This window comes from Candidatus Kapaibacterium thiocyanatum (assembly GCA_001899175.1).
GTDB lineage: Bacteria > Bacteroidota > Ignavibacteria > Kapaibacteriales > Kapaibacteriaceae > Kapaibacterium > Kapaibacterium thiocyanatum.
In genome coordinates this window covers 115,344-173,014 of record MKVH01000025.1, presented here as the reverse complement: position 1 = coordinate 173,014, position 57,671 = coordinate 115,344, and the positions used below count along the sequence as shown (strand labels likewise).

Genomic DNA, 57,671 nt, shown 5'->3' with positions numbered 1-57,671 from the left:
CGAACGCGGCATCCATCGCTTCGGCTTCCTGCTCATGGAGCTGACGCTCCTCCTTCTCATTGCGGTCTTCGCCATCAACGTCTATCTCGCGAAGCCGATTCTCGACTCCTTCCTTTTCGGCCTGGCACTCGCCGTAGGTCTGACTCCACAGCTCCTTCCTGCCATCATCAGCGTCAATCTTTCGAAAGGTGCACGCGTGATGGCGACGAAGAAGGTCATCGTCAAACGATTGACGGCCATCGAGAACTTCGGCAGCATGAATATCCTGTGTTCGGACAAGACCGGCACGCTGACGGAGGGAACGGTCCACCTTCATGGAGCCCTGTCGGTGGATGGACAACCGAGCGAGAACGTCCTCTTCCATGCGGCATTGAATTCCAGATTGCAGAGCGGATTCACAAATCCTATCGACACCGCCATCTGTCAGCAGAAGGTCGATGGCATCGATGCCTGGCAGCGACTCGACGAAGTACCGTACGACTTCGTACGCAAACGTCTGAGCATCCTCGCGTCGAATGACGGACGACATGTCATGGTCACGAAGGGTGCCGTACTCAACATCCTCGACGTCTGCACCAGGATCGAACAGGGTGATGCGGTGACCGAGATGACGAACGAGTTGCTGGATGTCGTGAGGAAGCAGTATTCCACACTCAGCGAACAGGGCTTCCGGACGCTCGGCGTCGCCATCCGTGACATGAACGATACGCAGACCATCCGGAAGGACGACGAAGCGGGCATGACCTTCCTCGGCTTTCTGGTATTGAACGATCCACTGAAGGAGGATATCGCCGATACCGTAGCATCGTTGCTGAGGCTGGGCGTACAGCTCAAGATGATCACCGGCGACAATGCACTGGTGGCGAAACGGATCGGCGCCCAGGTCGGTCTGGCGGAGACGAGAATCCTGACAGGATCCGATCTGCATACGCTGAGCGATGCGGCCCTCCCTCGCCGTGCGCTCGACACCGACATCTTCGCCGAAATCGAACCCAATCAGAAGGAACGCATCGTACGTGCGCTGAAGCAGACCGGCTGCGTCGTCGGCTACATGGGTGACGGCATCAACGATGCACCGGCATTGCACAGCGCGGATGTAGGCATCTCCGTCCAGGATGCGGTGGACGTCGCCAAGGATGCCGCGGACATCGTCCTTCTCGAACCGAATCTGGCCGTGCTCATCGAAGGAATAGGTGCGGGACGAACGACGTTCGCCAATACGCTTAAATACATTTTCATGGCGACCAGCGCCAACTTCGGCAACATGTTCAGCATGGCAGGAGCTTCCCTCATTCTACCCTTCCTGCCCCTTCTTCCGAAGCAGATCCTGCTGACCAACCTCATCACCGACCTTCCGGAAATGACGATCGCGTCGGACCGTGTCGACGAATACTGGACGCAGCAGCCGCATAAATGGGATATCGCCTTCATCCGTCGCTTCATGATCGTCTTCGGGCTGCTCAGCTCCATATTCGACTACCTGACGTTCGGTGCGCTGATGCTGGTGCTCCATGCAGGCCCCGATGAATTCCGGACAGGATGGTTCGTCGAATCCGTCGTATCGGCCGCCCTCATCGTCCTGGTCGTCCGTACGCGACTTCCCTTCTTCAGGAGCAGACCTTCTGCGCCTCTGCTCGTGACGACACTATGCGTGGTCGCCGTCACGCTCATCCTGCCCTATACTCCAGCGGGCGCATGGTTCTCCTTCATCCCTCTGCCACCGGCATTCCTGGCGATGATGACCTGCATCGTCATTCTCTATATCGGTGCGGCAGAGTTCACCAAGCGGTTGTTCTTCGCGAAGTACTCCAAGTGAAGGAAGGTCCGGCCTCTATCGTTGTTCCGGCGATGGCTGCACACCCCTTCATCCTGGCCGCTCGTCCTCCTATCGAACGAATGTATCCGGGCAAGGAACAGGTGCCTCGCGCCGTAGCTACATACTCCGCGTTTCTCTTGTCGGCCTTACGTACCAACGATGACATATCATCATATGCGTCATCGTGACCATATCGCCGAGTGCCGTCGCCTGCGAGATGGATATACCAAAAAGACAACGGGCTCATATTCACAGAGTGAATACAAGCCCGTCGTGATGAGGGAGGGAGGGAGACTAGGGGAAGCTTATCGTACGATAGCTACGGGTACCATCCTGGTGCCGTTGGCCATACGGATGACGAGCGTGTAGATACCGGTGGGAACGAGCGTACCGGAAGCATCGCGGGTATTCCAGCGCAGTTCCTGCGACGATCCTTCGAGCGTGACGATACGCATGCCCGTTACGTTAACGATATCGACGCCGAGGATATTGGAATCGGCGAGGCGAACCGTCACGTTGTCCGTAGCCGGATTCGGGAATACTGCGAGCGTACGGCTCACATCATCACCTTCTTCGACCGATACGGACTTGTCGCCGGTACCGACGAGAGCGAGCGACGAATTACCACCCGTCGACGACATGATGTTGAGGACGGCATCCTTCGGACCTTGCGAACCCGGCGCGAACTTGACGCAGACTTCAGCCGTTGCGCCGGCAGCGATGTCGATCGGCATCGTGGAAACGACCGTGAAGAGCGCCTTGTCCGTACCGTCGATCGTCACGTTGTCGATCTTGATAGCGACCGAAGACGTATTCGTCAGCGTGACGCACAGTTCCTTCGAAGCATCTTCGATGACCTTCTCGAAGTCGAGCTTGTCGGAGTGACCATAGCGCACCACGCCCTGGGCGTTGAGTACCATGGCTTCGCTGGGAACGGGAGCGTTCGTCGACGATACCGTCATCAGACCCGTGAATGCACCGACGTTGGCAGCCGTAGCGGAAAGCACGACCGTAGCCGTACCATCGACGGGAATGGTGAGCGGAAGTGCGGGCGCAGTCACGACTGCAAAGCCTTCACCGGTAACGACGATGGAGCTGATCTCGAGCGGAGCCTTGCCCGTATTCTTGATCACGTTCGTCATCGTCATTTCCTTGTCGTAGCCCTTCGGAATTTCACCGAAGTCCGCGGAAGCCTGGGACAGCGTCAGTTCGGGGCGCAGCGAAGCCGGATCCTTGACACGTACACGGGCATATCCCGACGTGACGGCACCGCAGCCATTGCGGAGGATGGCATTGTAGACACCCGAATTTGCGAGAGTGGCATTCTCGATAACGAGCGTGTCGTTCGTCGCGCCCGGGATGAGCTGCGAATTACGGTACCACTGGATATCGCGAACGTCCGTACCGGCGACCGTCAGTTCGACGCGCTCGCCGATATTGACGGATTGATCGGCAGGATTCGTAACGAGGGTCACGGGCTTGATGATCGTCAGCGTAGCGACCTGGCTTTCGATGGAAAGATCGCACGTACCCGTGATACGGACGGAATAGTTACCGGCATTGGCAGGTGTCAGGTTGCTGAGGACGAGAGCATAGGAATTGCCGCCAGGAACCTTCACACCGTTCTTGTACCATTCGTAGGAGAGGCCGTTACCTTGTGCCGAAGCGACGAAGGTGACGGAGCTGCCGAGACAGCCATCTTGCGACGTCGGCTGGATGACCATGGCCGGAGGCGTGAACTGTGCGATACGAGCGATACTGGAATAGATATCCTGTGCACAGTTCTGGGGATTCGGCGTCATCGAGCGAATCATGCATACGTAGGCGCCCGGTTCCTCGGCACGAACTTCGAGCGTAGACGACGTTGCGTTGGGAACGAGCACTTCGTCGCGATACCATTGATATGCGAGATTTTCGCCTTCAGCCGTAACGGACAGCGTCGTCGTCGTACCTGCGCAGAGAGCGGCGCCTTCCGGCTGGCTCGTGAAGACGGGGCGCATGCGTGCCGTGATGGTCGTCGGTTCGGATGTGACGGAGACTGGGCAGATGCCCGTCACGACGACATCGTATTCGCCGATCGTCGACGTGTTGACAGGATCGATGAAGAGCGACGTTCCCGTTGCGCCTTCGATATCCTTGCCATTGTGGCGCCATTGATAGGAAGCGATGTTACCCGCGGCCTTGACGTTAAGCGTGATGGACTCGCCTTCGCACATCGCGACCGACGAAACAGGTTGCTGCGTGATCGAAGGATTGACGTAGGTATCGATGCGGGCACGGTTGGACTTCGATTCGACACCGCAAGCCTCCTTGACGATGACGTAGTATTCGCCGACCGTCTTGGGACCGGCACTTTCGACCAGCAGCGAAGGTTCCTGCGTGATCGCATATACTTCATTATCACGGTACCATTCATAGACCGGTTCACGTGCATCAACCTTGAGGCTGAACTCAACGGCATCACCTTCACAGACACGGACGGACTTCAACTCCGTGTTGATTGCCGGGACATCGCACGGGCGGATCAGTTCGAACCAGCCGCTATAGCCATCCTGATGGTAGATCAGGGGCTTCAGCTCACGGTTCGGCATCTCGCGGATACGTATCAGATACTTACCGCTTTCCAGCTTTTCCGATGTTTTCCAGTTGTAAACGACTTCCTCGCCTTCATTGCGGATTTCTTCGACGATCGTGTACCATTGCTCCTTGTCGGTCGTGTACTCGATGGTGAAATAGTTACCGCGTTCGATCACTTCCTTCGGCATCGTGAGATAGAAGCGGATCGTCACTTCCGATCCTACGTCGAATTGCTTGCCTTCCGCAGGATCCGTGACCTTGATTTCACCTGTCTGGGCGAATGCCGCAATGGACATCAGCAGGAACATTGTAACCATCGTCAGCATGGCTGACCACGGCTTGGACCGGTCCGAATACGGGACGGCCATAGAGGTATTGATCCTCATGGATAGACCTTTCGAATTGTTGCACTGGGTTGTGAAACTCGTCCTGTGAAAGACGATTGCCACGTTGCTGTTTGCTCAATAGATTCACAATTTGCGAATTCGTTACTGAAGGACAGACAATAATTTCCGACCGACCGGTCAACTGATGACCAAGTGGACCCTGCAAGAGATTGAATTGCAAGCGATTGCAGAGTACGATCAGAAATGATTTTTTTCTTCATTGCCTCTCCGTAACACATCGATGACGCCATTCTCACACAACAGGCACCAATCGTTGTCTACTACTCCAGATAACAGAATGTTCCTTCGTCCTCACCGCATTTCCGCATGAAGCGACTACAACAACCAGACATGATGCGAACGTTGCGAACGTCGTGCATCGTCATCGCGCTTCTTCTGTCCTATACGTTACGTACACAAGCCCAACTGAATGTGACACCTGACGTCATTGAACTCGGCGATATTGTCGTCGGTGACACGACTAGTTTCACTTTCAGTCTGGCTAATCACGGGGACGTTCTTCTCTCCGCACCGCAATCGTATTGCGATGGCGATGCGAATCCCTACGTGCTTCATGGATTCGCCCTGCCCCAGACGATCAAGGCGCACGATTCAGCGACGGCGACGTTCGCCATCCTGCCCATACAGCCCGCTGCGAGCATCCTCTGGACCTGCTCCTTCCAATACAGGCAACCCGACGGCGGTACCGTCGAAACGCAGATCTCGATCCGAGGTGCGAGCACACGCTCTGCCGCGCTGTCGGGTCCGGCGGTCGTCGACTTCGGCACTATCGTCGCGGGCGATACGGTCGAACGCACGTTCAAGATCGTCAATACCGGCAACGCCCCCGGATGGATCCACTACATCTACGATCTGTCCGAAACGCCATTCACGTATAAGCGCATGCCCGAGCTCCCGTATCGTATCGGCAAGGGCGATTCCCTCACCCTCACCGTCGCCTACGTTCCGACGCAAGCCAACGCGGATACGGCGACCATCGCGATCGAAACCTCGTGGAGCTTCAGCCCGTACATCGCCTTCCTCACCGGCCGTGCACGGCCACAAGACACTCTCAGGTATTCCGCAGCGTTCCTTTCGTTCGCGAATGCCGTACCGGGCAGATCGTCGGTACTGCCCGTCGTCTTCAGCATACCGTCGCGAAGTGCCGTCATCGATGGCGTCGCCGTCACTGGATCGGAGTGTTTCGAACTGTCGTCGCCACCCCGGCTTCCATATACCGTCAAACCGACGGCACCATGTACGGTATGGGTTCGCTGCACACCCGATCGTTTCGGCTTGCTGCACGGCACATTGACGGTCACGACATCCACAGGCAAACGCATCGACGTACGACTCGAAGCGAATGTCCGCCCGTCGTCGGCGCAGACGGTAGGCACCGTCGTTCTCGACGAAGAACGCGCCATGAACGGATATACGCTCTTCGCACCGCTCAACTCCACTATAACGTATCTGATGAACAACAAGGGCGAGATCGTTCATACATGGTCGGGCAGTTTCAGACCGGCGCAGTCAGCGATGCTGATGGAAGGCGGAGTGCTGCTTCGCACAGCGACACCGGGTGACGGTCTCCCGCTCGACGACCAGGGTGCCGGCGGAATCGTGGAAAAGATCAGTTGGGATGGCGACGTCATCTGGCGCTATGAATACCAGGGACAGGACCAGCGCGCCCACCACGACGTCGAGCTACTACCGAACGGCAACATCCTGCTGCTGGTACGCGAACGGCAGTCCTGGGACAGTGCCTTCTCTGCCGGCCGCATTCCGAAGCGGATCACGGAGAATGCCGTATGGACCGAACGCATCGTCGAAGTCAAGCCGACCGGCGGACGCTCGGGCGAAATCGTATGGGAATGGAAGGCGTGGGATCACCTCGTCCAGGATGCCAATCCTGCACGCGCCAATTTCGGAGACGTGGCGGCGCTCCGCGAGCGCATCGACATCAACACCGGGCCCGTCACCGCCGACTGGCTGCACATGAACAGCGTTCGCTACAATGCTGCGCGTGACGAGATCCTCGTCAGCATGCGCAACATGAACGAAGTCATCGTCATCGACCGCAAGACCGGCAACATCGTCTACCGCTGGGGCAATGCCGTCAACTATCGCGCCGGAGATACGGCCGACCGCAGGCTCTACGTCCAGCACGATGCGCGATGGATCGGCGAAGGAATGCCCGGTGAAGGCAACATCATGATCTTCAATAACGGCCGTGGGCGTGGAGACAGCTCCTATTCGACCGTCGAGGAAATCATCCCGCCGCTCGGTACGGACGGGAAGTACGTCACGACGTCGCCGGCACCGTTCGGGCCGTCAACTCCCGCATGGTCATTCCAGGCACCTCGGAACACGCATTTCTATGCGACGATCGGCGGAAGCGCGGCACGGCTGCGCAACGGCAACACGTTGGTCTGCCTCGATCCGAGCGGTTCGTTCGTGGAGGTCACCATGAACGGCGACGAAGTATGGCGTTACGTCAGCCCGGTCGGGAACGGCACCATCTATCGGCAAGGACAGACTCCGGTGAACAACGCCGTTTTCAGAGCTACGAAGTATGACGGTGACGGTCCGGAACTCGCCGGGCGTACACTCAGGAGTCTCGGCCGTCTCGAAGACGGTCCGCTATCGGTCATCGACGTCACGTCGCCGGGCGTATCGTGCACACGGACGACGGATGGGCGACTGCATCTCACGGTGACGGAACAGAAGTACGTCCATCTCGATGCATACGATCTCCTGGGTCGGTGGCTCGGTACGATCGTGGATGCGACGCTCGAACCGGGCACGTACATTCACTCCGTTCCCGACGGTACGTTCATCGTCAAGTAGCATCCGTCACATTTCGCCGCTTCGGGAATACGATGGTGCAGGAACAGTCCTTCACCATTCATCCGGAGCGGCCATGATCCATTCACTCGACGGCAATGCCGGTGAGCAGCCGAACGACGGCGCCTGGTTCGATCCATGCAACGACGCCATCGAACATCGCCTCCATCTCGTCTATCATTCCGACACGTCGCCGGCATGGCTGTTCGATCATCAGGACAACAGGGCATTACGCGACGTCCTCGATCCGCTGATACGCTTTCTCGACGGAGCGCTCTACGGTCATGCCGCCATCGGCAGCGACGTCGATATTCTCATCGTCGTTCCACACAGATACGACACGACCGATATGGGCAGACGGATCGGCAACGCCATAGGCCGGTTCCTCAACATCACACGGTTCAACGACAACGATCATCAGCTCTTCCGATTCATCGAGCCCGACGTCCATGTCCTCGATGCCCATGGATTCCGTGCGACCATGAACAGACTGCTACGCATGCGCATCGACTACATGGCATCGTGTACTCATCCGGGTAAGGGCATACTCTCGCCATCGAGATGATCGCCAAGAACCGGATCGGCAACGGGGCCTCCCCGGGCCGCAGGTCGGGCAAGCGCATCGGATGTCGCAAGTTCCCGTACATCATGGACATCCGAAGACGTACGATCATGAATGTAACCGCGCTATTTTTCAGGCGTTATGCACTCGCAGCATTGGGCATCATATCGACGAACGGGACGAGCTTCAGCAACAGCGGGAATGTCGGCATGCGTTTCATGAGAACATCGATACTGATCGGCTGTATCCTGCTCGGCTTCGGCACGTCGTCCGCACAACTGGACTCGGTTCACATCAGTCCGGTAGAAGGCATCCTGCACTTTCTCGATTGCATCGTCGGGGACAGCAGACAGGAAACCATCATCATCAGGAACGGATATACCGTCGACCGGACGATATCGGTCGCATGGCATAGTGGCACGCCCGGACCACATTTCTCCGCCGACCTCGCCAGCGCCACGGAAGTACTGCTCGAGCCATCCGGTGGCGATGACACCCTCAGCATTCCCATCGTCTTCGCCCCGCAATCCATCGGTGCACATACCGACACGCTCGTGATCACCAGTGGCCCGTATGTCAAGTATTACGTCATGGAGGGCAAGGCAGTCGGAAGGCTTCGCGCATTCACGGTCATGCATGGCACGTGGAATGCCGGCACCGTCGACGTCGGCACATCCTCCACCAGCTACGGATGGATCGTAGGGACATCGGACCAGGACGTCACCGTCTCGTTCCATAACGTCAACAGGAATTTCCTGCGCATCGGCACCAGTGATACCGTGGTGATCAAACCCGGATTGAACGAGATTCCCTATACGTTCACACCCCAAGCCCCGGGCTATGCGCTGAACGTCATATCCGCAACGGACGGGGTCGACGGCATGGATGTCCTCTTCATCGGAAAGGGCCGCCCGATTCCCGAACCCGGCAAGATCGGCTTCACTCCAGACACCCTGCAGATCGTCAGCAGATCGGTCGACAGCGTCGGCACCGAGACGATCATGTTCCAGTCCGACGTCGGCGAGATTTCGATCATGGACATCTTCATGTCGGGACCGGATGCGGGGTACTTCAGTATATCGCGGGAACCGCCCCCTATCGTAGTACCACCCTTCTCTACCTACCGTATCGATGTCCGGCACGATCCGAAGGGTACCGCGGCCCAGCATACCATCCGTCTCTGGGTTACGGCGCTCATCAACGGCCAGGAACAGAACTTCCCGTCCACCATCATCGGCCGTGTCGAACCGTCACTGCCACCGCTACCCGATACGACCGTCATCGGCGTTCCGGATAGGCTGACGATCGTCAGCCCCGCCGTGGACAGTATCCGCGATGGCATCGCCACGTTCACCGTGACGTCGGGACCGGATATCGTCGTCGTATCGGCGATCATCACAGGACCTGACTCAGCGCACTTCCGGACCTTATCCCTTCCTGCGTTCCCGCTGGTCATGTCGGAGCGATCATCCCTGAACATCGGCATCGCCTATGACCCGCGCAGCGCGAGTAACGCCCGTCATGCGACACTCGTGATCAAGGCCGTCAACGGATCGGCTCCGAAAGAGTATCGCATCCCGCTGCAGGGCCTCGTCGATTCCACCTTGCTGCCTCATCCAAACCTGCGCTTCGCGACCGAAACGGGACATGGCAACATCGGCAGCACCGTCAGGATGGACGTCGTACTCGGCTTCGATCTTCCCGATTCGATACGGACCTGCCAGTTGACCATCCACCACAACGCTTCGGTTATCATTCCGCTCACATCCTACATCACGGACTCCATCGCCGATGGACGCAGATGGACGAGACACCGCTTCGCGCCATCCGGCAGACGAACGGGATCGATCCTCGTCTCGAACGACTACATGCTCACACTGGGCGATGCGAGCTCGACGAGAATCATCATTGACAACATCCGATGGTATTCGGCTACGGGAATGCCGGTGGATATCGCGACCTCCGGCAGTGAAGCCACGATCTCGGTCGACGACGCGGAGGGCCGGCTCGTCAATGCCAACGATAGTGGCTTGATGCTCTCCATCCGTCCGGCACCAGTCGAAGACGGAGCGTCCTTCACGTACGACCTTACGAACAAGAGGGCGACATCGCTCGTGGTCTACGACAACACCGGCCATGTCGTCATGGATCTGACACCGGATATCCTGACGTCTCCGTCATCCGGATCTCTCGCCGTCGAAACCGGTGCATTGGCCGGGGGAACATACTTCGTACGACTGAGCGCAGGAAGATCGACGATCGTCGTGCCGATGATCGTGAGATGATCGTTCCGAACGTCATGTGTCGGCATGATTGTTGCTCTTCCATGATCACGGTATCGGTGCATGACACAGATCCATGATGGAGATGTTCTGACCGTGCATTTCCGACAGCAGCGGGCATCCATGCGCTTCATCGTCGTCGCCATCCTGTTCATTTTTTCCGCAGTATCGACTGCGTATGCATCGGATACACCGACGTTGTTCGGCGGTATGTCGATCGGCTATGCCGTGGCGGGCGCAGCCGACCACACCTTCGGCCCCGTTCAGCTTTCACCGAACAGCAATACGATCTCGGGAAGCATCGGTACGATCTACGGCGGAGGCATTGGAGCATCGCTCCCGTTCGACGATGTCCTGTCGTTCCGCACACGGCTGCGCGGCTCGTTCATGCGTCTGGACTACGAGACGACGGAACCCACGACGTTCAACGTCGACGGTGCAGCCGTTCCAGGCACGTTCGTGCATCAACTGTCGACGTCATGGACGACCATGTCGGCATCACTGTCAGCAGTCCTGCGCATCGGTCGTCATCTTTCGTTCGAAGGCGGTGGCGGAATCGTCATTCCACTGAGCGCTTCCATCCGCGACGTCGAACGCATCCGCGATCCCGACGGCGTATCCTATCTCGGCGGCGGACGCGAGCGCATACGAACGGAAGGCTCGATCGACGGTCTGAGCGTTCGCCCCCTGGCCTTCCTGCGGGCCATGACCACCATCGACATTTCACGACGCATGGCCCTGGAGCCAGGGCTCTTCGTATCGGCGACGTTCGGCTCGTTGATCGGCAATGCTCCCGTCTCACCGACGGAGCTCGGACTTTCGGTGGATATCCACTGGAACACCGTCGTATCGACACCGGAACTTCGCCGTATGGAATACCGTTCGGAAACGACGGATACGATCACGATCATCGATCCATACCGCACCGGACGGCAGGACACGATCCTGGTCGAACGCTCACGGACGAAGACGAGGGACAGCGTAATGACGAGCGAAGGACTCGTGATGAACGAACGCGTTCGTATCGTCGTCGAACGGCATCTCCCGTCGCCCCCTCCCTTCCTCAGCATCATCCTCGACGTCGACGTGGACACCGTGATGAAGGCCACCGACCCCGATATCCTCGTGAGGGTCGACGTCGTCAGCGATACGTCCATCCGCTTCGTGACCGTCGATGCCGTGGTCGACGATTCCGTCGTATGGTCCGCCGACGCTACGACGGCACTCGGCAGGACATTGCGCTGGCCGTTGTCGTCATTACCCGAATGGGCGAAGTCCCGTTCACCATTGACGATCCAGGTTCATGGCGTCGTAGTGGACGTCATCGGTCAACGACAGGAAGCCATGATACGCAGGCTCAGGATCACCCGTGAAAAAGTCGGGGCGACATGGCATCGGGAAGAGTGAGACCATCGACGAACATGGTCCATACGACGACGGGAACCGTACCATGAGCACGATTCCCGTCCATCGATCTTCACTACGATACGATATCGATCTATCTGGCCATGCTCGAATCGCGTCGATGAGCGGCCATCGTGCGGCGGGTGCGCAGATCATGGATCAGAGCATCGTCACCGATCATGTTCGCATAGACCAGAGCCGAATCGTAGGCTGCGACGGACTGCGTCCAATGCGCGCGCTTGGCGCACAGCCCTGCCAGTCCCTTGTACGTCTGTGCAGCCTGGACGAGATCGTTCGCACGTACCGCCGTCATGGCCCGTGAAGAGATACGCGTACTCTCTTCGATGAAGCCATCCTCGTCACGGTCCATGAGCAGACGCTCCCGTTCCTTGACGATCCGTTGTGAATCCGCTGTCGGAATCATGGTATAGGCAGTGTTCTTCTGTTGAGGTGCTACTCGTTGCGAAGGCGTTTCCTCCGGCTCCGCGACAGGTCCGTTCGCGTTCGTCACATCGGCTTCCCGTGCGACGATGCGTTCGGTCGTGGATCGTGGCGAAACCGACGTCGGATCATCGGGTCCGGTCGTCGGTGCGAACAGCATGGTACCGACGAGCAGCGAAACGGCGAGTGCCGTGCCGCCACCGACGACATAACGGCGGAGCTTGTTCCGTCGCTTCATTCCGTCGATCACGACGTCTCTCGTATGCAGCATCTGCGGCTCCATCCTGGCGAGGAGGTCGTCGAGTGCTTCCTGGAGATGCTTGTCGTCTGGAATCATGTATGTGGCTCGAAATGGGGACGAAGTAGAACGTCGAGGCGCTTGCGCGCGCGATAGAGGCGGACCTTGACGAGATCCGTCGATATTTCTTCCGAAGCTGCGATCTCTTCCACGGACATGTCACCGAAGTACTTCAACAGGATGACCTGTCTGAATTCTTCGGGAAGCTTCATGATCGACTCCTGGATCAACTGCTTCTCATCGCCGGCCATCTGATTCGATGCATCGATCGATGGTTCCGGTACGACGTCCATCGGTACGCGCTTCCTGTCACGCCGCGCCATCGAGCGGCATGTGTTCCTTGCAATGGTGAAGATCCACCCCATCAGGTTTCCGTTGCGGTAGTCATGCCGGTGTTCGAATACCGACAGGACCGTCGTGTGGAAGGCATCCTGGGCGACTTCATAGTCGTTGGTGATGGCGATGCAGTATGCCATCAACGGGCGACGCAGATGTCGATACATCGCGGCAAAGGCCTGTTCATCACCATCACGTACCTTGGCGAAAAGCCCAGGCAGCACTTCCTCCCGTATCGTCTCAGCTTTGGCCATGCGCGCAAGTATTGTGGACCAGGCACACAACGCCCGGATGGGTGTTCGGTTACAGAATGAACCTTTTTCGACCTGGCGTGTACAGGGTATCGTACGAGGTTCCAGGGTACCGGGAACCATGATACAACCAAGTCGAAACAACGCCAATAGTTACAGTACAAGGAACGAACATGTTCAAGGCAATGCTCCTGTCGGTCATCCTCATCGGCCTCCTCTACCAACCGCCCCTCGCGATGGGTACGGAGCCGAAGGATATCCCGAGCATGGTGGATATCAACATGTCGCAGAAGTGGTATCAGGATCAGGTGGAGGCATGGAACGGCGTGGTGAAATCCGATCCCGGCAACGCGAAGGCATGGTACAATCTCTTCCGCGCCCGGCGGTACGTGGGCTTCCGTGGCAGCATCTTCAAGGATCCGCAGGTCGACGAACTCGCGACGATTCTCGCACGCATGAAGGAAGCCGTTCCCGGCACCTTCGAATACAACCTGTGCATGTGGATCGCCGGCGGCAACGATGGCGCACGATTCAGCTATCTCCAGAAGGCCTTCGAACTCAGGAAGGACTACGCCATCCTCAGCAGCCACTTCGTGCCGTACTACGAACTGATGATGGACCGGACCAAACGGGACGAATTCCTGAAGCACTGGCACGAGACCGGAAACATCTCACCCGTCCTTCTGGACCATGCCTACAACATGCTGCAGTCCTGTTCGCCGAATGCAGTACTAATCACGGCCGGTGACTCGGATACCTTCCCGGTCTGGATGCTGCAGGCCGTCATGGGCGTCCGCAAGGACGTGACGGTGATGAATCTCGGTCTCATCGCCGAAGATGGCTACCGGTCATCGTTCATGCGCCAGCACGGTATCGGCGGCGATTCCCTTCTTCCGAAGTCGAACAACGACTCCGAAGAGGCCATGCAGGCCTTCATCGAAAGCGTCGCGACGCGGACGGTGAACCGTCCGATCCACTTCGCACTCACGGTCGATACGTCCGTCTACGAAAGGATCAAGTCCGACCTCCACATCGTCGGTCTGTCCTGGCAATATTCGAAGGAACGCATCGATCATCTCGCACGGACGGCAAGGATATGGAACACGTTCCGGCTCGACGATACGATGGCACCGTGGTATCCCGGCCGCCATCCGTTCTACGCCGGATCGTATCGGCAGTTCATCCAGAACTATCTCGCCCCCTGCCTCGCCCTCTTCGAGCATGCCCTCGAGGGCGGAGACGCGGGTCAGGCCGAACGGTTCCGCACCATCGCGACGCGCTTCGGGACGATCTGCGGCAATCTGGACGACGTGGAATCCTATCTCCGTGACGCACGGAAGCGCACCCAGCAGTGAATCGACCCCTACCTGACGAAACCTTGATGCAGCTCGTACGGGGCGGCGACCATGCCGCCCTGCACGAGCTGTATCGCCGTCATTCCAGGCGTATTCTCTACTATCTCTCGACCATGCTTCGCAGGGACGAGGAACGGGCACGCGACCTGTTGCAGGACCTCTTCCTCCGCATCGTGGAGCGCCCGGATCTCTACGACGAAACGCGTCCCTTCGTCACCTGGCTGTTCTCATGCGCCTGGAATCTCTGCAAGAACGAATACCGCTGGAAGTCGCTGCGGAACGACGAAGCCATGGACGAGGAAGTTCATGGCTTCGAACCGCCGGACATCGAACATCGACTCGATATGAAGGAGTTCCGCAAGGTGCTCGACGACGAGCTGGCCACGTTGTCCGTCGAGCACCGTACCGTCTTCCACCTCCGATACGTCGAGGAGCTGTCGCTCCAGGACATCGCGGACGCCCTGGACATTCCACTCGGAACCGTCAAGTCACGGCTCTTCACCACACAGCGCCGCCTTGCCGACCGCCTCCATATGTACGACCCACGCCATCAACCGACGGATCTGCCATGAACCTGCACGATGATTTCCGAACCTATGGACGGCTGGCCCGTGAAGAACGCGATTCCCTGACCCCACCGAATCCGGCATTCGATACCGGACCTTCGCGGAGGCGGAGTCCATCCGGAACGCGGGGCCCCTCGTGGTGGCAGTATGCCGCGGCAGCCACCGTGGCGATCGCCGCCTTCTTCGGCGGGCGTCTTTCGACGGGCCGAGCTCCGGTTCCGCCGGCCATCGTGACGCGGATCGATACCGTCGTACTGGACGCTCCCATCCGTGGAACTACGGATACGGCGACCCGCATCCCGGCGGTGAACCGTCCTGCAGCGTCGGTACGCGGCAACCGTACAGGAGTACGACGATCGGTGGCCGACCATGTCCCCAATCGATTCGTCGGCATGGCCAATCTCGCCGTCATGGCACAAACCGGATCGGGTAGCATTCCGTCCACGGGTTCGGGACTACGCAGATTCACGACGTCCCTGCCCTGAAACACGGCGAACGACGTGAGCGGAATGGAGGTAACTGCTTCACCATCATGAATTTCCGTTCATGGAACAATTCGGCCGTTCGTTTGTAGTCTACAGGCCGAGGGCCGTATATTGCCTCCCGGTGGAAAAGGAACCCATTCGAAACTGGAAAGCAGCCGATGACCGTAGCAAGGATTCGCCGTTTATGGATGCTGAGCATCATGACTGGTACTTCAGTCACGTTGCTTTCACTGACTGCCCAGTCGGCAGCCCAAGCACAACAGGTAAATCCCCAACCGTCGTCGAAACCCCAACCGTCCAAGACAGTTTTCCCGGATGAATTCTCCGATCTCGACGAAGGTTCTTCCACATCCGGTCAATGGGACAAAGGGCTGGTTGACCAGCTCGAAAAGGCCCGCCAGCGCTATCTCAAGGCTCTCTCCCTCGTCGAACAGAAGGATACCGCACTCGCCGCACAGCAGTTCGAACTCGCAATCGTCCTCCTGAACGATCTCGCGAGCTATCCCCGCATCGAGGAGAATGCCGACTTCACGGACCTTGCGCAGTCCGTCATCGAGGACTACGAGTCCTACGTACAGAACATCGACCAGCTCGACGAAAATTCGTCGGTCTTCATTCTTCGTGAACGCCTCTTCGAGGAAGTCGACAAGACGCGTGCACCGGGAATGGTGGAGACCATCGCCGTTCCCAAGGTACAGGTGCCCTCCATCGTTCCGAATACGGTGATTCCCCTGCCGATCAACGAGCACGTGGAAAAGCACATCACGCTGCTTACGTCGCCCAAGGGCCGCAAGTTCATGAAGAAGTGGCTGGAACGCAGCGGCCGCTGGTTCGACCTTCTGAAGCGCGTCGCCAAGGAAGAGAACATGCCCGAGGAGATCGTCTACCTTGCCATGATGGAGTCGGGTCTCAACCCCAACGCCGTTTCATGGGCCAAGGCCGTCGGTATGTGGCAGTTCATGCAGCCCACCGGCCTCGATTACGACCTCAACGTCAGCTTCTGGGTGGACGAACGACGCGATCCGGAGAAAGCCACGAGAGCCGCCATGCAGTTCCTGAAGGACCTGTACCGCGATCTCGGGGACTGGCACCTCGCACTCGCAGCCTATAACTGCGGTGCCGGCGGCGTCAAGCGCGCCATGCGCAAGGCAGGCGTCGTCAACGGCACCTTCTGGGACATCCAGCCCCAGTTGCCCCGCGAGACACGTAACTACGTTCCGCTCTACATCGCCACGACGCTCGTGACGCTCAACCGTGAACAATACGGCTTCACGGACGACTCGCTGAGCTTCCACCCTACCTACGACTACGATCTCTACATGGTACCGGAGCCGACGAACCTCTCGGCACTGGCCCGTTGTGCCGATCTTACCCTCGACTCCCTGAAGCAGCTGAACCCCGAGCTCGTGCGCACATGCACGCCTCCGGGATCGGATGCCTATCCGCTCAAGATCCCCAAGGGCACGCTGGAGAACGTACAACGCCGCTATGCCGCCCTCACCGACGAAGAGAAGCGTCCGTGGATGACCCACACCGTATCGAAGGGCGAGACGCTCGCGTCCATCGCACGGCGATACGGCGTATCGAGCAACGACATCAGCAGCGTCAACCAGATCCGTGGCTATCAGAGCAAGCTGCGCCGCGGCACCACGCTCCGCATTCCCATCGGCGGCGGCGGAGACCGCCAGCTCGCGGCCAATGACCAGCGCTCGACCACGACCACCGCTACGCGTCCGGACAAGGACATGACGTCGTCACGCATACCGGCCGTCGATTCCAGCACCGACCCCGCATCGACGACGCAGAGCACGGCACGGCGCAGTTCCATCACCCACGTCGTGGTGAACGGTGACAATCTCTACAGCGTAGCACGGCGATACGGCGTCCGCCTCACGGACCTCCGCAACTGGAACAACATTCCGTACGACCGCGAGAACATCCACATCGGCGACACGTTGATCGTGGCCGTTACGGATGAGGCTACCCGCCCGACGTCCACGGCATCGGTCGAGAAGATCCGCGTCACCCGCACCGTACAGCACAATGTAGCCCGTGGTGAAAGCCTGGCCTCCATCGCCACGCTCTACGGCACGTCGGTGGAACGCATCCGCGATCTCAACCGCATGACGAAGCGAGCCACCATCAAGGTAGGCTCGAACATCAAGGTCGAAACCTCCCTCGGCAAGAACGAAGTGGCCGCCATCACGCGCAGCGCGCCCACGGGCAAGGCCATCACGCACAAGGTCCAGAAGGGCGAGAACCTCAGCGGTATCGCGGCCCTCTACGGCGTGGACGAAACCGACCTGCGCCGCTGGAATGCCGACGTCGTGGAAGGCCGGACCGTCTTCGCCGGTACACGCCTCAAGGTCTACGGCGGAACGCAGCTCTCCAAGGGCAGCTCGAGCACCAGCAGCGCCAAGCGCCTCCCCAAGACCTACAAGGTTCGCCGGGGCGACTCCCTGTCGAGCATCGCCGACAAGTTCGGTGTGAGCGTCGACATCCTGCGCAGCAAGAACCGCTCCCTCCGCGCTTCGGACATCGTCCGCTCGGGCCAGATCATCCGCCTCCAGTAAGCAGGAAGCGACACCTGCCCGCACCCCTTTTTCCGTAAATTGGGCGCCTATGCACGCCCTGATCCCCGTTGCGGGCATTGGTACCCGGCTCAGGCCGTTTACCCATACGTTGCCCAAGGTACTCGTCAATGTAGCCGGAAAACCCATCCTCGGCCACATCATGGACGCATTGATGGCGCAGAACGTAGAAAGCGCCACGATCATCACCGGCTACAAGGGCGACCTTGTGGAGGACTACGTGCGGTCGACCTACGATCTGCCATGCACCTTCATCGAGCAGGAAGAAATGCTCGGCCTCGGTCATGCCATATGGGTCGCACGCGAATCCCTCGCCGATGAACCGGTTCTCATCATCCTCGGTGACACCGTGTTCGACGTCGACCTCTCCGTCCTCCATACGTCGGCATTTTCCTCTCTCGGCGTCAAGCACGTCGACGACCCACGTCGCTTCGGCGTCGTGATCCAGGACGGTCCGTTCGTGACGCGCCTGGTCGAGAAGCCGGAAACGCCCGTGTCGACGATGGCCATCGTCGGTCTCTACTACATCAAGCATCCGCGCCTGCTGCGTGAATGCCTGCAGGAGCTGATCGACAAGGACATGCGCACGAAGGACGAATTCCAGCTTACCGATGCATTGCAGTTGATGGTCGACAGGGGAGAGAAGTTCACCACGTTCGCCGTCGACGGCTGGCACGATTGCGGCAAGCCCGAAACGCTGCTCGAAACGAACCGCTTCCTGCTGAACCAGCGTTCGGCGCCGGCCACGCCGCCGGGTTGCGTCGTCATCCCCCCCGTCCACATCGATCCTACCGCAGTGGTGGAGCATAGCGTCATCGGACCCTATGCATCGGTCTCGCGCGGATCGGTGGTCAGGAACAGCATCGTTCGTGACAGTATCATCTGCGACAATGCGACGGTGAACGACATCACGCTGGAGCAGTCCATCGTCGGCGAGAACGCCGACGTGAGCGGGCGCTTCGCTTCCATCAACATCGGCGACGCCTCGGTGATCAGGCTGTCCCAATAACCGCGACGAACAGTTTTCGTATTCAGGTATCCCTCATGAGTTCCTTCATCTTCACCTCCGAGTCCGTATCCGAAGGCCATCCGGACAAGGTTTGCGATCAGGTATCGGACGCGGTCCTCGACTACGTCCTTCAGGAAGATCCTACGGGCCGTGTCGCCTGCGAATGCTTCGCCACCACCGGCCTCATCGTCGTCGGCGGCGAGATCACGACAACGACCTACATCGACCTCCCCGAGCTGGTGCGTGGCGTCATCCGCGACATCGGCTATACGAAGGCGGAGTATCGCTTCGACAGCGAGTCGTGTGCCGTCGTGAACGTCATCAACCGTCAGTCCCCCGATATCGCCCAGGGTGTGGACACCGGTGGCGCCGGGGACCAGGGCATGATGTTCGGCTACGCCAATACGGAAACGGACGAATACATGCCGGCCACCATCCAGTATTCACATCACCTCGTGAAGCGTCTGGCCGACATCCGCAAGAACTCCCCTGCCGTCATGCCCTATCTGCGTCCCGACGCGAAGGCCCAGGTCTCCATCGAGTACGGAGACAACGGCGAGATGAAGCGCGTCGCGACCGTCGTGGTCTCGACGCAGCACGATCCCGACGTCAAGCAGTCGCGTATCAAGGAAGACGTCGTCGAAAACGTCGTCAAGGCCGTCATCCCCGAGCACCTCATCACGTCCGCCACACAGTATCACATCAACCCAACGGGCAAGTTCGAAATCGGTGGCCCGCACGGTGACACGGGTCTTACCGGACGCAAGATCATCGTGGACACCTACGGTGGCCGCGCTCCGCACGGTGGTGGTGCATTCTCCGGCAAGGATCCGACGAAGGTGGACCGTTCGGCTGCCTATGCCGCACGCCACCTCGCGAAGAACATCGTCGCCGCAGGCATCGCCCGCGAATGCACGATCCAGGTCGCCTACGCCATCGGTGTGGCCGACCCCGTCAGCATCCTCGTCGATACGCACGGCACGGGCACGGTACCGTCCCACCTCATCGAAGACTTCATCGTGAAGAACGTCGATCTCAAGCCGGCGAGCATCATCGAGCGGCTGAACCTGCGCCGCCCGATCTACCGTGCATCCGCTGCCTATGGTCACTTCGGTCGCCACGAGTTCCCGTGGGAGCATCTCAATCTCGTCGACATGTTCCGCGCCCAGTTCGCCTGAGCTGCGAATCCACCGACACAACAACGACACAACCATTCAAACAGGACTTCAACCAGATGGCAACATCAGCAAAGAAGACGATCAGGAAAGCCGCGACCAACGGTACGGCCACCAATGGCGTCTCTTCGAACGGTGCGATGAAGAAGGCCGCAGCGGCCAAGGCTCTTCCCACGCCGAAGCGCGTGACCAAAGGTGAGTATGCGCACAAGACCAATCAGTATGCCGTGAAGGATCTCGGTCTCGCCGAATGGGGACGCAAGGAGATCCGCCTCGCCGAAGCGGAGATGCCCGGCCTGATGGCACTGCGTGCCGAATACAAGGGCAAGAAGCCTCTCAAGGGCGCCCGTATCGCCGGATGCCTGCACATGACGATCCAGACGGCAGTACTCATCGAGACGCTCGTGGAACTCGGTGCCGACGTCACCTGGTCGAGCTGCAACATCTTCTCCACGCAGGATCACGCCGCAGCGGCCATCGCCCAGGCAGGCGTACCGGTCTTCGCATGGAAGGGTATGAACGAAGAGGAATTCGACTGGTGTATCGAACAGACGCTGTTCTTCGGCAAGGATCGCAAACCGCTCAACATGATTCTCGATGACGGTGGCGACCTCACCAACATGGTCCTCGACCGCTACCCCGAACTCGTGGCCGGTATCAACGGCATCAGCGAAGAAACGACGACGGGCGTCCATCGCCTCTACGAACGCATGAAGAACGGCACGCTTCCGCTGCCCGCCATCAACGTCAACGACTCGGTGACCAAGAGCAAGTTCGACAACAAGTACGGCTGCAAGGAATCGCTGGTCGATGCCATCCGCCGTGCCACGGACATCATGCTCGCCGGCAAGGTCGCCGTCGTCGCAGGCTACGGAGACGTCGGCAAGGGTTCCGCGGCATCGCTGAGCGGAGCCGGCGTACGGGTCATCGTATCCGAAATCGACCCCATCTGCGCCCTCCAGGCAGCTATGGACGGTTACGAAGTCAAGAAAATGGCCGACGCCGTCAGGGAAGCCGACATCGTCGTCACCGCTACGGGCAACTGCGACATCATCTCCGAGAAGCACTTCCGTGCGATGAAGGACAAGGCCATCGTCTGCAACATCGGCCACTTCGACAACGAGATCGACATGGCCTGGCTGAACAAGAACTACGGCAAGACGCGCCTCGAGATCAAGCCCCAGGTCGATCTGTACACCATCGGCAAGAAGGACATCATCGTCCTCGCCGAAGGCCGCCTCGTCAACCTCGGCTGCGCGATGGGCCATCCGTCCTTCGTGATGTCGAACTCGTTCACCAACCAGGTGCTGGCGCAGATCGAACTCTGGCTGCATCGCTCGCGCTACGGCAACGAAGTGTACGTGCTGCCCAAGCATCTGGACGAGAAGGTCGCACGCCTCCATCTCAAGAAGATCGGCGTCGAACTCGACGTGCTGAACAAGAAACAGGCCGAATACATCGGCGTCGCCGTCAACGGCCCGTACAAGCCGGACTACTATCGCTATTGATATCGATCGACGATCGTCATCTCCGAAAGGGTCGGCCACAAGCCGGCCCTTTTGCGTTTCATGATCGGACGGTGAAGTAACTTCGCACATCGAACAAGTTCCACGAGGGCACCATGTCCACCTTCATCTCCGATCTGTCCGGCAAGACCTACCCCATCGATCAGCGCATCGAGCTCTCGTCGTTGCGCCCTACCGTACGGAACGAGATTCTCAACACGAAGTCCAGCATTCCGGCCAACGGCGTTATCGCACGTGCCGAAGTACAGTTGATGCGACAACAGTACATCACACGCCTTCTCGTTCCCGACAGCAACGATCCGCTGAGCGATATAGAACGCGAAGTGCTGGATCGCATCACGAAGGACGAGCTCATTTCCGACGAACTCGACGACCATTCGGACGAGCATCTCACCGTCGGTCAGAAGGTTGCCGACGTAGTGGCGGACTTCGGAGGAAGCTGGACCTTCCTCATCATCTTCGGCATCCTCATCATGGGATGGATCGGCCTCAACGTGTGGGTACTGAGCGCCCGGCCATTCGATCCCTACCCGTTCATCCTCCTCAATCTCTTCCTGTCGTGCCTGGCCGCCATCCAGGCACCGATCATCATGATGAGCCAGAACAGGCAGGAGGAACGCGACCGTCAGCGCGCACGCGCCGATTACAAGGTCAATCTCAAGGCCGAAGTGGAGATCCGCATGCTGCATGACAAGATCGACCTGCTGCTCGAGGCGAAGAAGTAGGGGAGACATTCCAGTCCCGGTCTCACCGGGTACGCCATGTATCGCCGGGCATGATACGCTGCATGTACCGATCGAACAGTGGGACAGTGAATGCCGTATCGCCATGACTCGGGCTCCACACCATTCCCTTCGTGATCAACTGACTTCGTATCGGCCCCAAATCCGTCACCTTACGACCAAGCTGCGCAGCGATATCGCCTGATCGATGTGGCCCTGGCCCCAGTTCTGCCATTGCACGGAGATATCTCTTCTCGCTCAGCGTAAGTCTATCGAACCGTATACGGAAGAATGACCCATCCAATGCGGCGATCGCTGCAATGGAAGCGGTTCTTACATCGGAGTCGTCAATGGGCGATTCGTCGGCAACGTCCCAGGAATGCTTGCCCCATTCCTGAAGGAAGTACGGATATCCTTGCGTTTCGTGAAGAATGAGCCTGATAGCAGGCTCCGTGTACACCACCCCTTCATGCTCTGCAGGTACGACGATGGCCGTACGTGCCGCTTCATCCGTCAACGGTCCTATGTCCTGAATATCGAACAATCGCTCGGCATAGGATTTCGCATTCCCCATTCGTCCGGGAAGCTGCGGTAGGCCCGCACCTACGAGTGTGATCGGAACCAATCGTTGAGCCGCCCTGTGCAACGCGGAAATCAGGGCCGCGAGTTCCGCTTCCTCGACGTACTGAAGCTCGTCGATGAACATGACGGCCGCCGTTCTGGCGTCACGCGCAGCAGCCCCGACCAGAAGCAGCAGAGTCGCGAGATCGCCCTCGAGGTCTCCGTTATCGGCCAGGCCGGGCTCGGGTTCGGCATCGAAACCGATCTCGATATCGTTGAATTTGACCTTCAACGCCCGTGCGAATCCGGCAAGACCCCGTAGCGCGCGTGCTGCAGTATCTTTTGCTTTCTCGATACGGGACAACCGTAGCAGCGTACTCCGTAACTGGGGCGCAAGAATCGACGGTAGTGAACGGTTCTCAGGGGCCTCAATCCACATCGTATACATCCCTGCCTCATCAGTATCGCTGCGCAGGCGATCCAGAAGTACGGTCTTGCCGACACCACGGAGCCCAACCATCAGAACGGACTTCGCGGACTTTCCTTCACGAATCCGGGCGAGTGCGATCCTCACCGTTTCACGCAAGTCATCGCGCCCGGCTAATTCTGGCGGCGGGGTTCCGGCTCCGGGAGCATATGGGTTTCGAACTGGGTCCATACATCAAATATACGGAGTTTAGCGAATTTATCGAATCTGGATAATATCGATAAACTCGCTAATATCGATATAATTCGCACATGACACCAGTCAGGACATGGTATCCGACGAACGACGATACCTTCGAACCCGCAGGCGCTGCGCGGGACCAACCTTCATCGTCACATACCCTTGTGCGCCGCCTTCCGGATGTCCGTCACTTCGAGCGTCGAGGTCGGATAACCTCGTTCCACGCAACGGATCATCGCCAAGGCCACCTCGCGCAGGGTATTGCAACTGCCTGGAAGCAGGAGGGCCCACACGGGATACAGCGACGTCACCAGACGGAACAGCGGCTTCACGTTGCGCTGGCCCTTCGCCGGCTTCATCAGGGCAGGACGGAAATTGTAGACGGCTTTGAAGCCTGTCGTCCGCAGACCGTTTTCGGTTTTCCCCTTCACACGCGCCCACACCCGCTTGCCGTCGATATCGGTACCACGTCCGGACACATAGATGAAGACCATCTCCGGGTTCGCTTTCCGGAGCGCCTTCGCGAAGGTCATCGTGGTATCGTAGGTGATCTCGGTATAGCTGGCTTCGTCGAGTCCGATCGAACTGATGCCCGCGCAATAGAAACAGGCGTCGTATCCGCTCAATCCGGCGGTATACCGATCGGCATCCAGAAACTCCATGAAGTCCTGCACCACCAGTTCCTGCAGCTTCGGATGCTGCAGATCGACATGGCGTCGGTTCACCATCAGAACCTTCGCGATGGAAGGATCGTCGAGCATCTCGAGCAGTATCCCTTCACCTACCATTCCGGTGGCTCCGGTGAGTATCACGTTCAGTGGCATAACTCCTCCGATTCAGGTTCGACGTATCGCACTGCTCATGCGGAATAAATTACTCCATGGAACCGTACGACGGGAACAGTCCTTCCACTATGGATGAACGGACGCCTCCTTATTCCACATCGTGGACGCTGGAGAAGTGCCCGGAGAAGATGTTTCCAACCGCATCGCTCATGAACGGACCGACGAACAATCGTTCGTCGATGGTTCCGTTCGTGACCATGCAGGACCACGGCCATACGTTCCGGCAAGAGGTCTGCCGCAGGTACGCTTCTTCACAATCGCCGGGCCCGCTGCAAACCTCCGTTCTGTGGGGTTCGGCATAGAACCATCCCGTACTCAAGCGACCGTATGGAAACAAGGCCACCATTCCAGGAAAGGCCACGGCCCCATACCTATACCTACGTAGACGAGTGTATGCGCGAGGAGCATCACGTCGCTGCCACCCACGAAGACGACGCGTGCCAGTCGGGGATGCAGTCCGAACGACGCAATTGCAGCATCGAGCCGCCGAGCATGTAGAGGGTGCTCTTCATCGTTTGTCCATGGCGCATTGCAGATATTCTTCGGCCGAATTCCAATCCATCGGCGGTCATGTCCCAATGAACGACAACACCGCTCCCGCCAGCATGACCCACACCGGATTCACCTTCCATCGCCACAGAACGACGAAGGCGACGGCACCGACCAGCACGCCGAAGGTATCGTGATAGGCCGTGCGTGCGAGCGTCCAGCATGCCGACACCATGAGGCCGAGAGATGCGGCATTGACGGCGTCGAGAAAGGTTCGCATGACCTGTGAGGAAGCCAGATAGCGACGCATGAGACCGAGCAGTCCGACGAAGACGAAGGACGGTGCGAAGATGGCCAGCGTCGAGACAACGGCACCCGGCAGACCGTCGACGAGGTATCCCACGAAGGTCGCCGTGGACAGAACGGGGCCCGGTGTGAACTGCCCTACTGCCACGGCGTCCGCCAGTTGACGTGCGGTAAGCCAGCCCCGCTCGCGGACGAGCCCACCGTCGAGATAGGCCACGAGAACGTAGCCACTGCCATAGAGCACCGAACCGGTCTTGAGAAAGAACCACAGAAGCGCTCCGGTGGTCGCCACTTCGTTCATGCGGATACGTATCAGTCCGGCAACGGTGCCAATACCTCCCGCACAGAGCAGCACGAATACCTCGTCCATTCCAAGTATGGCTGCAAGAGCGGAAGCCATGGCGACCACGATCATCTCCGGTCGGAAAGCGATGCTCGACGCGAGGCCGGCCAGTGCCACGAGGACGATCGGCACCAGCGCCCATCGCAGTCCTGCGAGTATCGATGCAACGTCCGGCAACATGCCGTAGGCGATGTAGGACATGGCAAGAACGAGGGTGATCGTCGCGGCAGGGACGATGAAGGCGAGCCCCGCCGTCAACAGACCCTTCCAGCCCCGCCTGACGAGGCCGACGTGCATGGCCATTTCCGTGCTGTTCGGCCCGGGTATCAGGCCGGTGAGTCCGACCATGTCGAGGAATTCGCCGTCGGTGAACCACTTCCTCCTGCGCACGACTTCATCGCGCATCATGGCCAGATGTACGGCAGGTCCGCCGAAGGCGGTCAGACCGAGACGGAGGAACAGGATGAGTATCTCTTTCATCGTGATGACGGGAAGATGGAACCAAAGGTCATTCCACGGGTCCACACCGACGTCAACGCTTCATACCAACAACACAATGCGGAGGCAGTCATGCTGTGGGCAATCTTCGTCGTCCTCATGGTACTATGGCTGATAGGTCTCATCGGCTTCCAATCCATCGGCGCATACATTCACATCCTTCTCGTCCTGGCCATCGTCGTCGTTCTGATCCGCATCATCCAGGGACGCAAGATCCTGAAATGACAAGAGCCAGTCACGATGACTGGCTCCTGATGATGTTCGGTCGTCGATGACGCTCAGATATCGAGGTTACGGACGTACTGTGCGTTGCGTTCGATGAATTCGCGGCGGGGTTCCACCTTCTCACCCATGAGGGTATCGAAGATATGCGTCGCTTCGGCGGCATTCTCGATCGTCACCTGCAGCAGCGTCCGCGTTTCCGGATTCATGGTCGTGGACCACAACTGCTCCGGATTCATTTCACCGAGACCCTTGAACCGGCTGATCACGATACCGTCCGCCGTTGCACCTTCCTCCACGATTTCGAGATCTTCGGGAATGGGTTCGCCACTGCGGGCTGCCTTGCGCTCGGCCTTCTCCTTGCGCATGCGGGCGATGATTTCGTCACGTTCGGCATCGTTGTAGGCGTAGTGTTCCTGCTTGCCCTTCTTCAGCTTGTAGAGCGGCGGCTGTGCGATGTAGAGCCGGCCCGTCGTGATGAGATCACGCATGTAGACGAAGAACAGCGTCAGCAGCAGCGTACGGATGTGCGATCCATCGACGTCGGCATCGGCCATGAGGATGATCTTGCCGTACCGCGCCTTCGCGATGTCGAAGTCGTCTCCGAATCCCACACCGATGGCGGTGAAGATCGTACGGACCTCCTCGTTCTCGAGGATCTTCGACAGTCGTGCCTTGTGTACGTTGAGGATCTTGCCCTTCAGCGGAAGGATGGCCTGGAACCTCCGGTCGCGGCCCTGCTTTGCCGATCCGCCTGCGGAGTCACCTTCGACGAGGTAGAGTTCCGTGTCTTCCGGAGTACGCATCGAACAGTCGGCGAGCTTGCCCGGCAGCGTAGCACTTTCCAGCGCACTCTTGCGGCGGACCATCTCACGGCTCTTGCGTGCTGCGATACGCGCTTCGGCGGCCAGCGTGGCCTTCTCGATGATACGTTTCGCCGATGACGGATTGGCGTCGAGCTGGCGCGCAAGTTCCTCGTTCACGATGGAGCGGACGATACCTTCCACTTCGCCGTTGCCGAGCTTGGTCTTCGTCTGTCCTTCGAACTGGGGTTCTGCGACCTTGACGCTGATGACGGCCGTGAGACCTTCACGGAAGTCCTCACCCGTCAGGTTGATTTCCTTCTTGGTGAGGTTGTTGGCCGCGGCATAGGCATTCAGCGTCCGCGTCAGTGCGGACCGGAAACCGCTCACGTGCGTGCCGCCTTCGACCGTGTTGATGTTGTTGACGTAGGACAACAGCGTTTCGGAGTAGTTCGTGTTGTACTCGAAACAGATTTCGACGACGGTTTCGATACCGGCTTCGCTGGTGTTGGCTCCTGCGATCATGATGGGCTTGAGCAATGCCGTCGTGCTGGTGTCGACGTAGCGGACGAAGTCGACGAGACCACCACGATAGGCGAACACTTCCTTCTGTCCGTCGCGTTCGTCTTCCAGCGTGATCGTGAGGTCGGGATTCAGGAAGGCCAGTTCACGCAGGCGATCGCAGACCTTCTCGAAGCGGAATTCCACCGTCTTGAAGATCGTGGCATCGGGATAGAAATGCACGCGCGTACCGCTCTTGCTGGTCTTGCCGGTCTCCTGCACCGGAGCCTGGGGAATCCCGGTCTTGTATCGCTGCTCGTAACGCTTGCCGCCGAGTTCGATCGTCACGATCATGTCGCTCGACAGTGCGTTCACGCAGCTCACGCCCACGCCGTGCAGACCGCCCGACACCTTGTAGGTGTTCTTGTCGAACTTGCCGCCGGCATGCAGCGTACACATGACCACTTCGAGGGTCGAGATCTTCTTGACCGGGTGAGGTCCTACGGGAATACCACGGCCGTCGTCCTGCACAGAACACGAGCCGTCGGCATGGAGCGTGACGGCGATGTTCCGGCAGAATCCGGCCAGGGCTTCGTCGATCGAGTTGTCGACGACTTCCTGGATCAGGTGATGGAGGCCGCGTTCGCCCACGTCACCGATGTACATGGCAGGACGTTTCCGGACGGCCTCGAGACCTTCGAGAACCTTGATGCTATCTTCACTGTACCCTTGCTGTACCACTTCGGGCGTGATCTCGGACATGATGCCTCCTGTTATCGAGGGGCCCTCGTCAGCGCAACACGATCTCGCGGATCATATCGCTGCCGATGCGGGCATTCAATTTCGTTCGTAATTCTTCGCGACGGAGCGTGAGCTCCGCGCGCCATGTCGCATCGCGGACGTGTACCTTCAGGACGCCGTTCTCCAGCCCCCGTACCTCCGAAAGGGCGGCCAGACGCGGCCCGACCACATCGGCCCAGTAGTGCGGCATACGCGCCTTGTGGAGCGTGTCGTGCAGCTTGTACCTGGCCAGCACATCGTTCAGCACGTCGCCGAGCGAACGTGTCATGCAGCCTCCTTGAATGTACCTCCGTCGACGGTCACGAGTCGCACATCCGTTCCTGCGGGAACCAGTGCGGCGATCTCGTCACCGTCGGTCGTGGTCACGAAGCACTGCATGCCCATGGCGAGAATCAGCTTCATTACACGGGCACAACGGTCGCGGTCCAATTCGCTGAAGACATCGTCGAGCAGCACCACGGGCCGTTCGTCACGCAGATCCCGGAGGATTGTGCATTCGGCAAGTTTCAGCGCCACCAGCAAGGATTTGTGCTGTCCCTGCGACGCCGTCTCCTTCACCAGGCCACCGTTGATCAGGAAGGTCAGTTCGTCACGTTGCGGGCCGAACAGCGTCAGCCCCCGGCGCACTTCCTGCTGGGCATTCCGTTCGGCGGCGGCCAGCATGGCAGAGACGATTTCATCGTCGGTCAAATTGTCGACGTCGGCAATACCGTCCGGCTCGTATCTGAGCTCGATCTCTTCGGCCGCGCCCGACACTTCCGCATAGGATCGATGGACGCGTGGCCCGAAATCCTTGAGGAAGTCCCGGCGCCTGCGCACCAGTTCCGCACTGCATGTCGCCAGGGCCTCCGTCCATGCCGCCATCATCGACGACGGCGGCATCGTGCCACCGCATTGGGCGAGCAGGGCGTTGCGCTGTTTCAGCAATCGGCGGTGTTCGTAGAGCAGATCCGTCACCCGCTTGCTGGCCTGGGCCATCACGGCATCGATGAAGGCGCGCCTGTCGGACGGAGCGCCGAACGTGATACTCTTGTGATCCGGGGACAGGGCAACGATCGGAAGCTCACCGATCAGGTCGCGTGCCGTGAGGTTCGAACCGATCGACGTTTCGATGCGCTTGCGCATACCTTCGCGGTAGGCGATACTCACCTTGTAGGGAACGTCGCGGTCACGTTCCGCCACGACCGTCACCGAACACATCTCCGCACCGTGCCGCACGAGTGCGCTTTCGGGTACGGGCACGAAGCTTCTTCCGAGGGCCGACATGCTGATGGCTTCCAGCACGCTCGTCTTGCCTGCTCCGTTACGACCGGTCAGGATCGTGACGTCACGCGCGCAGACGAGTTCCGAATGGCCGTGGTTGCGCAGGTTGGACAAGGCTACGGTGTGGATCACCATGTTGCCGGGAACCGGTCAGATCTTCACCGGCATCACGAGCATCAGGAGCGAGTCATTCCCCGCACCAGGCGTGATGAGTACGGCACGGATCGGTGTGGAGAACGTCATCCGGACGTTGAGATCCGGATCGTCGTCCACCGAAATGTTCTTGATGGCTTCTTCCAGAAAGCGGTAGTTGAAACCGACTTCGAAGGTCTCGGCCGAGAATTCGCAGGGGATGGTTTCCGTACCCTTGCCGCCCGAATCCTCGTCTTCCGAGTGCACGGCCAGCGTACGCTCGTTGATACGGAAGCGTACGTGACGGGTATTCGTGTTGGCGAACAGTGATACGCGCTTGATGGCCGACAGGACTTCACGCTGATTGATGATCAGGGACTTGTCGTTGTCGGACGGAATCACGTTCTGGTACGGAGGATACTTTTCGTCGATGATACGGGTCGTGATCGTCTGCGAGGCGATGGTGAAGCGCGCATGGGTACGGCTCACCTCCATCACGACGTCGCTGTCGACCTTGCGCAGCAGTTCCACGGCGCGTGCCGGAACGATGCACTCCAGGCCGTTCGGGAAACTCTCGTCTTCAGAACGATCGACGATGACGCGCGACAGACGGAAACCGTCCGTAGCCACGGCCGTGATCTTGTTCTCGTCGAACCTGAAGAAGACACCCGTCATGCTCGGACGATACTCTTCCGTAGAAACGGCGAACACGGTCTTGTTCGACATGCGTGCCATGTCGGCACCGCTGACCAGGGCCTTCTGCGCTTCGGGGAAGGGCGGGATGCTGGGAAATTCACCGGCGTCGAGCCCCTTCATCTCGTACGTCCCGGTAGGGGTACGTACAATGATGACCTGTACATCCTCGTCGGCATGCACCTCGATGGTTCCGGCGTTGCCGAGTTCCTTGACGAGGTCGTTGAACTGCCGTGCGGGAATCAGTACGTCGCCGTCGGCCTCACCGGCCACGGGAATGGTCAACGCGATCGTGATTTCCTGATCGGTGGCCGTGAACGTGAGTTCCGAACCCGCAAGAGACACGTGAACGTGTTCGAGGACGGGAATCGTGGACTTTGCCGGAATGGCAGGGAGAATCTTTTGCAGGGCCTTCTGGAGCTCAGGCAGCGCTACCGTGAATTTCATGGCGCATTTCAGTAATTTGACCGGCGAAACTACGAAACCCGAGATGACTGTACAATCCGCTTCAGGCCTGAAATGATCACGCCCTACGGCTATGACAACGCCTTCCTGATGCTCGGCGTGGGTGTGTGTCTGCTGATCCTGGCCTTCACCCTCTCCGGCCTTGTCTTCCCGCTTCTGTTCGGCGTCCTGGGCACCGTCCTGATCGGCTTCACGCTGTGGTTCTTCCGCGACCCGGAACGCCCGCTCGTCGATGTGGCCCGAACGGATACGGCCATCGTCGTCTCCCCTGCCGACGGCACGGTCACCGAAATCGTCGCCATGGATCATGTGGCCGGCATCGGCGGCCCTGCGACGCAGGTCACGATCTTCCTGTCGCCCGTCAACCTGCACGTCAATCGCTATCCGGTGAGCGGCACGGTGACGGACGTCAGCTACATTCCCGGCAAGTACCTGATGGCCTTCAACCCGAAGGCGTCGGAAGAGAACGAACGCTCCGTCATCAGCGTGGCCACGCCACACGGACCGCTCATCTTCAAGCAGATCACGGGCTTCCTGGCACGCCGCGTCGTCTACGAAACCAGGACCGGCGACGTGATCAAGGCCGGAGCACGGTTCGGTATGATGAAGTTCGGTTCCCGAATGGACATCCTCGTCCCCGAAGGCACGGAAATCAACGTCCGCACCGGACAGAAGGTCGTGAGCAACGATACGATCATCGCCCGGCTTCCGGCGGCACGAGGCACGGCAGCCTGACATGCGCGTCACCCGCTCCATCGTCCCGAACCTGTTCACGCTCGCGAATCTTTTCTGCGGGTTCGCTGCCATCATCGCGGCGACCGAAGGCGACATCTACAGGGCGGCACTGCTCATCCTGACGTCCGGCATCTTCGACATGCTCGACGGCGTGGTGGCACGCCTCACCCAGAGCACGAGCGAATTCGGCGTGGAACTCGACTCCCTGTGCGATGCCGTCAGCTTCGGCGTAGCGCCGAGCGTGATGCTCTACATGGCCTTCTTCCATGCATGGCATTCGTGGGGACTCCTACTCGCCTCCCTGCCCGCGCTCGCGGGCGTCCTGCGCCTCGCTCGGTTCAACGTCCAGCTCACGAGCATGGAGGACAAGCTCTACTTCCGGGGCATGCCCATCCCGGCCGGAGCGCTGACGATCATCTCCTACCTGGTCTTCTTCCATCAGCGCGACACCCTGCCTGCCGAGTGGAAGACCCCTGGCATCGTCCTGGTGACGCTGCTCACGGCGGGAGCCATGGTGAGCACCATCAAATACGACAATCTGCCGCGTCCTACATGGCGCGGCATCAAACAGAGGCCATTCGTTTTTCTCGTATTTTTGGCTGGTGTCGTCGCTGCCATCGTTACGGGTGGCAAGGCCCTGTTTCCTTTCATGGCCCTGTACATGATCGGAGGCGCCATACGACACGCCGTGCACCTGCTGCGTACACGCAACAGGGAGGACGACCTCGACGATACCCTCGAAGAACCAGACCCCGATCCGTTCGAACTGTAAGCCAACATGAAGACCTACACCGCCCACGTCACCGTAACCCTTCGCCGAGCCATTCTTGACGTACAGGGAAAGACGGTCGAACACGCCCTGCACAGCCTGCACATGCCCGCCCTTTCGGACGTCCGCATCGGCAAGCACATCGAACTCCAGGTCCAGGCTCCCGACAGGGACACCGCGGCCGGACTCGTCGATGACGCCTGCCGCAAGCTGCTGGCCAATCCCGTCATGGAAGACTATACGGTGCAGATCCTCGAGCCTGTCTCCGCAGGAGTAACGGCATGAAGATCGGCGTCGTAACGTTTCCCGGTTCCAACTGCAACAGGGATGCCGAACATGCCTCGGCCCTGCTGGGACATGAGGTGTTCCCGCTGTGGCACAAGGATACGGCCCTGCCCAACGGGCTGGACGTCGTCATCCTTCCGGGCGGTTTCAGCTATGGCGACTATCTGAGAACGGGCGCCATCGCCCGCTTCTCGCCCATCATGAACGAAGTCATCGGTTTCGCCAACAAGGGCGGACTCGTCTTCGGTATCTGCAATGGCTTCCAGATCCTGACGGAAGCAGGCCTGCTGCCCGGCGCCCTCATCCGCAACGCCGATCTGTCGTTCGCCTGCAAGGATGTCTTCCTGCGCGTCGAGAACGCTACCACGGCCTTCACGAATGCAGTGGAGCCCGGTTCCATCCTGCGGATACCCATCGCCCACGGCGAGGGACGCTATATCGCCACGCCGGACGTCATTGAACGCCTGGAGGGCGAAGGCCACGTCCTGTATCGCTACGTCACCCCCCAGGGAGACGTTACGGACGATGCCAACCCCAACGGAAGCATCAACAACATCGCCGGCGTGATCAACGAACGCGGCAACGTCATGGGGCTCATGCCCCACCCCGAGCGCGCCTGCGAGGCGCTTCTCGGTTCTGCCGATGGCCGCAGCGTTTTCGAAAGCCTTGCGAACGTCGTGACCCAGGCGTCGCCCTCGCTGGTATAACTCACAGACATCACTATTTGCGGAGATCGCAATGCCATTCGGACTCGGCCTCCCGGAGCTTCTTCTCATCGCCCTGCTCGTCGTTCTTCTGTTCGGATCCAAGAAGATTCCCGAGCTCATGCGCGGTCTCGGCTCCGGCATCAAGGAATTCAAGAAGGCTGCCACCGGCGAAGAAACGCCGAACGCCTCCGACACGAAGAAGGAATCCTGACCTCCCATGTTTGACGTAGGCGGCGGCGAACTTCTTTTCATACTCCTTGCCATCCTCCTGCTCTTCGGTCCCAAGAAGATTCCCGAAGTAGCCCAGATGATCGGCAAGGGGATACGGCAGTTCCGCAAAGCCCAGGAAGATCTCACGCAGCAGATACGCGACATCTCCACCGAGGCTGCCGAAGCCGTCGACATGACACCCGTGACGACACCTCCCGTCGTCACCCCCATCCCCAGAACGACACGGGCTGACGCCCCTCCCGCGGAAGACGGCGCTACATCGGAAAACGACGACGATGCGCAGGGTCCGACGCAGGCCTGAGCACCCAGTTTTCTCCGCCATCATCCACGACCATGTTCATACGTACCGACAAGCCCCGCTTCTCTTCCGGCACGACGTCCTGCGCCGAGCGCACGGATACCATGCTGTCGGCCATCGACGATGGCGCGAACCTGAATGCCTTCCTCGCCGTCGACGCAGATGGCACGAGGAATCAGGCACGGGAAAGCGACGAGCGGTACGCTGCCGGCCTCGCACGGCCCCTCGAAGGCATGGTCATCGCCGTCAAGGACAACATCTCCATGAAGGGCCTGCCGATGACGTGCGGTTCCCGGCTGCTGGAGAATTTCCGACCCGTCTACGACGCTACCGTCATCGAACGTCTGCGTGACGCAGGTGCCATCCTGATCGGCAAGACGAACATGGATGAGTTCGCCATGGGATCGTCCAGTGAGACCTCGGCCTTCGGTCCCGTCCTCCATCCGTTCGATACCACGCTGGTGCCCGGCGGATCGTCCGGCGGCTCGGCAGTCGCCGTGGCGAAGGCGATGTGCCATACGGCCCTCGGCTCGGATACCGGCGGCTCCATCCGCCAGCCCGCCGCCTTCTGCGGCACCTATGGCATGAAGCCCACCTATGGCCGGGTGTCGCGATATGGCCTGACGGCCTTCGCGAGCTCCCTCGACCAGATCGGCATCTTCGCATCGAGCGCGGACGACACGGCGGCGCTGTTCGACGTCATCACCGGATACGATCCGATGGACAGCACGAGTCATCCCGATGCCGCCGGCAAGGCCATGGCGATACTGAATGACCCCCTTCCGTCCCCCCTGCGCATCGGCGTCTTTCCGGAGACGGACCTGGATGGCTGCGAACCTGCCGTCCTCGACGCCTATCGAACGACGATCGACCGCCTGCGGACCCTCGGAGCCGAGATCAGGGAAGTCAGCATCGGATACAAGGAAACCTGGGTCCCTACGTACTTCATTCTCGCCACGGCCGAAGCGTCCAGCAATCTCGCACGGTTCGATGGCGTCCGGTACGGGAACAGGGGCGCGATGACGTCTGACGAGACGGACGTGATGGTCTCCACACGGTCGAACGGCTTCGGCAGCGAAGTCAAGCGACGCATCATGCTCGGCACCTACGTCCTTTCCAGCGGATACTACGACGCATACTACCGCAAGGCCCAGCAGGCACGTCGCCTGATCAGTACAGCCTACGCGGACATCTACCGCGAGGTCGACGCCCTGGTCCTCCCCACGACGCCGACCACGGCCTTCGGAATCGGCGAGAAAAATGCCGACCCCGTGGCGATGTGGTTGTCGGACTTCTTCACCGTCAGCGCCAACATCGCAGGGATTCCGGCCATCTCCATTCCGGCCGGTACGGACGGCAAGGGACTCCCGATCGGCATGCAACTCCAGGGCCCGATGTTCGGCGACGAACGCCTCCTGCAGCTTGCCGCACGACTGGAATCGGCTGCCTGAATCAGGTAACCTTTCGTTCTGTTCATGGTTTGTGATGAAGTAGCAATACCGGAACAACGGATCCGGGGCGCCATTGCTATGTTCAGATCGACACAATCACTGCAAGAAGAACGCACGATGCGAGGCCTCCCTCTCTTCGCCATCCTGGCCACATGTCTCGTGGCAATCGGCTGCTCCGACGGTAGCAGCAACCCTTCGCCCGGTACGGAACAGTATCTCTACTTCTCACGGATCGACGGTACCCCGCGCATCGTACGCTGGGAGCCCGGTTCGCCGGGGGAAGCCGACGTCATCGTCCAGAATGCCACGCTTCTGTCCGGTCCCCGTGCCGGACGCCTCCTCGGATGCACGACGTCCGGCTCGGCGACGACGCTATTCAGTACGACGACGACCGGTACGGATCGGAAGGACCTCTACGTCCTTGCCGGCGATATCGTGCTGAATCATGCCGAATTCGACAGGTCCGCATCGAAGATCCTCTGCCAGATGATGCTGAGCCGTGGCAGTTATGCCGACGGTGCCCTGATCGTCATGAATGCGGACGGAACGGGGGGAACGCATATCGCCGGCAACGTAGCTCACGAAACCGGCGCCCATTTCTCTCCCGTCGGCACGACGGTGGCTTACATGACGCGTCGCCGCTATCCGGACGTCCCCGACTCCCTCTACGTGGTGAACGTGGACGGCAGCGAACGCCGCCTCGTCAGCACGGAAGTGGCCATCGCCTCGAACGACATGGATCAATGGATGTGGTCGCCCGACGGCGCCTCCATCATCTACACGAACTTCAGCGAAGAGAACACCCATCTTCGCCTGCTCGACGTCGCATCCGGCACGACACGCCGTCTCTCTGCCGACTCGAACGCGCAGTACGGCGGCCTGTTCTCGCCCGACGGAACGCAGATCGTGGTCACGAGCACGACGTCACCGACGGCCATCGACGGCAGTACGGCGACGACGATCACCATCGTCAACATGAACGGCACGGGCCGCCGCGTGATATGCCGGAGCGATATGCATGAACTACTGGCCTCCCCGGTCATTTCGGCGGACAATGGATACATCGCCTACCTGCGGATTCCAACGGGAGGCAGGCCAGGCCCGGACTATTCGCAGGCCAGGATGGAAGTCGTACGGGTCGCCGACGGCAGCATCACGAGGCTCGACGGCGTCGCGATGCACCCGTACTGGTATTAATGAAAGGTAACGGGCACTTCGATCCTGTCCGAAATGCTCAGCTTCACCGGACATGTCGTGACGGCATTGGTAAGGATCTTCATCTCCTTGTCGTCGAATGCCCGGTTCAGATGGATGTCGACGACGAGACGCCCGACGCGCCGGAGCGGATCGGCGATCATTTCCTTCTTGACGGTGATGCGCGTACCCGTCAGATCCCACTCATGGCGTTCGGCGGCAATTCCCATGATGGTGAGCATACAGGCGCCGAGCGAAGCGGCGAGCATATCCGAAGGCGAGAAGCTTTCACCCTTGCCGTGGTTGTCGACGGGAGCGTCGGTGAGCACGACGGCGCCACTCGGACCATGCACGGCCTTGCAGCGCAGTTCGCCTTCATAGGAAATCGTCATTTCGACCATGGGAAGCTCCTGTACATGATTGAGCGATAATATACGCAGACCAACGACCGGGTTACGTCCCGTTTTCGTAGTTTTGGCGTCTCTTTTTCTACGACAGGAAGCATCATGAGCGTTCTCGTCAACAAGAACTCGAAGATCATCGTTCAAGGCCTTACCGGTGGCGAGGGCACGTTCCACGCCTCGCAGATGCTGCAATACGGCACGAATGTCGTCGGTGGCGTCACCCCCGGAAAGGGGGGCACCATGTACAGCGGCAAAGGTGACGACATCTTCACGCGTCCGGTTCCCGTATTCAATACGGTGAGCGACGCCGTGGCCGCAACGCAGGCCGACGTATCGATCATTTTCGTCCCTGCACCGATGGCCGCCGACGCCATCCTGGAAGCCATCGACGCGAACATCGCCGTCATCATCTGCATCACGGAAGGCATTCCGGTCAAGGACATGATCCCGGTTGCCGCCAAGCTCGAGCAGTCGAACAGCCGCCTCATCGGCCCGAACTGTCCCGGCATCATCACCCCCGGCGAAGCCAAGATCGGCATCATGCCCGGCTTCATCTTCACGCAGGGCCCCATCGGTCTCGTGAGCCGCTCCGGAACGCTCACCTACGAAGCCGTGAAGCAACTGTCGGACGTAGGCCTCGGCCAGACGACGTGCATCGGCATCGGTGGCGACCCCATCATCGGCACGCGCTTCATCGACGCCATCAAGCTCTTCAACGAAGACCCCGCCACGGAAGCCATCGTCATGATCGGTGAAATCGGCGGCAATGCGGAAGAAGAAGCGGCCCGCTACATCAAGGACCACGTCAAGAAGCCCGTCGTCGGCTTCATCGCAGGCCAGACGGCTCCTCCCGGACGCCGCATGGGCCACGCCGGCGCCATCATCTCCGGTGGCAAGGGCACGGCGGCCGACAAGATGGCCACCATGCGAGAATGCGGCATCACCGTCGTGGAATCCCCCGCGACGATCGGCACGACGATGAAGAGCGTCCTCGAAGGACGCGCCACGAACGGCGCATCGAAGAAGTCCGACGACAAGACGGCCGCCAAGAAGACCACGAAGAAGAAGTAGGCGCATCCAACGCACGACAACGAATCAACAACCCCAATACACCCGACCATGGAACGTACACTCGCAATCGTCAAGCCCGATGCAGTCCGCAAGAACAACATCGGCGACATCCTCGCAATGATCCAGAAGGCCGGCTTCACGGTTCTCGCCTGCAAGCTCACGCGCCTCAGCAAGGAACAGGCCGGTGAATTCTATGCCGTTCACAAGGAACGCCCCTTCTATGGCGAACTCGTGAACTTCATGTCCAGCGGACCGATCTTCCCTATCGCCCTCGAGAAAAACAACGCCATCGCCGACTACCGCGCGCTGATCGGCTCGACGGACCCGGCTGAAGCTGCCGACGGCACCATCCGCAAGCTCTACGCCGCCAACAAGGGCGAGAACGCCGTCCACGGTTCGGATTCGGTCGAAAACGGCATCAACGAGATCGCCTTCTTCTTCAGCGACGCCGAAATCATCGGCAACACGAAGTAAGAACACCCGGAACGTCATCGCAGTTGTTGTTCGAGGGCGGCCTACCGCCCTCGACGTGTTTTCGGGAAGGGCTTTCGTGATACGCGAACTGCATCAGCTATCTACCGAAACACTGCACTCGAACCCCTACTTCGAGCTGCGGCAGGATGCCTATACCTTGCCCGACGGATCGACGGGCACGTACTACTACGTGCATACGTCCGGATCCGTCATCGTCGTGCCCAGAATGGCCGACGGGCGCATTGTCCTCGTGCAACAATATCGCTATCTTAACCGACGTCCGAGCCTTGAATTCCCCGGTGGTGGCATACGCCCCGGAACGTCACCGGAACAGGCCGCAAGGGCTGAACTTCAGGAGGAAGCAGGGCTCTCTCCCCTCCATCTGAAGCCTCTTGGCACCATCAACCCTTGCAAGGGCCTTACCGACGAACTGTGTACCGTATTCCTGGCCGAAGGCCTCGCCGACGTCCCCTCGTCGCCGGATCACAGTGAAGAATTCGAACTGCTGTCCCTGACGGCCGGAGAGGTGGACGCCGCCATCCGCCGTGGAGATATCTGGGATGGCATGACGCTCTCGGCCTGGATGTTGTGTTGTCTTACACCGCCTACTGAAGTCCGCCCATGACCCATCGCATGCTCATCATCGCCGCAATGCTCATCGCCACCTCGGCGTCGTGGGCGCAGGAACGCACCGTTACAGGCTCCAAGGCCTCACCCGGACGCGAATACCGACTTCAGGCGATGTATCGTGCGGGTATCGCACAGAACTACGAAGTCACGGAAACGACGTCCGTCGTCCGCACCCATTCCGACAGCTCGAAGAAGACCTATTCGCGCAAGATCACGTACATGATGACCGTGCGCTGCACGGAGAATATGAACGGCTTCGCCTCGCTGACGGCCAACATCGACTCCCTCACGTACGTCTTCACGGCCAACGGCGATACCGTCGCCTACGACTCGCAGAAGGACATCACACCGAAGAATTTCGCCGACCTCAACAACTACGTCGGCCCGATGAACCGCAGCCTGGAGATGAAGGTCAACACCTACGGTGAGATCCAATCCGTAACCGGCGAGCAGATCGACTGGATACGCACCTATCTCTCGGACAACGCCTCCGACATCGACTCCGTGCTTTCCCTGATCTGGACACAATCGGTGGAAGATCCGAATCTGCTCCAGTATGCCGACCTCCAGAAGCGCGTCCTGCCCGGGCTGCGCATGGCCGTCGATTCGTCCTGGAAGCATCGCATGTCCCTCCGTGTCGACGGCGTGATCTACGACGGCCAGGCCAGATCCGTCTTCGACAGCTACAGCGGCGGTCTGTACATCCTCAAGACGAAGGACACCATCGCCGCCGTGAAGCCGCAACGCATCCACGTCTATGGCGTCCCTTACATCTCGGAAGTACTGGACGGCGCGGCAGCCGTCAGCCATGAAGTGGACCTCGCCAGCACCGGCACGATCAACAAGGTCGAATCGAACGTCACGGCATGGTTCAAGGCCCGTGCCGTCAATGAAGTATTCACGCAACACGTGCAGTCCAACACCACCTGGACGCTAACCGGACAATTTCAATGGTGATCCGCTCATTCGCCCTGACGACAGTTACCGCGTGCATCCTCGCCGGCTGCGCATCAGAGGGGAAACAACCGGCCGACGAGCCGACCGACAGAACCGTCGTTACCGCTGCCGATACGGCATCGGCGACGATCGTACCCGCCAGTGAGGCACGTATCGACGCATTCGCCCTCCGTCTCGACTCGGGCGAAGTCTTCCGTTATCGCATGACGCAGTCCGCCGTTGCCGGCCCCGACTCGGCCATCGCCGAAACGAAGAGCTCGCATACCTACCTCAAACGCGTGAAGCGCGTTCGCAGCGACGGTACGATGGAGATCGGCATGACCTTCGAATCCATCAAGGTCGACGCCATCATCCGCAACAGGCTCACCAATCAGGTTCTCCAGGAACAGCACTACAGCTCTTCCGATTCGTCGCAGCGCAAGGACCCGAAGTATGCGCAGTTCAATGCCCTGCTCGGCGAGGAAGTGACCATCACGCTCACCCCCCAGGCCACGATCGAGGAGATCAGCGGCATCAAGCCCGTCGTCAACAGAATGCTCGACGTGCAGACGCAGTTGACGCCCGAGATGCGCGATCGTGCACGTCAGGGCCTCGAGCGCCAGGTCGAAGCCGCCATCTATGCCACCTACACGGAGCAGGAATATCTCCGCTTCCCGAAGAAGGGCATCGATTCGACGCAGGGATGGGATTTCACGGCCGACGCTCCCCTGATGGATCTCTTCATGATCCACAGTGAAGCCAAGTACCATATCGATGCCGTGAAGGAAGTCAAGGGACATCGCATCGCCGAAGTCACGGCCACGATGAAGGGTAGCATCACCACGGTACCCCTGCCCAGGACGGCACCGGTACAGGTGAAGGTAGGCCGTTCCGCCATCGTCGGCACCGGACGCACCATCATCGACGTCGTCAAGGGGTTCACGATCTCCAAGCACAATGAAGTTTCGACATCCGTTGCCGCAACCGTGCGCAACACGGCGACGGGACAACAGGAAGACGTTTCCCAACAGACGGTGATGCGCTATACCGTGGAGCTACTCCGCTAGGACACATGCCGAAACCACGTCTAGACCTACGCAAGATTTTCGTCCCGAGTGATTCGATCGCCTTCGTCGTGATCGCACTCGGGCTCTTCATCGCACTGTTCCTCGATGAGATGGCGGTGCGCCTTATCGGCGTATGCATCGCCATACTCGGTGGCGTAGCCCTCTTCATGATGATATCTCCCCGCATCGCCGATCTGTCCATGCAGGGCCGCAAGGCTCCGAGACCGACGACGCCACCGGAGATCGAATCGGAGACGAAGGATGACGACCGCTCACGCCGGCAGATCTTCGATTCGAAGAGCTACGTCGAAACGTTCGGCGCCGATGAAGGTTCGGATGAAACCTTCGTCGACAAGGACCAGGGCGCACTGTTCCCGGAAATGATCGAACGCCACGCCGCACCGCCACCGATGAGGCCCGAACCCGCCGTCACCCGTACGAGGCCGGCCACCATGGCCGCTCCCAATCCCGCAATCGACCAGGAATTCTCCGACGGCGAATCCGGCGTGCGTGTCATCGGCGTCAAGAAGAGCAAGGGCAAGCGCAACATCCCGGAAGACGGCGAACTGGTGGCACAACGCGCCGCACGCCGCATGGAAGCTCTCCGCAAGGAAGCCGCGGCCGACACCGAACAGTCGTCGCTCGACGATCTCGGCGTGAAGGGTGAAGTCCAGCTGAACGAGGACATCATCATCCGCAAGAAACCGCGCACCGCACCGGAACCTCCGGCAACGGAGGCACCTGCGGTACGTGAACCGAAGAACTCGCCCGTCGCAGCTCCACCCGCTGCCGATCCCGAACCGCGGAAGACCGTCGAGGAACCCGCCGAACCGGTGGCCGGGCCGACCGTCGAAGCCATCCCTCCGCCGGTCGCGGAACCGGTCGCCGAACCTGCGGCCAGGATGGTCGCGGAGGCTCCCGCTGCTCAACCACTGCAGAACGATGACGACGAGGACATGTCGAAGAAGCGTGACATTTCGGGCATCACCATCGAAGATTTCATGGACGACCAGGAAATCCTCGGCCAGGACGAGCCGCGCAAGGAATTCGACTATCTCCTGAACCGTGTGCTCCAGGTCATCCGCTCGATGGCCAGCGCACGTACGGCAGCGTTCTTCTGGGTCAACGTCGAGAAGCAGCAGCTCGTCGTCGAATCGAAGATCACGGATGCGGGCACACGCTTCATCGAGCAGCGCAAGCTGCCCATGGGCACGGATGCCGTCAGCCAGATCGCACTCCACGGCAGACCCGAGATCCTCACGGCCATTCGCCCGAGCGCCGAACTCGACCTGCTCCCCTACTACGCACAGTCCGCAGGTACCGTATCCTTCATCGGCGTTCCCGTCTACTTCGGCGGCAAGGTCGTCGGCGTCCTCTGTGCCGACTCCACCGAAGAAGATGCCTACGATGCCATCACGGTCGGGTTCTTCGGTCAGTTCACCAAGCTCATAAGTGGACTCGTCCACTCCTATACCGGCAAGTTCGATCTGCTCCAGGCCGCACGTTCGCTCGATGCCATCACGCAGTTCCGTAATTCGCTCCGTGATCACGAACTGTCGCTCAAGCGCATCACGCGTGCCCTGCTCGAAGTATCGGTTCAGCACATGGACGTGAGCACCATCGGCGTCTGTCTCTTCGATGCGGATCAGGGTGCATGGACCATCACCGACGTCCGCTCCGTTTCCGACGAGTACAAGGACATCCGTGGTGCCGTCGTCGATCTCGAACGCTCGTCGATCGGCCACTGCCTCACGTCGGGCAATACCGTCGTGACGTCGGCCGCACCGGGAGTCGTCCGCATCGTCGGCGGCGAGCCGAACATCGACGGAGCCCAGTTCGTTGCCGTACCGCTGCGCTCGCTGTCCCACAGCTTCGGCGCGCTCTTCGTGGAGAACCATGCGTCGACGTTGACGCAGCAGGATATCTCGATTCTCGAGACGATCGGCGACCATGCCGGTTCGTTCGTCGAACATCTGCGTGCCACGGAATTGCTGCAGGCCGGCGCCATGCTCGATCCGGCAACGGGCATCCTGAACATGAAGGGCTTCGAAATGCGCCTGCGCGAGGAATTCTCGCGGGCCATCGACTTCCAGACGCCTCTTACAGTATGCCTCATCCGCATCGACAGCAGCAGGGCCTTCGATTCGGCTGCCGAGCACGGTCCGGGGCGTATCCTCGTCCACGTCCTCTCACGCATCCAGAACCAGTTGCGCGACTACGACATCATCGGAACGATCGACAATTCCCTTATCGCCATCGGTCTCGTAGGTACGCGTGCGCAACAAGCGCACATGTGGACGGAAACGCTGCGCAAGGAGATCGCCAGCTCCATCATCGATATGGACGGCAAGCGCTTCAGCGTGACGGTCAGCATCGGTGTGGCGGAATCCACTCCGCGCGATACGTGGGACGTACTCCTCAACAATGCCTACGACGTCCTGGCGATGAGCCAGAAGTCCACCAACAAGGTTACCGTCTTCAGTTGATCAGTCGTTGTCCGGTCCTGCCGTAGAGAAACGCACCAGGACCGGACAGTGGTCGCTGACGACGTCGGAATCGGCTGCATCGAGAAAGGCGCGGAAGTTCTCGAGGCGTTCACTTCCCTTGATGTACCGTTTCATCGCCGATGTCGACGCCACGACGTGATCGATCACGAACCAGCTCTGGTTCTTGCAGCTCTTGAGTTGCGACGTGATGAAGGTGACGTTGGGATCCTCGATCAGGGCCGTCAGCGTCGGCTGCTGACGTCGGGCGGGAAAGTCGTTCATGTCCCCGACGATCAGGACGTCGGCTTCCTTGCCGCTCCGCAGCGTGGAATCCACCCATGCATGCAGGACATCTGCCTGCTGCGCACGCACCGTGCGCGACTCTTCGCGCAGGGCGTTCGTACTGTCGTATCGCGATGTGCTCTTGAGGTGGACGACCATCATCAGCCAGTCGAAGTCCCCCTTCCTGCATGCCAGGACGAGTCCTGGGCGATTGCGCGAAGGATTGATGGCCAGCGGCATGTAGAGACCCTTGTTCTCCACCGTCATCCCTTTGCGGAAGATCACGCCGACGTTCTGTGCGGAACCTCCGTTCGCCACGAAGCCGTCGTAGCCCTCCATGTATCGAAGCACCTTGCGAAGGGCCTGATCGTTCTCCACTTCCTGGATACCGAGCACGTCTGCCTCCGTCTTGAGGATCACGTCGGCGATCTTCAGATAGTCGCCGTCGTTCCTCGTCTTGTTGTCGCCCTGGCCATCGCCGAGCCATTCCATGTTGAACGTACCGACCGTCACCGTATCGTGCACGCCTTGTGGCGAAGCACAGGAGAAGAGGACGGTCGCCGTGGCGGTGATCAGAAGACGGACGGCGTGACGTCGCGCAGAGGACGAAAAGAAAAAGGTGTATCTCATACGATGAAGATACACCTTTCCATTCTTCCGCCCGGCCATGGCCGGTATCATCTGCCTGTAAGGATGGCCTTCGCTACGTAACCGGCCACTGCAGGATTCTCCTTCAGCCGGCGCGTCGAGTATCCGTACCAGTCCTCACCGAACGGAACGTAGATACGTACGGCATGGCCGTTCCGCAACAGCGTATCACGGCGGTCTTCGCGCACACCGAGCAGCATCTGGAATTCGTAGGACGAGCGGTCGAGCTTGCGCTCGGCGATCACCCGTTCGGCATCGACGATCAGGGCTTCGTCGTGCGTGGCGATATGGGGACGGGCCTTGGCGTCGATCAGCAGTCGCAGCAGCTTGCGGTAATTGGCCCTGATCTCGTCGGCATCCTTGAAGGCATGCTCTTCGGCTTCGACGTAGATGCCCTTGCAGAGCCGTACCGACGGCGCATAGTCCAGCAGTGAACGGATGTCCTGCTCGGATCTGCGCAGGTAGGCCTGGATCACGACGCCCACGTTATCGTATCCGTCTCGCCGCAGACGGCGATAGAAGTCGAGGGTGATATCGGTATAGGGCGTATTCTCCATGTCCATGCGGACGAAGAGGCCGAGTGTCTTCGCCTTCGACACGAGACCGGTGATATTCGCATAGGCGAAGTCGTGATCGATATCGAGGCCGAGAGACGTCGGTTTGACGCTCAGGTAGGAGGCGAGCTTGTGCTCGTGGATGGCGTCGATGACACTCGATGCCATTGCCGTTTCATGGACGGCACGCTCGCGATTCTGGACGAACTCACCGAGAACGTCGATGGTGGAGCAGGCCCCGCGGGCCATGAGATCACGTGTACAGGCAACGGCATCAGACAAAACAGGCCCGGCGATATAACGCCGGGCCACTGTTTTGACGATGCCTTTGGGTACAAGTGGAAGTGCGCTGACTACCAGCTTGTTGAATAGACTCACGTCGTTCCTCCTGCTATCAACGTACGACGCTGAGCGGAGTGGAGACCTGTGCGCTGCCCGAACGGACCACGACCTGGTACGCTCCGGCGGCGACGCCGTTCAACGAGACGTTGAGCGTTTGCGGACCCGAGGTACCGACGTTCTGCTGAGCCAGCAGCGTCGTCACGGCACCGTTCGGGGCTACGAGCAGGACATCGACCGTCATGGGCATGGCGGCGTTCAGTTCGATGGCGGCATCGGTCTTGACCGGATTGGGCGTCACACGCACGATACGGAGATCGGTGGGTGCGGGCGTGGTCTCGTCGACGGAGACGGCCGCATCGCACGACGCCACACGGATGTTGCTGAGCGTCGCCAGGATGTTCTCGGCATTCGCATAGTCAACGAAACGGATCTGGATCACCGTTCCCGGTTCGACGTTACCGAGCGAGTTGCTGCGGCCGAACGTCTGCTGGCCTTCCTTCGAAGCGTCGACGGCGATTTCCGTCACGGCATTCTGCCAGATGGTACCCGTCGGCGTCTTGTACTGGATCTTGAACTTGTCGACGAAGTCCGACGACCAGCGGTACTGATTGGCGAAGTTATTGCAGATGCTGTCGCCTTCGACCGGAATGAGCACGGTGAAGCGCGCCACACCGATGGAGAAGGGTTCCGACGTCGCCGTCAGGGCGGCGTTGCCCGTCGACGTCACGCGGACACGAGCCGTGCTCGTCACGACGGCGGGTACCGTCCATTCGTACGATACACCGGTAGCAGCACCTTCGAGCGTCTGCCACGTCGTTCCGTCAGGGGCGAATTCGACCTTCACGGAAGGTACGCTGCTTTCCTTCGTCCAGCGGATGCTCTGCACGCTTCCTTGTGCGAAGCGCTCGCCGCCCTTGGGCGACGTCAGGGCGAGAGGCAGACGGACACTGTAGGCCACCAGTGACGTATCGGAGACGGCGTCGTTGGAGGCATCGGAGATGCGGATCCACAGATAGCTCGTCTGTACGGCAGGGATCGTCCAGTTATAGGAGAGATCGGCGGCGGGAAGCATGTTCTGGTTGACCGGATTCCAGGACTGCATGTTGTCCGCGGAATACTGGAGCTTGACGTTGGCCACGCGGGCCGTGCTCCACTTGATCGTGAGCTGCTGACCACCGGCGAAGGTTTCCGTACCGCGGGGCGACGTCAGTCGTACCGTCGGGCGTGGTGGCTGCACCACGCAGGACTGATCGATCCATGCGCGCATGCGCTCGGCGACACGCGTACCGAACGTCAGCGGAGTCGTGCTGCCGTTGACGAGGTGGCAATAGCTCATGATCGTACCGGGGCGGGGCGTACGACCGGTCATGTAGCATGCATCGGTGCCATCGGACTGGACCTGGCACGTATCGACTGGCGGCGACCAGAAGCAGTTGTGCGTATGGGGAGCACCGACGTTGTGACCGATTTCGTGCGCCGTCACGAAGACGTCCCACACGAAGGCGTTGGCCATGTTCGGACGCCCCGGAATACCGTCCATGTTCTGGTTCAGATACATCGTGCTGACGCCATAGGCGCCCTGATGCTGCTTGGAGCAGATCTTCGGTCCGGCCTGGCCGCCGTAGGCGATACCGCCGATGAAGAGGCCGCCCTGGGGAATCATGCGCGTATAGCAGTGTGCGACGTCGCGTTCGACGTTGTTGTAGTTCTGCGACCAGTCGCGCGAGAATTCCTCGAGAAGCGTTCCGGGATTGGTACCGTCACCGGAATAGCCCGAGACTTCATCGGCCGTCCACATCATCACGTAGCTGATGTAGAAGGTGGCGTTGAGTTCTTCTTCATAGGCCTGGGAGAAGGCGGCGACGCACTTGGCGAAGTACTGGACGATCTGCTCGTTGGTCTTGCCGGTGCCCGACATGTATTCATGGATGTCTTCGCGGAGCACGATGGCCAGACGCAGTTCCTTGAGAGCCGTCGTGGACTGGATCTTGTCCATGTCCTTCACGGTCGAGGGCTGTGCCATGGCCTGGCCGAGAGCATCGGCATCGAACGGCAGCGATTCGTTACCGCAGAGGAACTTGCTGAGGCCGCCCGGGAACACCGTCTGCTCGTCGGCGATGAGGTGGGGCGTCACCGTGGCGGTGGAGCGCCTGGAGACATCGATACCGATCATCGTGCGCAGACCGTTGGACTGTTCGACGAAGCCGGTGAGGTCGCCATCGCTGTAGTGCAGCGAAACGCGGCTGTTCGGATCGCCGCTGATCTTGCCAACATAGGATACGATCGGACGTACCTTGAGCGGTTCCTTGCCGTGTCCCGTCGCCACGAGGATCTTCGTATTGGCATCGAAGACCTGACGGCCGAGACGCAGTTCGAGCGTCGACTGTTCGTTGTTCGGCAGGGGAAAGTTCTTCAGCGTCAACGTCGCGGGAGCGTCGGCGAAGGTGGTCTTCGCCATATCGTTGGACAGCATCATGCTGCGCTGAAAGCCCGTGATCTGCATCTGGTCCATCTTCGATGCGGGTACGGGCGTCATGAACGTACGGATGTCAACCGTACGGTTGTCCGTTCCTGCAACGAGGAGCGTAGGAAGCAGGACGGCCAGAGCCATCATCGTGCTCACAATACGTGGGGGTCGAATCATGTGGAACGCCAAAGAAATCATGGATATACGTCGAAATTGCCAAGATTGTAAAGATACACAACTCGGTGTCAGGAGAGGACTTCCGACAGAATCGTGGTGATCTCGGCGTGGATATCGGCACGGTCCCTCATGCCATCCACGATCCGGAATCGTGCTGCGTCGGCCGCTGCGATCGCATGGTAGCCTGCCCGCACACGCTCGAAGAAATCCCGTCCCGCCCGCTCCATCCTGTCCGGTTCGCCGGAAGCAGGGTGGAAATGCATACGCATCTGCGCCTCTTCATAGGGGACGTCGATGAAGAACGTCACTGAAGGCATGACCCCGCGCGTGGCGATGTTGTTACAGGCCCGGACGTCGTCCATATCGAGCAGGCGACCGTAGCCCTGATAGGCCGTGGTGGAATCCACGAAACGGTCGCACAGGATGATTTCGCCCTTTTCCAGCGCCGGTACGATGACACGCTCCACCAGTTGGGAACGCGCGGCACTGAACATCAGCAATTCGACGGTGGACGTGATGGATTGCTTGTTGCTGAGCAGGATTTCCCTGATGGCTTCGGACAGTACGGTGGCACCTGGCTCCCTGATGGCGAGCACGCGGTGACCGCGCGCTTCGAGCCATTCCTTGAGAAGAAGCAACTGCGTCGACTTGCCGCTGCCGTCGATGCCTTCGAACGATATGAACATTCATTCCTCCGTTGCGGAGCCTGCCACGAGCACCACGCATTCACCCTTGATGCCGCCACGCGCCTCGACGACCGCCCTGACCTCCGCCACCGTCCCGCGCAGGTATTCCTCATGCATCTTGCTGAGCTCCCGCGCGATCACGATCCTCCGCCCGGATCCGGCAACGTGTTCGAGCTCTTCGAGGAGTTGCAGGATACGATGGGGCGATTCGTAGAGAATCACGGTTTCGGCACGAGCGGCGAGCCGCTCAAGTGCCAGGCCGCGCCCTTTCTTCTGGGGCAGAAAGCCCCCAAAATACAACGCATCCGTGGGTAGACCGCTGGCCGCCGCTGCTGTCATGGCCGCGGTCGCACCGGGTAGTGCTACCACCGGCACACCGGCGTCGATACAGCCGTGGACGGCACGATATCCGGGATCGGAGATGCCCGGCATTCCGGCATCGCTGACGAGGGCGACGATCTTGCCCTCCCCGACCCAGCGCACGACGTCGCGGACGCGCTCCCGTTCGTTATGCTCATGATTGCTGACGAGACGCCCACCCTGTGCGCCGTACTGACGCAGAAGCTGTCCGGTATGGCGGGTGTCCTCGCAGAGAACGATATCGGCGGCACGGAGCAGTTTCAGGCCGCGCACCGTGATGTCCTCCAGATTCCCGATCGGCGTCGGGACCAGATACAATGCGGGTGCAGGACGCTGATCCGGAGACCGTTCGGGGAGGGGTCGGCGTGACGCCTGTGATGTTCCGCCACGTTGCGTGGCGAAGAAACCGCTGAGCAACGCAGCGGCTTCCTCTGCACGGATACCGGTACGGACGATGCAGCGATGATTCAGTCGCGGATCGTCGGCGATTTCGAACAGCGATCTGCAGGCTCCCGTCTTCTCGTCGGTAGCGCCATAGACGATCGTCGGAACACGGGCCAGCACGATGGCACCGGCGCACATGCTGCACGGCTCGAGCGTGACGTAGAGCGTACAGTCGGAGAGGAACTTCTCTCCCGTCACGGCCACGGCTTCGGCGATGGCGACGATCTCCGCATGCCGCGTAGGATCCCCCGTCCGCTCGATCTCGTTGCCGCCACGACCTACGACGTCGTCCCCACGGACGATGACGCAACCGACGGGTACGTCTCCCGCTTCGGCGGCACGGCGCGCCTCGTCGAGGGCCATATCCATGAACCGCTCATGTCGGCGTTGTACGTCGCTCAAAAGGTTCTCCGAAAGGCAGTATGGAATCAGTTGCCTCTCGCCTTGTCGTAGACCGTCGTATTCCCCGGATCGAGGAATCGAAGATCGCCCCACACGGTCGAATTCTTCTGCCCCTGGAAGATGTCGGCGATCTCCATGTGCTTGGCATCGAAGAAGGCCTGCAGGAGCAGGCTGCGGTTGCTGATCTTGTCCCGCTTGAACTGGGCGATGTCGGCGATGACCTGCGTAAGAGCGGCGCGGCCGGCATCCTTGTTCTTGGCATACTGGTCGATGGCATCATGATAGTCGAAGATATACCGGCGCAGGCCGTTATACCTGAGGTCGAGCATTTCGTTCACGAGTGCCGAACGCGTGAATTCACCCGGCTGATAGAAGGTCCGGAAGGCATTGATGCCACGTCCGGCACCGAGCTGGGCGATGGTCTGGGCGGACTTGTAGACGTTGGTACCGCCAAGATCCTCGTACGTATCCATGTCGAGTCCGATGGCCAGCAGCATGTAGAAATCGACGAGACTCGTGAAATCATCGTAGCGCAGGGTCTGGTAGGTCAGCACGGGATTGAAGGACCAGTCGAACGTCCACTCCTGATCGAAGATCCGCAGCAGGGCGGCACCGGATCCGGGAACGTTGTTCACGAGGCGCTTGCTCACGACGGCCAGACGTGCCGTATAGGTATTTCCGTTCCGGCTCATGAGGTAGATCGTCACATCGACGGGAATGCGTGCCCCGTCCCAATCCGCACCGGTATAGCGCTGATTGTTGAGGTAGTTCTTCACGTCGTTCGCCATCGTCTGTAGCTCCTGACGCTGGTCGATCGGAATGGCCTGCATGTTGACCACGACGTTGGCATCCAGTTCCTGTGCAGACGATGTCACGTTATGGACGGCCACGGCTACGAGAAGACAACAGAACGAAAGAAGTGTACGCATCATGATACTCTGCCGGAATTCATGGATTGATCACACGAACATACGCATGGATGGCGGTCATACCATCCTGACGTGGGCCACGGTGCTTTTGTTGTCGGTCAGCTCCCTGGCCGGACAATCCTGCACCGGCGTCACGGCTCTGACGACGATGGAGGCCGTCACGCGGAGCGCCGCCCCCACACTGTCCGACGACGTCCTTTCCATTTCCGCCACTCCCCTTCCATACGGCATCGCCGGCCTGACGTCGTCGTCGATCCTCCTGACGCATGCCGGCAGTCTCCATGGTGCGGGCTGGCTGACGGGACGGACGGGAGGAGGATGGACGGATCTTGCCGCGAACGTGCTCGTTTCCCATCCGTTCACGGACTTCACGACCTGTGCCGCGACACTTCATGGCACGCTGGCCGGTGCACGAGGATTTCCCTTCGTGGCCTCCCTGGGTCTGTCGGTCGGCATCAGGACGATACTGGACGGCACATGGGAGTATGCCGCCATGATTCGCGACGTGGTGATGTTTCCGCGCGGACGCGAACCTTCGTTCATCGTGGGCGCAGGCCGTCATATGACGGCGTCATGGTCGTTGGCCTTCGACGCGACCGTCGTTCCGGGAACGGGTCTCGGCCTTTCCATCTCCACACGGCACCTTCCGGATACGACGTTCCTCGTGCGTGGCGAGCTTTCCGCCCGTCCCATATCGATCGCCGTCGCAGGTGCTCTCCGTCTGACCGGCGGACCTCTGATCGGCCTCGAACTACGGCATGTCGAGCTACTCGGCGTACGGCCATCCATCACCGTCGAACTGTAGATCGCCGCCCGGCAGACGCCACCTTCGCATGTGACTTCAGGACTCGCCGTGCGCGACGTCATCCTCTTTCACCATGATCCATGCCTCGCCTTCTCCATATCGCTTCATTATTCTGTCTGGCCGTCGTCGTGCATGCACAGGATAGTCCTGTATGGGATGCACTTGACCGATACAGGGAAACTCCGATCTGCCTGCTGAACGGAGACATCGAAGAGTTGACGCAACTGCCCGGGATCGGTCGTCTGACGGCTTCGAGAATCGTATCGATGATCGAGCAGGGACTGCGCGACATCCATCGCATCGTCGACACGCTCTGCCTGTCGACGGATCAGCGCATCATGCTTCTCGCATGCACGGGTTTCGACTGCGACCCGACTCCCCTCGTATCGGCCGCGATGATCCGTTCACGATGGCAGGAGGCGACCGAAGGTCTGCCACGTATCGCCAACAGGATACGCCTGTCGTCACGCTATGCCGATGCCGGCGGCGTCATCACCGACGCACCCGAAGGACAGGACGGCACGGCATGGATATCGATGCGTATCGGTCCTTTCGAGATTCTTGGTGGAGACATGGGGCTGTTCGCAGGGCGGGGCCTCGTCTTCGGCTCCGCGTCGGCTGCGCGAACCACGATCCGCACCCAGGCATTCACGACCTTCGACGACGTCGTCATACGTCCATGGACATCGGCAGTCGCCGTTGGTGCCATCCGTGGTCTGGCCGTTCGTACGCACATCGTGCCGACGGTCCGGATATCGTCCGTGCTCTCGGCCGATCGCTATGGATTCATCGCACAATGGATGAACGACGCATGGTCGATGGGCAGCGCCATCGACATACAGAACTGCATGACTGCGATATCGCTGTTCGCCCGCACGATGGCGAGCGGAAGCCTGACGATATCCGCGGAACTGGCACGATCGTACGACGGCATGATCGATGCCGCTGCGCGATACGATGCACTCTTCGGGCGCGGTCGATTCGTACTGTCGATCCATCATTCACCGGGAACATCGACGGAACTGGTCGCAGGTGCCACGACGAGGATCGCCACAAGGACATCGATCACGTCCGCACTTCGACTGACGTTCGTGCCGACCCGACGGCACGGCATGCCGCTGCCCACACGAGGCCTGCACCTGTTTACCGAGCTCGGTCTGCCTCTCGGTGCATCATCGACGCTCGATATACGCGGACAGATGGAGCTCGAAGACGATGGCATTCTCGTCGATACCACGTCACGCAGACTGACGGACCGACATGAACGGATTCTGCTTCGAGCACAGGTCACGGGTACGATCACGAAGAACATCCGATATCGCTGCAGGATCGAGGGACTACGCTCATCGTGGGAACGGCACGGCATGGTCGCGTCAGGTGTCACCGGCATGATCGACCTACGCTATTCTCCCGAACCATGGCTCGGCCTGTCGGCGACGGCATGGATCTACGATTCGCACACTCTCGATGCGGCACCGTATGCCTTCGAAGTCCCTGCGAAGGGATTCATGAGAACCATTCCTCTTCTCGGACAAGGCACTCGCATGCTCATGACCATGGCATTGCACCCTGCATCGTGGGCGGACGTCTGGTGCGCATACGGGTTGACGACCGAACGCGCATCACCTGTCGATGGACGTCTTTCGATCCAGGTAGGGCTGCAGCTTCCCGTCCGGAATCACACGCAGCTCGTCCGCGCGCTCATGCAGGACGACGAGCCCGGCGCATGGCTGGAGTGAAGGGATAGACGACATGCAGCTCACGAACCACCATCGGGACAACGGTTACGTGTCGTTGACCTTACACGTTCAGATGCATATCAACTACTACCGTGTTAAGACCTTGCTCGAGAATACATGTTCACGATCGATCTTCGGCTCGGGAGGATTCGGCCGGACGGGCCTGAAGACAGGACGTGTTTCCACGGGCAGACGTCAGATTCTTCGTTCTGGCACTGACATGGCTAGAGGAATCGGTAGGTGAGCGAACAAGGGACTGTTATTCCTTCACGTTCCCGACTATCAGGATAACCCGCAGGAGATTCAGGGGATCGCTTCCCGACTAATACCAATCGAGGAACGCAACGGAGCACGTCGACGAGTATACATTCGGTTCGGGCAGTGCATCACATATCCATCGGGGCCAGCTACAAGTCTCCAGCCCAGGTCCCGATGGCTTCCACTGGCTGACGAATGACAAGGGCGACGACGTATGCCTCAATCTCGATGGAGCCGGAACTGCAGCACCAGAACTGTATACAGCCCTGTCGGAGGCGCAACCAGGTTCCTGGTTCCGTGGGCGATCATCAATCGTGAACGACTTCCTCTTCTCGATTCATCTTCATCTGCCTGTCGAGCCACATGCGCGTCTTGTGTGCGGAATCATGCTGGACGATGAGGCGGGCTCCCGGCTGGAACGAGATGTAGTACCACAGCCACTCGACGATGACCTTCACGCGATTGCGGAATCCGATGAGGAACGCGATATGGATCACAGCCCACATGGCCCATGCCACGAGGCCGGAAAGCTTCCTCTTCCCGATTTCCGCAACGGCCTTGGCACGCCCTATCGTAGCCATTGATCCCGGATCGCGATACTTGAATGCATGCGCCGCCTTGCCCTTGCCGAGTATCCGTGCCGCCACGTAGTCCCCCTGCTGCAGGGCCACCTGAGCGACACCGGGGAGCACCATACCGTCGGCATTCGTGAAATGACCTGCATCACCGATCACATAGACGTCGCCATGGCCGGGGATGGCGCAGGTCTCATCTACGACGACGCGCCCCTGGCGGTCCGTCTCCGTGCCGAGCAGCTTCAGGAGCGGCGATGCGGTATTGCCCGCAGCCCAGATGACGTTCCTGCTCGCGATCGGTATGTCGCCGATCATCACACCATCTTCGGTGACATCGGTGACGATGGTATCGAGCAGGACTTCGACTCCGAGTCGTTGCAACGACTCCAGTGCACGTTCGCTGGAAACGGGGTCGAAGGTCGGCAGTACGCGAGGCCCGCCCTCGATCAGCACCACACGCACGTCGCCACGACGCAGTCGAGGGAAGTCCGGCAGCATCGTCCGCGCTCCGATTTCGGCGATGGCTCCTGCGAGCTCCACACCGGTCGGGCCTGCGCCTACGACGACGAACGTCAGCAACGTCGACGCCATCGACGTTCCGACGACGGATTCGGCTTCCTCGAACGTCGCGAGCAGCCTCTCGCGTATGAGCAGTGCGTCGGAGAGATCCTTCAGTCCCGGCGCATGGTTCTCCCAGTCGTCGTGACCGAAGTACGAATGCCGCGCTCCGGGTGCGAGGATGAGATGATCATAACCGTAGGTACCGTCATCGCATATGACCATCCGTCCGGCGAGGTCGATACTGCGGACGTTGTCCATCACGACATGGATGTTGTTGACGTGACGGAGAATCGATCTTATCGGCTGGGCCACGTCTCCCGGCGACAGAGCGGCCGTCGCCACCTGATAGAGAAGAGGCTGGAACAGATGATGGTTGGTACGATCGATGATGGTGACATCGACGTTCGTGTTCTTCAGTGCCTTGGCTGCGGACAGACCGCCGAATCCCGCACCGACGATGACGACATGTGGGCGTTTTCCGGTAGGCATGATGCATCACTGCGCGAATAGTTGACTATATGCGGCGACCTCGGACACGAAATGCTGTGCGATCGGCAGCGAGAACGGATTACCGTACTCCATCCGCTCCGGATGCCATTGCACGGCGAGCAGGAAGGGCTTGCCACCCATGGCGGCATCGCCCCATTCGAAGGCTTCGATGACACCGTCGGGCGATGTGGCGGACGGCGCGAAGATCGTCGCCAGGCGTTCCACCGATTGGTGGTGCGCCGAGTTGATCGTTCCATCGAGAGCCCGACAGATGCGTTTGATCAAGGAACCAGGCTCTGCGTGCACTGCATGGTGCGAGTCGACGCCGTCGACCTGACGATGTTCGATCTCCGTACCGACGACCGTGGGAATGTCCGCGATGAGCGTGCCGCCGAAGGCGACGTTGAGGATCTGGGCCCCGCGGCAGATACCGAGGACAGGCATGTTGGCTTCCGTCGCCGCTTCGATCAGAGCGAGTTCGAGTGCATCACGATGTTCGTCCGGCGGCTCGCACAACGCGGCCTTCTCGGACTGTCCGTATCGGGCAGGATTGACGTCAGGCCCACCGGTAAGCAGCAGACCGCTGCATTCCTTCATGAGAGCCACGGCTTCGTCGGGTGTGGCGCACGGATAGAGATCGACGACATCGACGTCCGGATCGACTGTGCGCAGCCATCGTTGATAGGAAGCGTAGTTCTCGGAACCCGAGGCGCGTGAAGCTGCGATCTTCATGATACCATCCTGCAGATATTGTCGATGACGATCCGTATCCGGATCAGCGTTGCAGACCTGCTCGGCACCGCTCTTACGAGGCCGTGTATACACCCGTCATGGTACGATCCGTTCCATGATGGCATCGTCGAGCGGGTCGAGACTGCGTGCCGTGATGCCGATCGACAGGAAGTGGATGCCCTCCGTGTCGAACGACGTCCGGTACGCATCGAGTTTGACGGCATCCTTCTCCGTCGTGATCACCGTCGTCGTACCAGCCGCCTGCGCGGCTCTAATGACGGACATCGCATCGCGTTTGGTGTAGTCATGATGGTCTCCGTATTCGAGTATCGTCGCGACGTCGATACCGAGCTGTGCAACCGTGGCCCGGAACCGTTCGGGGTTGGCGATACCGCTCACCATGACGACCCGTTCGCCGCGCGGTATCATGTCCGCGATGGAGCCTGACGTCGATCCTTCCGTCAACAAGGACGTCGTCGGTTCGATGACGACGTGCGTCACGAGGACATCATCGCTGACATACGACGCCACGTCGTGACGCATAAGCGTCGGCGACATGAGCAGGACGATGGATGCGCGCCGTAAGGACGTCAGCGGTTCGCGCAATCTGCCCTGCGGCAGCAGTTGCGGCTGGTGAATGGTTCTCTCGTCGATGAGAACGACGTCTACATCCCGATACAATGCCCGGTGCTGGAAACCATCGTCGACGACGATGACGTCGCACGGCAGCATCCCCGCTGCATGGACGGCAGCATCGACCTTGTATTCACAAACGACGACAGGAACGTCGAGCGTACGTGCGTGCATGAAGGCTTCATCTCCGGCAGCGGCAACCGTGGCCACGATCGACGCACCGTCATGTACGACGACCAGTCCTTTCGATCGACGGCGGTACCCGCGCATCACGACGGCGGGCCGGTAGCCATGACGCTGCAGCAGACGGACGATCATCTGCACGACGGGGGACTTTCCCGTACCGCCCACGCTCAGATTGCCGACGCTGATCACCGGCACCGTACAGCGCACGGCCGGGCTGCGTCCATCATCGTATCGTGCATTACGATGGGCGACGATGGCACCGTAGATGGCCGACAACAGCGCTAGCACGTCACCGCTCCCAATCGTTCCAGCTTGTCCGTCACATGTGCGATGGCTGCATCTATTCCTTCCCGCGTGGCGTTCACATCGGGATGGATTTCCGCACCGACGTGCACGGTGATGCGTGACCACGGCAACGGCAACTGGAATGCATCCCATGAGCGGTGGAA

50 protein-coding genes and 1 pseudogene (2 of these 51 cut by a window edge) are annotated in these 57,671 nt (G+C 59.8%); 30 read left to right on the top strand and 21 right to left on the bottom strand.

What is annotated here, in order from left to right; translation table 11 throughout:
* Positions 1-1,816, top strand: partial view of a magnesium-translocating P-type ATPase gene (locus BGO89_13350; protein ID OJX56385.1) — the 3' portion only. 653 nt of this gene lie to the left of the window's left edge; 1,816 of the gene's 2,469 nt are visible here — the last part of the coding sequence; its start codon lies beyond the left edge, outside the window; its stop codon occupies positions 1,814-1,816.
* 305 nt (positions 1,817-2,121) lie between these two features.
* Here BGO89_13350 and BGO89_13345 read toward each other — a convergent pair whose 3' ends face one another.
* Entirely contained in the window at positions 2,122-4,719 is a 2,598-nt protein-coding gene (locus BGO89_13345; protein ID OJX56316.1) for a hypothetical protein, read from the bottom strand.
* A gap of 411 nt (positions 4,720-5,130) precedes the next feature.
* Between BGO89_13345 and BGO89_13340 the strand changes: the two genes are divergently transcribed.
* The 4 genes from BGO89_13340 to BGO89_13325 all read left to right on the top strand — a co-directional run bounded on the left by BGO89_13340 (position 5,131) and on the right by BGO89_13325 (position 11,874).
* Positions 5,131-7,626 carry a hypothetical protein gene (locus tag BGO89_13340; protein OJX56315.1) on the top strand — a complete coding sequence of 832 codons (2,496 nt, stop codon included), beginning with the start codon at positions 5,131-5,133 and terminating at the stop codon, positions 7,624-7,626.
* Positions 7,627-7,699: 73 nt separating this feature from the next.
* A complete protein-coding gene (locus tag BGO89_13335; protein OJX56314.1) occupies positions 7,700-8,188 on the top strand; it encodes a hypothetical protein in 489 nt (162 codons plus the stop codon).
* Positions 8,185-10,470 (top strand): hypothetical protein, encoded by a 2,286-nt coding sequence (locus tag BGO89_13330; GenBank protein OJX56313.1) that lies wholly within the window; start codon positions 8,185-8,187, stop codon positions 10,468-10,470. The genes BGO89_13335 and BGO89_13330 overlap by 4 nt, the downstream gene beginning before the upstream one ends.
* Positions 10,471-10,530: 60 nt before the next feature.
* On the top strand, positions 10,531-11,874 hold the full coding sequence (locus BGO89_13325; protein ID OJX56312.1) for a hypothetical protein: 1,344 nt from the start codon (positions 10,531-10,533) through the stop codon (positions 11,872-11,874).
* 91 nt (positions 11,875-11,965) lie between these two features.
* On the opposite strand, the gene BGO89_13320 is transcribed toward BGO89_13325, so the two are convergent.
* Positions 11,966-12,649, bottom strand: a complete 684-nt coding sequence (locus BGO89_13320) for a hypothetical protein (GenBank protein OJX56311.1) — start codon at positions 12,647-12,649, stop codon at positions 11,966-11,968.
* A complete protein-coding gene (locus BGO89_13315) occupies positions 12,646-13,086 on the bottom strand; it encodes a hypothetical protein (protein ID OJX56310.1) in 441 nt (146 codons plus the stop codon). Before BGO89_13315 ends, BGO89_13320 begins: the two co-directional genes overlap by 4 nt.
* Positions 13,087-13,370: 284 nt before the next feature.
* On the opposite strand from BGO89_13315, the gene BGO89_13310 reads away from it, so the two are divergent.
* From BGO89_13310 to BGO89_13275, 8 genes are all read left to right on the top strand, one after another.
* Positions 13,371-14,552, top strand: a complete 1,182-nt coding sequence (locus BGO89_13310; GenBank protein ID OJX56309.1) for a hypothetical protein — start codon at positions 13,371-13,373, stop codon at positions 14,550-14,552.
* Between the two features lie 26 nt (positions 14,553-14,578).
* Positions 14,579-15,124: a hypothetical protein gene (locus tag BGO89_13305; protein OJX56308.1), complete on the top strand. Its 546-nt coding sequence runs from the start codon at positions 14,579-14,581 to the stop codon at positions 15,122-15,124.
* Positions 15,121-15,603, top strand: a complete 483-nt coding sequence (locus tag BGO89_13300; protein ID OJX56307.1) for a hypothetical protein — start codon at positions 15,121-15,123, stop codon at positions 15,601-15,603. The genes BGO89_13305 and BGO89_13300 overlap by 4 nt, the downstream gene beginning before the upstream one ends.
* A 188-nt stretch (positions 15,604-15,791) precedes the next feature.
* Positions 15,792-18,176 (top strand): hypothetical protein, encoded by a 2,385-nt coding sequence (locus BGO89_13295; protein ID OJX56306.1) that lies wholly within the window; start codon positions 15,792-15,794, stop codon positions 18,174-18,176.
* Between the two features lie 49 nt (positions 18,177-18,225).
* Positions 18,226-19,203 carry a nucleotidyl transferase gene (locus BGO89_13290; protein ID OJX56305.1) on the top strand — a complete coding sequence of 326 codons (978 nt, stop codon included), beginning with the start codon at positions 18,226-18,228 and terminating at the stop codon, positions 19,201-19,203.
* A 35-nt stretch (positions 19,204-19,238) separates the two neighbouring features.
* Positions 19,239-20,381, top strand: a complete 1,143-nt coding sequence (locus tag BGO89_13285; GenBank protein ID OJX56304.1) for a methionine adenosyltransferase — start codon at positions 19,239-19,241, stop codon at positions 20,379-20,381.
* 182 nt (positions 20,382-20,563) lie between these two features.
* Positions 20,564-21,886: an adenosylhomocysteinase gene (locus tag BGO89_13280; GenBank protein OJX56384.1), complete on the top strand. Its 1,323-nt coding sequence runs from the start codon at positions 20,564-20,566 to the stop codon at positions 21,884-21,886.
* 113 nt (positions 21,887-21,999) lie between these two features.
* The gene (locus tag BGO89_13275; protein ID OJX56303.1) at positions 22,000-22,629 is read left to right on the top strand and encodes a hypothetical protein; all 630 of its coding nucleotides are present in this window, start codon (positions 22,000-22,002) and stop codon (positions 22,627-22,629) included.
* Positions 22,630-22,651: 22 nt separating this feature from the next.
* Here BGO89_13275 and BGO89_13270 read toward each other — a convergent pair whose 3' ends face one another.
* From BGO89_13270 to BGO89_13260, 3 genes are all read right to left on the bottom strand, one after another.
* Positions 22,652-23,845: an AAA family ATPase gene (locus BGO89_13270; protein OJX56302.1), complete on the bottom strand. Its 1,194-nt coding sequence runs from the start codon at positions 23,843-23,845 to the stop codon at positions 22,652-22,654.
* 161 nt (positions 23,846-24,006) lie between these two features.
* Entirely contained in the window at positions 24,007-24,678 is a 672-nt protein-coding gene (locus tag BGO89_13265) for an epimerase (protein ID OJX56301.1), read from the bottom strand.
* A gap of 589 nt (positions 24,679-25,267) precedes the next feature.
* Positions 25,268-26,317 carry a hypothetical protein gene (locus tag BGO89_13260; GenBank protein OJX56300.1) on the bottom strand — a complete coding sequence of 350 codons (1,050 nt, stop codon included), beginning with the start codon at positions 26,315-26,317 and terminating at the stop codon, positions 25,268-25,270.
* 15 nt (positions 26,318-26,332) lie between these two features.
* Between BGO89_13260 and BGO89_13255 the strand changes: the two genes are divergently transcribed.
* Entirely contained in the window at positions 26,333-26,560 is a 228-nt protein-coding gene (locus tag BGO89_13255) for a hypothetical protein (GenBank protein OJX56299.1), read from the top strand.
* 53 nt (positions 26,561-26,613) lie between these two features.
* On the opposite strand, the gene BGO89_13250 is transcribed toward BGO89_13255, so the two are convergent.
* The 4 genes from BGO89_13250 to BGO89_13235 are packed head-to-tail and all read right to left on the bottom strand — an operon-like array spanning position 26,614 to position 31,197.
* A complete protein-coding gene (locus tag BGO89_13250) occupies positions 26,614-28,623 on the bottom strand; it encodes a DNA gyrase subunit B (protein OJX56298.1) in 2,010 nt (669 codons plus the stop codon).
* A gap of 28 nt (positions 28,624-28,651) precedes the next feature.
* Positions 28,652-28,930, bottom strand: coding sequence for a hypothetical protein (locus BGO89_13245; GenBank protein OJX56297.1), 279 nt, complete (start codon positions 28,928-28,930; stop codon positions 28,652-28,654).
* On the bottom strand, positions 28,927-30,057 hold the full coding sequence (locus BGO89_13240) for a hypothetical protein (protein ID OJX56296.1): 1,131 nt from the start codon (positions 30,055-30,057) through the stop codon (positions 28,927-28,929). Before BGO89_13240 ends, BGO89_13245 begins: the two co-directional genes overlap by 4 nt.
* Positions 30,058-30,075: 18 nt before the next feature.
* The gene (locus tag BGO89_13235) at positions 30,076-31,197 is read right to left on the bottom strand and encodes a DNA polymerase III subunit beta (protein OJX56295.1); all 1,122 of its coding nucleotides are present in this window, start codon (positions 31,195-31,197) and stop codon (positions 30,076-30,078) included.
* A 72-nt stretch (positions 31,198-31,269) separates the two neighbouring features.
* Here BGO89_13235 and BGO89_13230 point away from each other — a divergent pair, with 72 nt between their 5' ends.
* From BGO89_13230 to BGO89_13195, 8 genes are all read left to right on the top strand, one after another.
* Positions 31,270-31,950 carry a phosphatidylserine decarboxylase gene (locus BGO89_13230; protein ID OJX56294.1) on the top strand — a complete coding sequence of 227 codons (681 nt, stop codon included), beginning with the start codon at positions 31,270-31,272 and terminating at the stop codon, positions 31,948-31,950.
* A gap of 1 nt (position 31,951) precedes the next feature.
* The gene (locus BGO89_13225; GenBank protein OJX56293.1) at positions 31,952-32,722 is read left to right on the top strand and encodes a CDP-diacylglycerol--serine O-phosphatidyltransferase; all 771 of its coding nucleotides are present in this window, start codon (positions 31,952-31,954) and stop codon (positions 32,720-32,722) included.
* A gap of 6 nt (positions 32,723-32,728) precedes the next feature.
* Positions 32,729-33,004: a phosphoribosylformylglycinamidine synthase, purS protein gene (locus BGO89_13220; protein OJX56292.1), complete on the top strand. Its 276-nt coding sequence runs from the start codon at positions 32,729-32,731 to the stop codon at positions 33,002-33,004.
* A complete protein-coding gene (locus tag BGO89_13215; GenBank protein ID OJX56291.1) occupies positions 33,001-33,711 on the top strand; it encodes a phosphoribosylformylglycinamidine synthase I in 711 nt (236 codons plus the stop codon). The genes BGO89_13220 and BGO89_13215 overlap by 4 nt, the downstream gene beginning before the upstream one ends.
* 31 nt (positions 33,712-33,742) lie before the next feature.
* The gene (locus tag BGO89_13210; GenBank protein OJX56290.1) at positions 33,743-33,922 is read left to right on the top strand and encodes a Sec-independent protein translocase TatA; all 180 of its coding nucleotides are present in this window, start codon (positions 33,743-33,745) and stop codon (positions 33,920-33,922) included.
* A 6-nt stretch (positions 33,923-33,928) separates the two neighbouring features.
* A complete protein-coding gene (locus BGO89_13205) occupies positions 33,929-34,243 on the top strand; it encodes a hypothetical protein (protein OJX56289.1) in 315 nt (104 codons plus the stop codon).
* Positions 34,244-34,275: 32 nt separating this feature from the next.
* Complete coding sequence (locus BGO89_13200) at positions 34,276-35,691, top strand: glutaminyl-tRNA synthase (glutamine-hydrolyzing) subunit A (GenBank protein ID OJX56288.1); 1,416 nt, start codon at positions 34,276-34,278, stop codon at positions 35,689-35,691.
* A gap of 78 nt (positions 35,692-35,769) precedes the next feature.
* On the top strand, positions 35,770-36,888 hold the full coding sequence (locus BGO89_13195) for a hypothetical protein (protein ID OJX56287.1): 1,119 nt from the start codon (positions 35,770-35,772) through the stop codon (positions 36,886-36,888).
* On the opposite strand, the gene BGO89_13190 is transcribed toward BGO89_13195, so the two are convergent.
* A complete protein-coding gene (locus BGO89_13190) occupies positions 36,885-37,286 on the bottom strand; it encodes an osmotically inducible protein OsmC (GenBank protein OJX56286.1) in 402 nt (133 codons plus the stop codon). The two genes, BGO89_13195 and BGO89_13190, sit on opposite strands and share 4 nt — an antisense overlap.
* A 105-nt stretch (positions 37,287-37,391) precedes the next feature.
* Here BGO89_13190 and BGO89_13185 point away from each other — a divergent pair.
* The 6 genes and pseudogenes from BGO89_13185 (at position 37,392) to BGO89_13160 (ending at position 43,953) form a co-directional block, all read left to right on the top strand.
* Positions 37,392-38,291 (top strand): annotated as a pseudogene (locus BGO89_13185) (succinate--CoA ligase subunit alpha).
* A 117-nt stretch (positions 38,292-38,408) separates the two neighbouring features.
* Positions 38,409-38,834 carry a nucleoside-diphosphate kinase gene (locus tag BGO89_13180; GenBank protein ID OJX56285.1) on the top strand — a complete coding sequence of 142 codons (426 nt, stop codon included), beginning with the start codon at positions 38,409-38,411 and terminating at the stop codon, positions 38,832-38,834.
* Positions 38,835-38,910: 76 nt separating this feature from the next.
* Positions 38,911-39,459 carry a hypothetical protein gene (locus BGO89_13175; protein OJX56383.1) on the top strand — a complete coding sequence of 183 codons (549 nt, stop codon included), beginning with the start codon at positions 38,911-38,913 and terminating at the stop codon, positions 39,457-39,459.
* The gene (locus BGO89_13170) at positions 39,456-40,421 is read left to right on the top strand and encodes a hypothetical protein (GenBank protein ID OJX56284.1); all 966 of its coding nucleotides are present in this window, start codon (positions 39,456-39,458) and stop codon (positions 40,419-40,421) included. Before BGO89_13175 ends, BGO89_13170 begins: the two co-directional genes overlap by 4 nt.
* Entirely contained in the window at positions 40,415-41,467 is a 1,053-nt protein-coding gene (locus tag BGO89_13165; GenBank protein OJX56283.1) for a hypothetical protein, read from the top strand. The genes BGO89_13170 and BGO89_13165 overlap by 7 nt, the downstream gene beginning before the upstream one ends.
* Before the next feature lie 5 nt (positions 41,468-41,472).
* Positions 41,473-43,953: a hypothetical protein gene (locus BGO89_13160; protein ID OJX56282.1), complete on the top strand. Its 2,481-nt coding sequence runs from the start codon at positions 41,473-41,475 to the stop codon at positions 43,951-43,953.
* Here BGO89_13160 and BGO89_13155 read toward each other — a convergent pair whose 3' ends face one another.
* From BGO89_13155 to BGO89_13130, 6 genes are all read right to left on the bottom strand, one after another.
* Positions 43,954-44,916, bottom strand: a complete 963-nt coding sequence (locus BGO89_13155; GenBank protein ID OJX56281.1) for a hypothetical protein — start codon at positions 44,914-44,916, stop codon at positions 43,954-43,956.
* Complete coding sequence (locus BGO89_13150) at positions 44,913-45,815, bottom strand: hypothetical protein (protein ID OJX56280.1); 903 nt, start codon at positions 45,813-45,815, stop codon at positions 44,913-44,915. The genes BGO89_13155 and BGO89_13150 overlap by 4 nt, the downstream gene beginning before the upstream one ends.
* A 16-nt stretch (positions 45,816-45,831) precedes the next feature.
* Positions 45,832-48,393, bottom strand: coding sequence for a hypothetical protein (locus BGO89_13145; protein OJX56279.1), 2,562 nt, complete (start codon positions 48,391-48,393; stop codon positions 45,832-45,834).
* A gap of 98 nt (positions 48,394-48,491) precedes the next feature.
* A complete protein-coding gene (locus BGO89_13140; protein OJX56278.1) occupies positions 48,492-49,109 on the bottom strand; it encodes a dTMP kinase in 618 nt (205 codons plus the stop codon).
* A complete protein-coding gene (locus tag BGO89_13135) occupies positions 49,110-50,282 on the bottom strand; it encodes a 16S rRNA (cytidine(1402)-2'-O)-methyltransferase (protein OJX56277.1) in 1,173 nt (390 codons plus the stop codon).
* A 59-nt stretch (positions 50,283-50,341) separates the two neighbouring features.
* On the bottom strand, positions 50,342-51,247 hold the full coding sequence (locus tag BGO89_13130; protein ID OJX56276.1) for a hypothetical protein: 906 nt from the start codon (positions 51,245-51,247) through the stop codon (positions 50,342-50,344).
* 43 nt (positions 51,248-51,290) lie between these two features.
* Here BGO89_13130 and BGO89_13125 point away from each other — a divergent pair, with 43 nt between their 5' ends.
* Together BGO89_13125 and BGO89_13120 are read left to right on the top strand one after the other, a co-directional pair.
* Positions 51,291-52,049, top strand: a complete 759-nt coding sequence (locus tag BGO89_13125) for a hypothetical protein (GenBank protein OJX56275.1) — start codon at positions 51,291-51,293, stop codon at positions 52,047-52,049.
* An 80-nt stretch (positions 52,050-52,129) separates the two neighbouring features.
* Positions 52,130-53,788, top strand: coding sequence for a hypothetical protein (locus BGO89_13120; protein OJX56274.1), 1,659 nt, complete (start codon positions 52,130-52,132; stop codon positions 53,786-53,788).
* 566 nt (positions 53,789-54,354) lie between these two features.
* On the opposite strand, the gene BGO89_13115 is transcribed toward BGO89_13120, so the two are convergent.
* The 4 genes in view from BGO89_13115 to BGO89_13100 are tightly spaced (at most 6 nt apart) and all read right to left on the bottom strand, a layout consistent with a single transcriptional unit that may run on beyond the window.
* Positions 54,355-55,671, bottom strand: coding sequence for an FAD-dependent oxidoreductase (locus tag BGO89_13115; protein ID OJX56273.1), 1,317 nt, complete (start codon positions 55,669-55,671; stop codon positions 54,355-54,357).
* Between the two features lie 6 nt (positions 55,672-55,677).
* Positions 55,678-56,496, bottom strand: coding sequence for a hypothetical protein (locus BGO89_13110; protein ID OJX56272.1), 819 nt, complete (start codon positions 56,494-56,496; stop codon positions 55,678-55,680).
* 3 nt (positions 56,497-56,499) lie between these two features.
* The gene (locus BGO89_13105) at positions 56,500-57,498 is read right to left on the bottom strand and encodes a tetraacyldisaccharide 4'-kinase (GenBank protein ID OJX56271.1); all 999 of its coding nucleotides are present in this window, start codon (positions 57,496-57,498) and stop codon (positions 56,500-56,502) included.
* Between the two features lie 5 nt (positions 57,499-57,503).
* A protein-coding gene (locus BGO89_13100) for a hypothetical protein (protein ID OJX56270.1) crosses the window boundary here: on the bottom strand, positions 57,504-57,671 show its 3' portion. It continues 423 nt past the right edge of the window; only the last 168 of its 591 coding nucleotides appear in the window; its start codon lies beyond the right edge, outside the window; it ends in the stop codon at positions 57,504-57,506.

Coding starts and splice junctions, on each gene's coding strand:
- BGO89_13345 (OJX56316.1), bottom strand. CDS start 4,719: ATGCTGACGATGGTTACAATGTTCCTGCTGATGTCCATTGCGGCATTC.
- BGO89_13340 (OJX56315.1), top strand. CDS start 5,131: ATGATGCGAACGTTGCGAACGTCGTGCATCGTCATCGCGCTTCTTCTG.
- BGO89_13335 (OJX56314.1), top strand. CDS start 7,700: ATGATCCATTCACTCGACGGCAATGCCGGTGAGCAGCCGAACGACGGC.
- BGO89_13330 (OJX56313.1), top strand. CDS start 8,185: ATGATCGCCAAGAACCGGATCGGCAACGGGGCCTCCCCGGGCCGCAGG.
- BGO89_13325 (OJX56312.1), top strand. CDS start 10,531: ATGACACAGATCCATGATGGAGATGTTCTGACCGTGCATTTCCGACAG.
- BGO89_13320 (OJX56311.1), bottom strand. CDS start 12,649: ATGATTCCAGACGACAAGCATCTCCAGGAAGCACTCGACGACCTCCTC.
- BGO89_13315 (OJX56310.1), bottom strand. CDS start 13,086: ATGGCATACTGCATCGCCATCACCAACGACTATGAAGTCGCCCAGGAT.
- BGO89_13310 (OJX56309.1), top strand. CDS start 13,371: ATGTTCAAGGCAATGCTCCTGTCGGTCATCCTCATCGGCCTCCTCTAC.
- BGO89_13305 (OJX56308.1), top strand. CDS start 14,579: ATGCAGCTCGTACGGGGCGGCGACCATGCCGCCCTGCACGAGCTGTAT.
- BGO89_13300 (OJX56307.1), top strand. CDS start 15,121: ATGAACCTGCACGATGATTTCCGAACCTATGGACGGCTGGCCCGTGAA.
- BGO89_13295 (OJX56306.1), top strand. CDS start 15,792: ATGCTGAGCATCATGACTGGTACTTCAGTCACGTTGCTTTCACTGACT.
- BGO89_13290 (OJX56305.1), top strand. CDS start 18,226: ATGCACGCCCTGATCCCCGTTGCGGGCATTGGTACCCGGCTCAGGCCG.
- BGO89_13285 (OJX56304.1), top strand. CDS start 19,239: ATGAGTTCCTTCATCTTCACCTCCGAGTCCGTATCCGAAGGCCATCCG.
- BGO89_13275 (OJX56303.1), top strand. CDS start 22,000: ATGTCCACCTTCATCTCCGATCTGTCCGGCAAGACCTACCCCATCGAT.
- BGO89_13270 (OJX56302.1), bottom strand. CDS start 23,845: ATGGACCCAGTTCGAAACCCATATGCTCCCGGAGCCGGAACCCCGCCG.
- BGO89_13265 (OJX56301.1), bottom strand. CDS start 24,678: ATGCCACTGAACGTGATACTCACCGGAGCCACCGGAATGGTAGGTGAA.
- BGO89_13260 (OJX56300.1), bottom strand. CDS start 26,317: ATGAAAGAGATACTCATCCTGTTCCTCCGTCTCGGTCTGACCGCCTTC.
- BGO89_13255 (OJX56299.1), top strand. CDS start 26,333: ATGGAACCAAAGGTCATTCCACGGGTCCACACCGACGTCAACGCTTCA.
- BGO89_13250 (OJX56298.1), bottom strand. CDS start 28,623: ATGTCCGAGATCACGCCCGAAGTGGTACAGCAAGGGTACAGTGAAGAT.
- BGO89_13245 (OJX56297.1), bottom strand. CDS start 28,930: ATGACACGTTCGCTCGGCGACGTGCTGAACGATGTGCTGGCCAGGTAC.
- BGO89_13235 (OJX56295.1), bottom strand. CDS start 31,197: ATGAAATTCACGGTAGCGCTGCCTGAGCTCCAGAAGGCCCTGCAAAAG.
- BGO89_13230 (OJX56294.1), top strand. CDS start 31,270: ATGATCACGCCCTACGGCTATGACAACGCCTTCCTGATGCTCGGCGTG.
- BGO89_13225 (OJX56293.1), top strand. CDS start 31,952: ATGCGCGTCACCCGCTCCATCGTCCCGAACCTGTTCACGCTCGCGAAT.
- BGO89_13220 (OJX56292.1), top strand. CDS start 32,729: ATGAAGACCTACACCGCCCACGTCACCGTAACCCTTCGCCGAGCCATT.
- BGO89_13215 (OJX56291.1), top strand. CDS start 33,001: ATGAAGATCGGCGTCGTAACGTTTCCCGGTTCCAACTGCAACAGGGAT.
- BGO89_13210 (OJX56290.1), top strand. CDS start 33,743: ATGCCATTCGGACTCGGCCTCCCGGAGCTTCTTCTCATCGCCCTGCTC.
- BGO89_13205 (OJX56289.1), top strand. CDS start 33,929: ATGTTTGACGTAGGCGGCGGCGAACTTCTTTTCATACTCCTTGCCATC.
- BGO89_13200 (OJX56288.1), top strand. CDS start 34,276: ATGTTCATACGTACCGACAAGCCCCGCTTCTCTTCCGGCACGACGTCC.
- BGO89_13195 (OJX56287.1), top strand. CDS start 35,770: ATGTTCAGATCGACACAATCACTGCAAGAAGAACGCACGATGCGAGGC.
- BGO89_13190 (OJX56286.1), bottom strand. CDS start 37,286: ATGGTCGAAATGACGATTTCCTATGAAGGCGAACTGCGCTGCAAGGCC.
- BGO89_13180 (OJX56285.1), top strand. CDS start 38,409: ATGGAACGTACACTCGCAATCGTCAAGCCCGATGCAGTCCGCAAGAAC.
- BGO89_13170 (OJX56284.1), top strand. CDS start 39,456: ATGACCCATCGCATGCTCATCATCGCCGCAATGCTCATCGCCACCTCG.
- BGO89_13165 (OJX56283.1), top strand. CDS start 40,415: ATGGTGATCCGCTCATTCGCCCTGACGACAGTTACCGCGTGCATCCTC.
- BGO89_13160 (OJX56282.1), top strand. CDS start 41,473: ATGCCGAAACCACGTCTAGACCTACGCAAGATTTTCGTCCCGAGTGAT.
- BGO89_13155 (OJX56281.1), bottom strand. CDS start 44,916: ATGATACCGGCCATGGCCGGGCGGAAGAATGGAAAGGTGTATCTTCAT.
- BGO89_13145 (OJX56279.1), bottom strand. CDS start 48,393: ATGATGGCTCTGGCCGTCCTGCTTCCTACGCTCCTCGTTGCAGGAACG.
- BGO89_13140 (OJX56278.1), bottom strand. CDS start 49,109: ATGTTCATATCGTTCGAAGGCATCGACGGCAGCGGCAAGTCGACGCAG.
- BGO89_13135 (OJX56277.1), bottom strand. CDS start 50,282: ATGGATATGGCCCTCGACGAGGCGCGCCGTGCCGCCGAAGCGGGAGAC.
- BGO89_13130 (OJX56276.1), bottom strand. CDS start 51,247: ATGATGCGTACACTTCTTTCGTTCTGTTGTCTTCTCGTAGCCGTGGCC.
- BGO89_13125 (OJX56275.1), top strand. CDS start 51,291: ATGGATGGCGGTCATACCATCCTGACGTGGGCCACGGTGCTTTTGTTG.
- BGO89_13120 (OJX56274.1), top strand. CDS start 52,130: ATGCCTCGCCTTCTCCATATCGCTTCATTATTCTGTCTGGCCGTCGTC.
- BGO89_13115 (OJX56273.1), bottom strand. CDS start 55,671: ATGCCTACCGGAAAACGCCCACATGTCGTCATCGTCGGTGCGGGATTC.